This window comes from Nostoc sp. (genome assembly GCF_036917375.1).
Taxonomy (GTDB): domain Bacteria; phylum Cyanobacteriota; class Cyanobacteriia; order Cyanobacteriales; family Nostocaceae; genus Nostoc.
Genome location: NZ_JBALDN010000066.1, coordinates 56,850 through 107,307 on the forward strand (window position 1 = coordinate 56,850; position 50,458 = coordinate 107,307).

The 50,458-nt window shown below is 41.7% G+C and carries 44 protein-coding genes and 1 pseudogene (1 of these 45 running past the window's edge); 16 read left to right on the forward strand and 29 right to left on the reverse strand.

What is annotated here, in order from left to right:
• The 3 genes in view from V7K45_RS18565 to V7K45_RS18575 are tightly spaced (at most 19 nt apart) and all read left to right on the forward strand, a layout consistent with a single transcriptional unit that may run on beyond the window.
• Nucleotides 1-397 carry the 3' portion of a hypothetical protein gene (locus tag V7K45_RS18565; RefSeq protein ID WP_335005906.1) on the forward strand. The gene continues 56 nt to the left of window position 1, outside the view, so only the last 397 of its 453 coding nucleotides appear in the window; the start codon falls outside the window, past its left edge; the stop codon is at nt 395-397.
• A gap of 12 nt (nt 398-409) precedes the next feature.
• Nucleotides 410-775, forward strand: a complete 366-nt coding sequence (locus tag V7K45_RS18570) for a hypothetical protein (RefSeq protein WP_335005908.1) — start codon at nt 410-412, stop codon at nt 773-775.
• 19 nt (nt 776-794) lie between these two features.
• Nucleotides 795-974 (forward strand): hypothetical protein, encoded by a 180-nt coding sequence (locus tag V7K45_RS18575; protein ID WP_335005910.1) that lies wholly within the window; start codon nt 795-797, stop codon nt 972-974.
• On the opposite strand, the gene V7K45_RS18580 is transcribed toward V7K45_RS18575, so the two are convergent.
• The 13 genes and pseudogenes from V7K45_RS18580 to V7K45_RS18640 all read right to left on the reverse strand — a co-directional run bounded on the left by V7K45_RS18580 (nt 967) and on the right by V7K45_RS18640 (nt 15,133).
• Nucleotides 967-1,311, reverse strand: a complete 345-nt coding sequence (locus tag V7K45_RS18580) for a hypothetical protein (RefSeq protein ID WP_335005912.1) — start codon at nt 1,309-1,311, stop codon at nt 967-969. The two genes, V7K45_RS18575 and V7K45_RS18580, sit on opposite strands and share 8 nt — an antisense overlap.
• 4 nt (nt 1,312-1,315) lie before the next feature.
• Nucleotides 1,316-1,492, reverse strand: coding sequence for a hypothetical protein (locus tag V7K45_RS18585; RefSeq protein ID WP_335005915.1), 177 nt, complete (start codon nt 1,490-1,492; stop codon nt 1,316-1,318).
• Nucleotides 1,489-1,683 (reverse strand): hypothetical protein, encoded by a 195-nt coding sequence (locus V7K45_RS18590; RefSeq protein WP_335005917.1) that lies wholly within the window; start codon nt 1,681-1,683, stop codon nt 1,489-1,491. Before V7K45_RS18590 ends, V7K45_RS18585 begins: the two co-directional genes overlap by 4 nt.
• Nucleotides 1,684-1,783: 100 nt before the next feature.
• Nucleotides 1,784-3,337 (reverse strand): YcjF family protein, encoded by a 1,554-nt coding sequence (locus V7K45_RS18595; RefSeq protein ID WP_335005919.1) that lies wholly within the window; start codon nt 3,335-3,337, stop codon nt 1,784-1,786.
• A gap of 143 nt (nt 3,338-3,480) precedes the next feature.
• Complete coding sequence (locus V7K45_RS18600) at nt 3,481-4,602, reverse strand: IS630 family transposase (RefSeq protein WP_335005921.1); 1,122 nt, start codon at nt 4,600-4,602, stop codon at nt 3,481-3,483.
• 234 nt (nt 4,603-4,836) lie between these two features.
• Complete coding sequence (locus V7K45_RS18605) at nt 4,837-7,803, reverse strand: NHLP bacteriocin export ABC transporter permease/ATPase subunit (protein WP_335006004.1); 2,967 nt, start codon at nt 7,801-7,803, stop codon at nt 4,837-4,839.
• Between the two features lie 93 nt (nt 7,804-7,896).
• Nucleotides 7,897-10,173 (reverse strand): annotated as a pseudogene (locus tag V7K45_RS18610) (NHLP family bacteriocin export ABC transporter peptidase/permease/ATPase subunit); the annotation flags it as partial.
• 47 nt (nt 10,174-10,220) lie between these two features.
• Nucleotides 10,221-11,660, reverse strand: a complete 1,440-nt coding sequence (locus V7K45_RS18615; RefSeq protein ID WP_335005924.1) for an NHLP bacteriocin system secretion protein — start codon at nt 11,658-11,660, stop codon at nt 10,221-10,223.
• 673 nt (nt 11,661-12,333) lie between these two features.
• Nucleotides 12,334-12,591 (reverse strand): hypothetical protein, encoded by a 258-nt coding sequence (locus V7K45_RS18620; RefSeq protein ID WP_335005926.1) that lies wholly within the window; start codon nt 12,589-12,591, stop codon nt 12,334-12,336.
• Between the two features lie 89 nt (nt 12,592-12,680).
• Nucleotides 12,681-12,941, reverse strand: coding sequence for a hypothetical protein (locus V7K45_RS18625; protein WP_335005928.1), 261 nt, complete (start codon nt 12,939-12,941; stop codon nt 12,681-12,683).
• A gap of 86 nt (nt 12,942-13,027) precedes the next feature.
• Nucleotides 13,028-13,288 (reverse strand): hypothetical protein, encoded by a 261-nt coding sequence (locus V7K45_RS18630; protein ID WP_335005930.1) that lies wholly within the window; start codon nt 13,286-13,288, stop codon nt 13,028-13,030.
• 690 nt (nt 13,289-13,978) lie between these two features.
• Nucleotides 13,979-14,266: a hypothetical protein gene (locus V7K45_RS18635; protein WP_335005932.1), complete on the reverse strand. Its 288-nt coding sequence runs from the start codon at nt 14,264-14,266 to the stop codon at nt 13,979-13,981.
• Between the two features lie 678 nt (nt 14,267-14,944).
• Entirely contained in the window at nt 14,945-15,133 is a 189-nt protein-coding gene (locus V7K45_RS18640) for a hypothetical protein (protein WP_335005934.1), read from the reverse strand.
• Between the two features lie 495 nt (nt 15,134-15,628).
• Between V7K45_RS18640 and V7K45_RS18645 the strand changes: the two genes are divergently transcribed.
• The gene (locus V7K45_RS18645; protein WP_335005937.1) at nt 15,629-17,065 is read left to right on the forward strand and encodes a carotenoid oxygenase family protein; all 1,437 of its coding nucleotides are present in this window, start codon (nt 15,629-15,631) and stop codon (nt 17,063-17,065) included.
• A gap of 460 nt (nt 17,066-17,525) precedes the next feature.
• Here V7K45_RS18645 and V7K45_RS18650 read toward each other — a convergent pair whose 3' ends face one another.
• Nucleotides 17,526-17,789 (reverse strand): hypothetical protein, encoded by a 264-nt coding sequence (locus tag V7K45_RS18650; RefSeq protein ID WP_335005939.1) that lies wholly within the window; start codon nt 17,787-17,789, stop codon nt 17,526-17,528.
• Nucleotides 17,790-17,852: 63 nt separating this feature from the next.
• Nucleotides 17,853-18,053: a hypothetical protein gene (locus tag V7K45_RS18655; protein ID WP_335005941.1), complete on the reverse strand. Its 201-nt coding sequence runs from the start codon at nt 18,051-18,053 to the stop codon at nt 17,853-17,855.
• Nucleotides 18,054-18,401: 348 nt separating this feature from the next.
• On the opposite strand from V7K45_RS18655, the gene V7K45_RS18660 reads away from it, so the two are divergent.
• The 3 genes from V7K45_RS18660 (at nt 18,402) to V7K45_RS18670 (ending at nt 23,328) form a co-directional block, all read left to right on the forward strand.
• Nucleotides 18,402-20,939 (forward strand): calcium-binding protein, encoded by a 2,538-nt coding sequence (locus V7K45_RS18660; protein ID WP_335005943.1) that lies wholly within the window; start codon nt 18,402-18,404, stop codon nt 20,937-20,939.
• A gap of 625 nt (nt 20,940-21,564) precedes the next feature.
• On the forward strand, nt 21,565-22,047 hold the full coding sequence (locus V7K45_RS18665; RefSeq protein WP_335005945.1) for a hypothetical protein: 483 nt from the start codon (nt 21,565-21,567) through the stop codon (nt 22,045-22,047).
• A 423-nt stretch (nt 22,048-22,470) separates the two neighbouring features.
• Entirely contained in the window at nt 22,471-23,328 is an 858-nt protein-coding gene (locus tag V7K45_RS18670) for a lysophospholipid acyltransferase family protein (protein WP_335005947.1), read from the forward strand.
• Between the two features lie 68 nt (nt 23,329-23,396).
• On the opposite strand, the gene V7K45_RS18675 is transcribed toward V7K45_RS18670, so the two are convergent.
• The 4 genes from V7K45_RS18675 to V7K45_RS18690 all read right to left on the reverse strand — a co-directional run bounded on the left by V7K45_RS18675 (nt 23,397) and on the right by V7K45_RS18690 (nt 25,796).
• Nucleotides 23,397-23,657 (reverse strand): MoaD/ThiS family protein, encoded by a 261-nt coding sequence (locus V7K45_RS18675; protein WP_335005949.1) that lies wholly within the window; start codon nt 23,655-23,657, stop codon nt 23,397-23,399.
• Between the two features lie 351 nt (nt 23,658-24,008).
• Complete coding sequence (gene gatC / locus V7K45_RS18680) at nt 24,009-24,299, reverse strand: Asp-tRNA(Asn)/Glu-tRNA(Gln) amidotransferase subunit GatC (RefSeq protein ID WP_104905377.1); 291 nt, start codon at nt 24,297-24,299, stop codon at nt 24,009-24,011.
• A gap of 136 nt (nt 24,300-24,435) precedes the next feature.
• Nucleotides 24,436-24,957: a photosystem I assembly protein Ycf3 gene (locus V7K45_RS18685; RefSeq protein WP_335005953.1), complete on the reverse strand. Its 522-nt coding sequence runs from the start codon at nt 24,955-24,957 to the stop codon at nt 24,436-24,438.
• A 137-nt stretch (nt 24,958-25,094) separates the two neighbouring features.
• Nucleotides 25,095-25,796, reverse strand: coding sequence for an SOS response-associated peptidase (locus V7K45_RS18690; protein ID WP_335005955.1), 702 nt, complete (start codon nt 25,794-25,796; stop codon nt 25,095-25,097).
• 200 nt (nt 25,797-25,996) lie between these two features.
• Here V7K45_RS18690 and V7K45_RS18695 point away from each other — a divergent pair, with 200 nt between their 5' ends.
• Entirely contained in the window at nt 25,997-26,608 is a 612-nt protein-coding gene (locus tag V7K45_RS18695; protein WP_335005957.1) for a glutathione S-transferase family protein, read from the forward strand.
• 122 nt (nt 26,609-26,730) lie between these two features.
• Here the strand turns inward: V7K45_RS18695 and V7K45_RS18700 are convergent, their stop codons facing one another.
• The gene (locus V7K45_RS18700; protein WP_322670473.1) at nt 26,731-26,958 is read right to left on the reverse strand and encodes a DUF167 domain-containing protein; all 228 of its coding nucleotides are present in this window, start codon (nt 26,956-26,958) and stop codon (nt 26,731-26,733) included.
• A complete protein-coding gene (locus V7K45_RS18705) occupies nt 26,936-27,352 on the reverse strand; it encodes a ribosomal maturation YjgA family protein (protein WP_335005960.1) in 417 nt (138 codons plus the stop codon). The genes V7K45_RS18700 and V7K45_RS18705 overlap by 23 nt, the downstream gene beginning before the upstream one ends.
• A gap of 1,110 nt (nt 27,353-28,462) precedes the next feature.
• Here V7K45_RS18705 and V7K45_RS18710 point away from each other — a divergent pair.
• The 4 genes from V7K45_RS18710 (at nt 28,463) to V7K45_RS18725 (ending at nt 38,141) form a co-directional block, all read left to right on the forward strand.
• Nucleotides 28,463-30,280, forward strand: a complete 1,818-nt coding sequence (locus V7K45_RS18710; protein WP_335005962.1) for a calcium-binding protein — start codon at nt 28,463-28,465, stop codon at nt 30,278-30,280.
• 401 nt (nt 30,281-30,681) lie between these two features.
• Nucleotides 30,682-36,189 carry an eCIS core domain-containing protein gene (locus V7K45_RS18715; RefSeq protein WP_335005965.1) on the forward strand — a complete coding sequence of 1,836 codons (5,508 nt, stop codon included), beginning with the start codon at nt 30,682-30,684 and terminating at the stop codon, nt 36,187-36,189.
• 64 nt (nt 36,190-36,253) lie between these two features.
• Nucleotides 36,254-36,946: a hypothetical protein gene (locus V7K45_RS18720; RefSeq protein WP_335005967.1), complete on the forward strand. Its 693-nt coding sequence runs from the start codon at nt 36,254-36,256 to the stop codon at nt 36,944-36,946.
• A gap of 46 nt (nt 36,947-36,992) precedes the next feature.
• Nucleotides 36,993-38,141, forward strand: a complete 1,149-nt coding sequence (locus V7K45_RS18725) for a YbjN domain-containing protein (protein WP_335005969.1) — start codon at nt 36,993-36,995, stop codon at nt 38,139-38,141.
• 11 nt (nt 38,142-38,152) lie between these two features.
• On the opposite strand, the gene V7K45_RS18730 is transcribed toward V7K45_RS18725, so the two are convergent.
• The 3 genes from V7K45_RS18730 to ilvN form a co-directional block, all read right to left on the reverse strand.
• Entirely contained in the window at nt 38,153-38,470 is a 318-nt protein-coding gene (locus V7K45_RS18730) for a Txe/YoeB family addiction module toxin (protein WP_335005972.1), read from the reverse strand.
• The gene (locus V7K45_RS18735) at nt 38,442-38,747 is read right to left on the reverse strand and encodes a type II toxin-antitoxin system Phd/YefM family antitoxin (RefSeq protein ID WP_335005975.1); all 306 of its coding nucleotides are present in this window, start codon (nt 38,745-38,747) and stop codon (nt 38,442-38,444) included. The genes V7K45_RS18730 and V7K45_RS18735 overlap by 29 nt, the downstream gene beginning before the upstream one ends.
• 161 nt (nt 38,748-38,908) lie before the next feature.
• Nucleotides 38,909-39,427, reverse strand: a complete 519-nt coding sequence (gene ilvN, locus V7K45_RS18740) for an acetolactate synthase small subunit (protein WP_322670465.1) — start codon at nt 39,425-39,427, stop codon at nt 38,909-38,911.
• 269 nt (nt 39,428-39,696) lie between these two features.
• Here ilvN and V7K45_RS18745 point away from each other — a divergent pair, with 269 nt between their 5' ends.
• Nucleotides 39,697-40,059, forward strand: coding sequence for a BON domain-containing protein (locus V7K45_RS18745; protein WP_335005978.1), 363 nt, complete (start codon nt 39,697-39,699; stop codon nt 40,057-40,059).
• A 49-nt stretch (nt 40,060-40,108) separates the two neighbouring features.
• Here the strand turns inward: V7K45_RS18745 and V7K45_RS18750 are convergent, their stop codons facing one another.
• Both V7K45_RS18750 and bioU read right to left on the reverse strand, forming a co-directional pair.
• Entirely contained in the window at nt 40,109-41,071 is a 963-nt protein-coding gene (locus V7K45_RS18750) for an alpha/beta fold hydrolase (protein WP_335005980.1), read from the reverse strand.
• A 224-nt stretch (nt 41,072-41,295) separates the two neighbouring features.
• A complete protein-coding gene (gene bioU / locus V7K45_RS18755; RefSeq protein WP_335005982.1) occupies nt 41,296-42,315 on the reverse strand; it encodes a (S)-8-amino-7-oxononanoate synthase BioU in 1,020 nt (339 codons plus the stop codon).
• Nucleotides 42,316-42,670: 355 nt separating this feature from the next.
• Here bioU and V7K45_RS18760 point away from each other — a divergent pair, with 355 nt between their 5' ends.
• Together V7K45_RS18760 and V7K45_RS18765 are read left to right on the forward strand one after the other, a co-directional pair.
• Nucleotides 42,671-43,165, forward strand: coding sequence for a hypothetical protein (locus tag V7K45_RS18760; protein WP_335005984.1), 495 nt, complete (start codon nt 42,671-42,673; stop codon nt 43,163-43,165).
• A gap of 50 nt (nt 43,166-43,215) precedes the next feature.
• Nucleotides 43,216-43,821, forward strand: coding sequence for a Uma2 family endonuclease (locus V7K45_RS18765; protein ID WP_335005986.1), 606 nt, complete (start codon nt 43,216-43,218; stop codon nt 43,819-43,821).
• Between the two features lie 230 nt (nt 43,822-44,051).
• Here V7K45_RS18765 and gloA2 read toward each other — a convergent pair whose 3' ends face one another.
• The 3 genes from gloA2 to V7K45_RS18780 form a co-directional block, all read right to left on the reverse strand.
• Nucleotides 44,052-44,438 (reverse strand): SMU1112c/YaeR family gloxylase I-like metalloprotein, encoded by a 387-nt coding sequence (gene gloA2 / locus V7K45_RS18770; RefSeq protein WP_335005988.1) that lies wholly within the window; start codon nt 44,436-44,438, stop codon nt 44,052-44,054.
• Nucleotides 44,439-44,522: 84 nt separating this feature from the next.
• A complete protein-coding gene (locus tag V7K45_RS18775) occupies nt 44,523-45,050 on the reverse strand; it encodes a PEP-CTERM sorting domain-containing protein (protein WP_335005990.1) in 528 nt (175 codons plus the stop codon).
• Between the two features lie 95 nt (nt 45,051-45,145).
• Nucleotides 45,146-48,169, reverse strand: coding sequence for a beta-propeller fold lactonase family protein (locus V7K45_RS18780; protein WP_335005992.1), 3,024 nt, complete (start codon nt 48,167-48,169; stop codon nt 45,146-45,148).
• A gap of 489 nt (nt 48,170-48,658) precedes the next feature.
• On the opposite strand from V7K45_RS18780, the gene V7K45_RS18785 reads away from it, so the two are divergent.
• Nucleotides 48,659-50,080 carry an esterase-like activity of phytase family protein gene (locus tag V7K45_RS18785; protein ID WP_335005994.1) on the forward strand — a complete coding sequence of 474 codons (1,422 nt, stop codon included), beginning with the start codon at nt 48,659-48,661 and terminating at the stop codon, nt 50,078-50,080.
• The last annotated feature ends 378 nt before the right edge of the window (nt 50,081-50,458 follow it).

The window sequence follows — 50,458 nt, forward strand, 5'->3', positions numbered from 1 at the left end:
CCACTGGCATGATGAAAGCTTGGTGGAAGTCGGCGGGCAACTAAGAATCGACACAAACCCTGCCCTTGGTTATGGGATTGAAGTGTATCAAAACCCTTCGGCTAATGGGGATAAATTTTCATTCAAAAGGATTCTTGCTGCTGGAACTTATGCAATAAATCTTATTACGGTTTGTAATAACAACGTAGGCATATTGAAGCTAGAAATTGATGGTGCGTTGGCATTTGATGATATGGATCTATATTCACCATCAACCATCGTCAACGCAATCCTTATCAGGAATATCACCATTGCTACTGATGGACTGCATGAATTTGTATGGTCTATCAATGGCAAGAATGCATCGGCTATAAATTATTATTTTTCTGGAAGGAAAATCTGGGCGAGAAAAATATAAGTTAATTAAGAAATGAAGATTGACATTAACAACGCCCTTACTATCATTCTTGGACTGCTGACTGTGACAGGAGCTATTTATCGCTTGGCACAGGTAGAAGCAAATATCAACGCCAAAATCAATAGAGTTGAAAACACTGTATTAATAGCTGTAGATCAGCTTAAGGATAATATTGTCGAGCGCTTGTACACCGTTGAGCGAAAGGTGGATGTACATTTAACCGAGTACAACGAGAAGAAATTGTTTATTGACTATCGAATTAATGGTGTTGAAAATCTGATTAAGCACAAATTTGACAGGCTGGCTAACTGGGTTAAACAGATAGTCGGTTTTCTAAACAAGCAATCTAATTTTCAAATTCGAGACGACAAATTTTAACTAATAAGGAATGAATCAAATGTCTCAGAAAACTTTGGATCGTCTTTCTACAATTTTAGGTTTAGTTGCTGGAGTTTCCGGGGTACTTGGCAGTTCTGGAATGATTGGGGGCAATACTGCCGGAATCATTACAGGCATTAGCACCGCTATACTCGGCTATTTGGTGCAACGACCTGCCACCGACAAGCCGATCAACTAGTGGCGGTGATGTAATCGGAGTAAATAATCTGCCACTGAGCTAGATCGACGAATACTTCTGACTTCTGAACTTTGTCCCACATCCACCAGCCGCCAGCCAACCCCGCATAAAAATTGAAGTCAGCAATCTCCCTCAAGGTCAGGTCGTCCGAACACGATCTGACCTTTTCCCATAACAGGAACTCTAGCCCTGAAGCCCAGCGAGCTGACCACGTTCTCTCTGAGAAACTGGTCATCATGTCCCAAATAATTTGTTTTGGGTCTTCTGCGATCGTTAATTCATTCATGTCTTGTGTCTTGTGGAAATTCTCACCCAGTTTACTCTCTTGGATATTCACATAATCAACTTAGCGGTTTGTGTTCTGCTAGTTCTTGCGCTTCTGTTGCCAACTTTGTCAGCGCTATGCTTATTCCTAAAAGCTCTAGTTTAGATTTTTCTTCTAGTTTCAGACTGAGTTTCAAAGCTTTGTAGCTTTCATGTTGAAGCCGTAGTAACTTTTCTATGTCGGTTTCACTCATGTGGGGATTCCAGCTAGCCCTTCAATGAAGATAGTTCCTCCTGGATAAGTCCATATAGCAGTTTTACCGCGATCGCTTTGATAGACTACTTTGCCATAGCCGCTATTCCACACTTCATCTGCAAACGCAATTTTTGGCACAGCCGCCAAAACAAATACTACACTGGCAATTACTAGTTGCTGAAGCTTCATTGCACTCCTGATTTCTAGTGAGCGTATAACACTACACACAGATGATATCGCTTGCGGTCATCAAACTAACAATTACAATTTATTTTTTAATTTTCAATATTTAACTATTGACTTCTTCATCATGTTCAACCACCTCAGATTTATCTTGTAATGGCTTCACTACCCGTGCGATCGCTTCTTGAATAAAAGCTTTAATAAATTCATCTCGGCGATTAATTTGAAACTGTCGCTGTACAACTTCTGTCATTCCCCCATCACCCCAATCCTGGTCATGACGAAAATATTCAACAAAACTTTTACCAGCAATTCGCGTTAAATAAGCTGCTGTCACGCCTTGAATTGCTCTACCAATAATAAAAGTGGCAACATTGAGTTGTAGCGCTGTAGATAATAATTCAATTGCTCCCTTAACAATGCCCAAACTAGCGATGGTTTTCGCTAAAGAAAGAGCTAATTCTCGTCCCCGTTCCATATTCAATTCACAGCCATACACTCTCCCAATTTCCACAACCATTTGAGCATTAACTGCGGCTGTCGCCAATAAATCTACAACTGGTATCGGCGTGACTGATACCACACCAGCGCCAATCCATTGAAACCGTTCTACGATTTTGTCAGCTTGACGGCGACGCTGCCCATCAATGAGTTTTCGCGCTTCATCTCCCAATCGCAGAGATTGCAAAAGAATATTATCCGCCACCAAATCTTCACCTTCGGCGCGTAAAACAGCAGCCGTGCGCCGCAGCAAAGGCACAATATCCGGTTCCGGCTGGAAGGTTTCGCCAGTTTCTAGTTGTGCGGGTTGGGGATTGGCAGCGATCGCTACCACATCATTAGTAGCAATAAATCCCCGTACCCGTTGACGCAATCTCGCAAGGATGGATTCTTTATCTTCATCTGTATATAAATCAGTTTTGTTGAGAACTAGGAGCGATCGCTTGCCAATTTCTGCCAACCCCCGCAACGGCTCATATTCTGAGCGTCGTAAGTCATTATCTACCACAAACAATAGTAAATCTGCTTCTGTCGCCAGTTCTCGCGCCATCTGTTCCCGTTCCGTTCCTGCCACCCCTGCTTCTAAAATCCCCGGCGTATCTGTAATTAAAATCTTGCGTTCTAATCCCTTCAGCCGCAGACAATAGGTTTCTCCAACCTGAGTTGTACCCATCGGTGCATCCACCTGACCGACCATGCGTCCCATAATCGCATTTACCAGGGAAGTTTTGCCAGCACTCCCCGTACCAAATACTACTACTTGAATTTCACCCCGTGCGAGGTTGGCTTCAATCTCTCGCGATCGACTTAATAAAGCTTGGCGTGTGACTTCATCTTGAATTTGCGCTACCTGTTGCCGCACAGCCTGGAGAGTTGTAGAAGCAGCGTCAGATTTAGCAGCCGGAATTTGTGCCGCAGTCGCTCGCTTCGGATTGCGACGCGATCGCTTTTCCCCAGATTGAATCACCAGTACATAATAAACAAAAGCGGCAACCAAGGCTCCAATCAGGACAATCAGCAGCAACAGCAGTAAATTGCCTAGCAACGGCGAATAGGATAATTGCCAATAGAGGCGTGACAGGGAATCAATTAGCCATAGGGCTAGCCCCAAAATGACGATCAGACCGACAATCAGCGTTACTATGCGTGACAGAGGCATGGCTGGGAAGTTTTAGTAAGTATTCAGTAGGCAGATGCTTCTAATCTTAATAGTTTCAGCATTTTTTACCAGAGTAGGGGACTTGCAAAGAATAAATTACTCAAAAAAATTACGAGAGCAAGCTTAAATAAGCTAATCAGCATTTAAGCTGCAACATAGCTGAAATTACCTTTATGTTTGATGTTCCGATGCCACTTAATCACTAACTCGCCTTGATTCAAAAGCTTATCTAGCAGGGATTTTAATTCATCGACCGATTTGAATAAGCGATGAGCAATATATTCCTTACATGAGTGCCAGACTAACTCGATAATGTTGTAATCAGGGCTGTAAGCTGGTAAAAACTCTAAAACAAAGTTCGGAAATTCTTCGGATATTTTAGCTATAATATCTTTGCGTTTATGAAAACTAGCATTATCTAAAATCAAAATAATCTTCGATCCATACTTAGAGAAATATTCAACATTGTTTCCTTTACTTACCCACTCTTGTTTGACTAATTCAAATAATAGTTGTAATTGCTCATAAAAAATATCTGCGTTCCCTTTTTTCACAAAAAAGCATACCCGTTTTCGGTCTGATTCTCTGATTGCTCCCATGACATTCACCCGGCCACAGCGTCTTTGTCCTGGAACATTTTTGCGTTTTCCTTTTTTACCCCAGTTCTTTCGGCGAATCACTCGTAAACTAAAACCACTCTCATCCCAAAACCATACCTGCAAACGGTCTGGTTCTTCTCGCGCTATTGATAAATATTGAGTAAGTTTCTCCTTAAACTTAGCTCTTTCGATTGGGTTTTGTTTATCTTCCAGGTCATATTTAGCCCAAATATAACTATACTTTTTTCGCTTTAATATCCTCTTTACTTGAGAGCTACTTAAATCTATCCCTGTTTTTTCGGTCAAATACGTGGCTAATCTCTCTGCCGTCCATTTGCCAAATTCATACCCGAAATCTGATGGTTCTTGGTCAACAGTTTTTAATAACAGTTCAATATATTCAAGAGTAGCTTTTCGATAATGTTCGTACTCTCTTTTGTTATGCAGGGTTTCTAAATTGTCTGGATCTCCATGCATACACCAATATGCCACGGTTCTAGGCGAGCAGCCTAAAAATTTAGCAATTTCATGTTGCGGCTTCCCATCATTTTGTAGAAGAATAATTAAAATTCTTTCCCTGACGTGTGGTTGGTCGCTCTCTTTTAAAGCCTGCTGTAGCTTACCGACTTGTTCCGGCGTTAAAAAGTCTTTGGCTGGTGGCGGCATAGCTGCTTTTATACTACTTCACATTATTATTATGCAACTTTAGTGCCGATTAGCTTAGGAGCGAAGTTAATTCAGTTACCTACTATCTTCCCAATACCCAGTTCAATACTTTTCGGATAAACCCAACAATCTCTCTTTTGATCTGGGGAAAGGTTACTGGGCTTGGGGGAAAGGTAAATTCAAACCCTTTCCCTTTCCCCTTTTCCCCAAAACCCAAAAAGTATTGATACACAGTTAAAGCAACTGTTGCATCATGAGTTGTGCAAATAGCCCTGATTGATTTCCTAGTTCAGCAAAACTACCCTGCTGCACTACTTTGCCATTTGCAAGTACGTAAATTCGGTCAGCATTTTGAATAGTACTGAGGCGATGAGCGATCGCAACCCTAGTTACCTTAAGCTGTTGTAAACTTTCACTGACAATTGCCTGGGTTCTGTTATCTAAAGCGCTAGTCGCCTCATCGAATAGCAAAATCCGGGGTTTCAACACCAACGCCCTAGCAATCAACAGCCGTTGTCGTTGTCCACCAGAAAGATTACTACCTCCCTCACTGACGATTGTGTGCATCTGCATCGGCATTGCTGCAACATCATCTGCAAAACCTGCCATTTGAGCTGCTTCCCAAGCTTCGTCCATCGTCACCAAGGCACCACTGGCAATATTCTCGAAAATAGAGGCTGACATCAACCGACTATTTTGCAGTACCACACCCAATTGACGGCGTACAGCATGGACATCCAAAGAAGCTAAGTCTTGCCCGTCGTAGTAAATCGTGCCAGATTTGGCAAATTCAAACCCCAAAAGTAACCTCAATAAAGTTGATTTACCGCTGCCAGAAGGCCCAACAATAGCAATAAATTCTCCTGGTTCAGCACGAATGTTGACATCATCCAGCGTCAAAGGGCCATCATCGCGATAGCGGAAAGTTACCCGATCTACAACTAATTTGCCCAATAACCTACCCGGATCTGCTTGAGCGGAACTAATTTCCGGTTCAGCTTGCAAAATAGGTTGGGCCCGTTGCCACAAGGGTAAAACTTGCAAAACTTCCACAACTGTGCTGCTTAAGCTAGTGGCTCCGTTAATGAACGTACCAAAAGCAACGTTGAATGCTAAGAAAGTGCCAGTAGATAAACCACCTCCTCCAGGAGTTTGGGATTGCCCAATTAAGCTAGTAGCAAACCAGAAGAGGGCAGCAGTGGTTAACACAGGTAATACTTGATTGATTACCGCGAGGCTGTCTTCAATGCCTTGGGTACTCAGCATTAATTTTAGTTGATGCGTATATTGTTTACCCCAGTAAGCAAAAGCGCGGGTTTCAGCTTTGGCGATTCGGAGTTTGGCAACTCCATTAATTAACTGCACCATCACGCCAAAGATTTGTCCTTGTAGCTCTAGTAATGGGCGAACTTTACGGACAATAAGAGTACCAGAGATGATAGTGACGGCAATATTTACCAGTGCCACTGCACAAGCTATGAGAGCTAAGGAAACATTGTAGTAGAATAACAATCCCAGATTCAGGAGTGAGAACAAACTGGAGAAAATTGTTTTTAAGACTGTGTTACCCAGTCGCTGGCGAATTTGAGTAATAGCCGTGACTCTAGAATCCAAGTCACCAACTGAGAAAGAGCGAAAAAAGGAAACCTTCAAGTTTAACAATCGATCCCAAACTGCGGCTTGGGTGGAGGAATCGGCAAAAGTTTCCAGCCTAATCGTGGCAAACCCAAGGGCTAGTTGAAACAGCGTTCCGCCAAAGGCAGCAGCCACCAAAGCAATAGCAATTTGGCTCAACAAGCCTCGATTAGCATCTGGGATCGCTTTGTCGATTAGGATAGCTGTAGCTTGAGGTGTCAGCATTCCTAACAGACTGATGGTAATTCCCATTACTAAAACTATAATTAGTTCTTTGTAATGTCCTTGCAGGGCAAACTGAAGTAAATCAAAAGTTTTCAGCTTTTTATCAGGTAAAGGTCGATAGAATGCGTAGGCAGTCTTAGCTAGGGCTGCTGCTATCTGGGCATCGACAAAGATAGCCCTTCGTTCCCCAGGAACGTAGAGTTTGTAACGTGTATCAGACACTGGTAATAGTGCCACTGGCTGTTTATCGACCAGCGTAAATGCCAACATCGCCCCGCAATCCTTTTGCCACCAATTGTCCCGCAACTGAATTCGCCGCACGCGGATACGCGAAGCACGAGCGATCGCTTCTACAGGATCTTGGACTCGATTAGAATCTTCTGAAGCAGCTGGCGGACAAATCTTAATTCCTAATGCTCGTCCCACGGCACCAGCAGCAATTAGTAAGGCTTGGTTTGGGTCAGTTGCATCAAGATTACTACTGAATCCTATATTATTTAGCCCGTCTGACTTTGGCTGTGGCAATACAGATGCTAATTCTGCTAACGTCTCTTGCATCACTTGGCTCTCAAGACGTTCTCTGGCTTGAAATCTCAATAATTCTGCATCCATCTCCTGGCGTTGCAGCAGATTAATGCAGTGGAGGAAGTAAGTTTGTAGTTGGGACAAACCAATAAACAAGGAATCGATATCTTCGATGTCTGCGGTGTTAACACTTTTCAACTCCACAGTGTTATCTGCTTGTAACCACATATTTTCAGCCAAAGGCAACATTCCAGAGGCAGAAGTTAACGGCAGTTCTGCAAACCCCATCCATCTAGCACGTCCTTGGATAATTTGCACCCACGATATTTGATGCGGCTGGAAGATTTGGTCTTCGACTAAGGAGAACTGGCGGATTTTTGGCAGTGATGTTGGTGTCGTTGGCGTAGCGATCCCAGCAAGTACCGAACCTAATTGATAAATCCAGCGTTCTATCAGAGTTACGACTTCTTTATTAGCGTCAGCAAACAACTGGTTAAAGTCTGCTCTGGATACTTTGAGAATTTCTGTCTCCTCAAGCGACACTGCTAAAACCTCTTGCTGCTTACCCTCTAAACTTGGTGCGATCGCAAACATCGCCTGTCCGGCTGTGCTACTAAATAAATAGCGACGCGTGCCTTCTGGAATGCCATCATTAACTGCGATCGCAAATAGCGCCAAGTAACCAGATTTTACTAGCCAAATTGTCTCCGGGTCATCTAGTAGTAGCGATTCATTGCATTGAAAACGATAGTGTTGTCCTTTGAGATTTGCAAAGAATAAGAGGGAAGGCTTCTCTACGAGACGCTCCGCGAACACCGGGGAAAGGGGAAGGGGTAAAGGGGAAAGGAGAAAATCCGTCCTTTTCCCTTTAACCTTTTCCCTTTTCCCCTCTTCTTCTCCCCCTGTTTCCTCACTGCGAATTAATTGTAAATACGGCCCTTCAACTTGCTGCAATTGTTCATGGCTTCCCCGTTGGACTATCTTGCCGCGATCGAGGACAATAATTTCATCGCAATCTCGGATAGTCGAGAGTCGATGCGCCACGATAATGCAAGTGCAGCCGCGCAACCGCAGATTACGACTGACATTCTTTTCTGTTTCGGCATCCAGGGCGCTGGTGGCTTCATCCATAATCAGGATACTGGGATTATTCACCATCGCACGGGCAATTTCTAGCCGCTGTCGCTGACCACCACTCAAATTAGTAGCACCTTCCAAAAGGTCAGCATGATAACCTCCAGGAAGTGAAAGGATGACATCGTGAAGCGCTGCGTCTTGACAAGCTCGGACAAGATGACTGTCGGGTATGGTAGTATCCCAAAGCGTCAAGTTGTCTCTGACGCTGCCAGCAAATAACAAAATCTCTTGTTCTACGACAGAAATAGAATTAGCTAGTACCTGGCGAGAAATTTGCTCTCTGGGTTTGCCGTCGAATCGAATTTCTCCCTGCCACGGTTCGTACAGCCCACATAAAAGTTTGGCAACAGTAGACTTACCAGAACCACTCCCACCCACCAAGGCAACTCGCTGCCCTGGCTTGAGCAAAAGATTAAAATTTTCAATCATCGGCGGGGCAATTTGGCTATAGCCAAATGTCACATTGCGTAATTCAACATACCCCTGGAGTTTGGGCAGAGGGTAGGAAGATGGCTGCGTCGGGGAAAGGGAAAGGGGAAAAGGGGAAAGGAGGAGATCCGTCCCTTTCCCTTTACCCTTTACCCTTTCCCCCTCTTCTACTCCCCTGCTCCCCTGCTCCAATTGCCGGTCAATGGGGTTACGTAAGACATCATCGAGGCGAGTCAGATTACCTTCCATCTCTTGGAGTTCGCTTCCCAAGCTGATGAGATTACTTACTGGGGCGAAAAACCTTTGCATCATGCCGAGAAAGGCTATTAACATACCGATGCTCAAGGCTCCATCCATGACCCGCAAACCGCCTACAGCTAAAAGCAGCATAGAAGCGATCGCTGACAGAAAAGATGGTAAAACACCTATTGTCTGGTTTGTTTCCTCTAATTCCTGCTGGGTGTTGATGGCTTTGGCATAGTGACCCGCCCAACGGGAGAAAAAATCTGACTCTAATCCAGATGCTTTGAGCGTCTCCATACTCTGAAGGCCAGAAATTTCTACGCCGCGAACTTTTCCTTCTTCTTGGATGAGTTTGATATTGGCATCTACGCGCCGCCCTCTCACCCACTGTAAGGCGGCAAGGTTGATCGCGACAAACGCGATCGCAATTAAAGTTAGTACAACATCATATTGCAGCATCACTACTACATATATAAATACTGATACTGTTGCGATCGCTGTAGTCGCTAATTCACCCGAAAGCATATTGGCGATGCTGTCGTTGAGTTCCATCCGGCTACTGATTTCCCCAGCATACCGCTGATCGTAAAAACTGACGGGTAGGCGTAAAATGTGCCACAGATACCGACTCTTCATGCCCACGGACAACTTAATTTTCATTTGACGCAAAAACTGCAACTGTAGCAGCGTCAAAAATCCACTCAGTCCGGCTGTGAAGATCATGCCTAAAATTAGGGGACGCAACCACTCATACCGATGTTCAATCAATACGTTGTCTACAAATACTTGGGAAAATGCAGGTATCGCCAGTCCAGGAATTACTAACAAAAATCCTGCCAGCACGCAGTAAAGTAATGCGCCAATGGAGCCTCGCAACCGCGACCACAAAGCTAAGATTGTGCTAGGCTTGCGTCCTCCGCGTTGAAACTCTGAACCAGGCTCTAGAACTAGCACCACACCTGTGTATGCGCCGCTGAATTCTTCTAAGGAAACGATGCGTCGTCCAGTAGCAGGGTCATTGAGATAAACTCGCTGTTTGGTGATTCCTTCTACTACTAAAAAATGGTTAAAGTTCCAAAATACAATGTAGGGAAATTTTAATTGCAACAAGCCAGCTAAGTTGGTTTTAAAGCTTTTAGCGCTGAGTCGATAATTTCTGGCAGCCTTCAAGATATTTAAGGCACTAACTCCATCCCGCGAGACACCGCACGCTTGCCTCAGTTCTGTCAGTGGGACAATGCGATTGTAATAACCGAGAATAATTCCCAAAGCAGCAGCACCGCATTCTACTACCTCCATTTGCAGCAGAGTAGGAGTATGACACCGCTTGTTTTTACGCAAGCGCCCTAATATATTTTGCAGATTTTGCCAGAACATAAAAATATTTTTTAATAATTACTTCCTCATTCCCCTTATCGCCAATATCACGAAATGCCACTCCAGGATCTCAGAATCGGCAGGACAAAAGTAATCGGGGCGCGTTCTTCTACAGTGACTTGTACTGAGGTGGTAGTTCCAGAAGTGACTTTCATCTGTGGCCCTTGGGAAGAAGACCATTTGTAGTCGCTGAAGGTGGAATTGTCTGGTTGCAGTCGCGCCGTAATTAGCATCTGTGGCCCTTGTGACATCAAAGCTTCCACAAATTCGGAATTGCCTACTACACTTAATGCACCTTCTTTAGTCACGGGAAAGGCTGAGACTTCTGTGACAGCCCCAATGATGCCACCAAAGCGTTCGCGTTGCACTGTAGTAGGTGTGACTTGTAACTTCATCCCTGGTTGAATTTGCTTGCCATCGCCAACAGGAAAAAATGCCACACTCACAGGTTGAGCCGATCGCTTTTGTGCGGCGATCGCTCCGATGGGTGTACCCTGTAAAACAACCTGTCCGGGACTTGCGGAGATTTCTAAAATTCGTCCTGAGTAACTGCTCTTGACTAAGCTGTTGCTTGATAGTTGCAGTGCTAATTGCACAATATTTCGCTGGACTTCTTGGATTTCTTTTTTGCGGGTAGTTACATTTTCTAAATCTTGTTGCGCCGCAGTTGCTTCTTTGCTATCTAGTTGTTTTAATTGCGCTTGCAAATCTTTAATTGAGTTCAAATTCTCTAGGTATTGGCGTTGGGCATCTGCTTCTTTGACATCTAGTTGCTTGAGTTGCGATTCGGCTTCATTAATTTGGGTGACAGCATTTAAGTAGTCTTGCTGTGACTGTAGGACTGTATCGCCAGAAATTGCTCCCTCTTGCAATAGCCGCTGGCGGTTGGTCAATCTCTGTTTGAAGGTAGGTAAGAGATCCCGCAGTGCTTGTAAGCTTTGGGTTTGATTGGCGCGATCGCGTTGAATCGAATTTAGCCCTTTCTCTCTTAAAATCGGGGTGAGTTTCTGTACCGCTTGGAGGTTTTGCTGCAAAGATTGGCGTTGCTGTTTAATCGCTTCTTTGTCTGCATTTTGTCGCTGTACTTGCACTAAACTAGCAGCGCGATCTTCTGTTTGTAGTTGCCCTAATTTAGAGCGGACTAGTTGTAGCTGTTTCATCAGTTCGCTTTGGTCTAGCGTCGCCAGCACATCTCCTCTATTTACAAAGTCGCCAACTCGGACATTGATTGTTCGCAATTTACCTGCGATCGGTGACTGGAATGAGGTAATTGTACTGGGATAGACTATTATTCCAGTACCCGTCACCGTAATTGGGATTCGACCTAAAAAACTCCAAGTAAGTCCCGTTGCCACCAACGAACCAACAGCAACTAGAGGTAGCCACTTTTTCGGGCTGACTACCTGCATAATTTGATCTAATTCTTCCGGCGAAGAAGCGCGCTCTAAAGCTTCTTTGCGGAACAGGTCGCTTTTTTGATTAATCACTATAAACCATCCCAATTTGCATTGCATTCAGAAGGAATTGGGTATTAGGCTGACAATTGAATAAAAAATTACCTTCTGTCTTCAGCACAAGGCGGATATGTTTTGTTTGCTTTGGCATACTAATATTCAGATGCAAAAATCAACCTACCATCTGATGAAAGGTCGAAAACTGAGAAAATCAAATTTTTTATTTTTAAATTTTGCGTAGATGAAGAATAACTTTCGTTAAAGTAACGATTTTGCACTCTTTATATGAAAACATTGACGGGTGGGTAAGAAGTAAGGGATAATAACAATTGGTCGCTTACCTTTTGACCTTTCGTTTTTATCCGGCTTACACCCGCCAATGTTCGTGTAACGTTGTAATGGGTTGTGATGCCAGAAATAGTTAGACCACTATGTTATAAGATGTCTGTAGCTTATTCGTAAGGGTCGTTTGTAGTCCTTTGTCAGTTGTTCGTAGCAATTGGCAAAGGATTACTGTTTAATAACTCTCTTAACGAAATAATGCATAACTTACATGCTTGCTAGCTTAGTGTTATTTTGATTTGTAGGGATGATACAAATCATCATAGATAAATATTTTGGCAATACAAACACCTTAAAGTGACTTTTGGTTGAGGTGATAACTCAACAAGAGCGTACTATCGAGATAACCTAGTATCTATTGGTACTAGAAGCGCACGCGGTCTCTGCTATTATCAATCTCTTGATTTGATTTTTGAATAACCTTAGCATCTCCTCCACCAATTGCTATTGCAACACCAACTTGAACATTCGATTGTACGTTTCCACCTTTGGTTTTAACGTCAATTTTAGCCTTGGTATCGATATCTACACCTCCGCGTCCTCCGACAATTTCACTGATTTCTTCATCAGCTAACTCGGTCATGACTGCGAGTGTTTCTTGTTCAAATGTTACAACTGACATACAAATTCCTTCCTGGTACAAAATGGTTTTGGAACAGTGAAATAGTAACTCAACATGAGCCTACTATGGAGATAACCTAGTACCTGTTATTACCAGAAGTACACACGGTCTTTGCTATTATCAATCTCTTGATTTGAATTTTGATAAACCTTAGCATCGCCTCCACCAATTGCTGATGCGTTACCAACTTGATTGGATACTTGTACGTTCTTACCTTTGGCATTAACGCCAACATTGGTTCTGTTATCAATATCTACTCCGCGTCCACCGCCGACAATTCCACTGATTTCTTCATCAGCTAACTCGGTCATGACTGCGAGGGTTTCTTGTTCAAGTGTTACAACTGACATAAAAATTCCTTCCTTGTACAAAATGGTTTTGGAACAGTGAAATAGTAACTCAACATGAGCCTACTATGGAGATAACCTAGTACCTATTAGTAGAAGTACACACGGTCTCTGCTATTATCAATCTCTTGATTTGAATTTTGATAAACCTTAGCATTGCCTCCACCAATTGCTGATGCGTTACCAACTTGATTGGATACTTGTACGTTCTTACCTTTGGCATTAACGCCAACATTGGTTCTGTTATCAATATCTACTCCGCGTCCACCGCCGACAATTCCACTGATTTCTTCATCAGCTAATTCGGTCATGACTGCGAGGGTTTCTTGTTCAAGTGTTACAACTGACATAAAAATTCCTTCCTTGTACAAAATGGTTTTTGCATAGTGAAATCTTTTTTTTACTTAACCAAATAATAAAAATCTTTAGACATTTAAAACAATAAATATCTGACGATTTTTATTATCAAATTTGTTGCTTTTAAACACTAATCAAATGTGCAAAACAAAAATTTGCTTTTGGTTTATTTTGCAATTTCACTATGTTTAAACAATACAGTTTTTTGAAAATATTTTATATAAAGAAATGATGAAGTTGTTAAAGAGTTTTGTGAAGATTAGGATTTTAAGAAATATCAAATATCGGCATTAATTCAAGTTAATAAAGGTAGGATCGGCCAATGGTATATCTATAAATAATTTTTTGACAAGTTACTATAGGTATTACAAAACCTTGCCGAATAAGCAACGACTAACATATTAAATTATTCATAAAAATAATATCCCCAACTTCTAAAGAAGTTGGGGATACGCACCTTTAATTGGGTACATAAAACATGAGTTGAATTTGAGTTATACCAATTCTGTATGAAGATGCGCCAAACTATATAAAAAACGAACTGCATAGGCGCAAAGCGGCTTTCCACAGGGCGCATACTCCTACAAAAAAGCAAGCTACGCGCAGCATCTCGTCAGAAAAGTAAACAAAGGAAGAAAGAAAATTTGACGCAACCTCACAAATAAATGGTATTACTGTGAATACTAAATAGATGAAATCACTGTTGAATCTATTATTTGTGCAACTCCATTTGTCAGCGAAAATCTTCTTCTTGTGCGTGTTCTTTGTTTAGTCTTCGTATTCACAACATCTTGATTGGAGTCTTGAATGACAGCATCAGTGCCATCAGTTGAAATCGCATTTATCTGTGATGAAAAATCCAAAACAATGTCTCCTCCCACTATTCCTTTTAATTCACTATCTATCAGTTCCTCGACAATAACTTTTCGATTACAGATAGATTTGAAACTCACTTGATTGATAATAGTCATAAATTCCTCCAGAAGTATACAGACAATTTTTGTCTGAGATGTATTTACAAATAGCAGGTTATTTAATAATTTGTCAACAGATTAAAAAAATATCCTACTTTTACTAACTAACTTACTTTTCTCATTTTTTATTTCTCTAAATTTACCTACTTATATTATTAATTTCATGAAAAAAGATTGCCGACTAGTCTTTACCATCCGACAAAAGTTAACTATCAATAAAAGCTGTAGTGAAAATATTCATTCGATACTTGCCAAACTACTGTTGATGTTGGCAGCATCACATATCTTTATTACGGCACTGAACCGCTAAAATCTCAAATCTTCAATCTCAATTCAAACTTCTGCTACAAATAGGTTCTTTATGAACACAGAAGTGACATGATAAAAATCAGAAGTCAGAATATTCTGACTTCTGGCTATTTTACTAAACAATGAGGAGTGTATAATTGGAGTTATACTAGATATTAGTTGAGCAAAAACGAAAATGAATTTGTAGTACTCTCTTTGGTCAACAAACTTTCATAAAAATTACAACCTTTACGGGGCTAATATTTTTTTATGATAGCTGCTTCCCTACCTTTATTTACTCTCAAGAATCACCTTGAGCTTATGATATTGGTTTGCTCAAATTCACCTAATATCTTAGAAATTACTGACCTCATGAAAGTGGAACACTTAACCTAGTAGACCTGAAAGACCTCCAAAAGCCGTTGTTAAAGTAGCATCGAGAACACTTCCTACTCCTCCAAGTAATGGTCCCAATACATTGAATCCTCCCACAACTCCATCTAATTCTTCCTCACTAATTTCCTCCAAAATAACTTCTTGATTGTTAGGTTGTGTCAAGTTTTTATCGTTAGTCATAATTTTCTCCTGAAAGTACGTAGGCATTTGTGCCTTGGATGTACTTATAAATATCAATTTATCTAAAAGCTTGTCAACGGTTTTTACAAAAGATCCTACTTTTCCTACTTTTATTACTTTTCCTACTTTTTGAAACCCACTTTTTTACTTTTATTCCTAATATTTTACGATAAACAAAATGCACAAAACTAATGCTAAAGGAGGATGTTTTATATAAAAATTTGCTCGTCTAGTTGATATGCTTTGAGTTTTTATGTAAAACGGTAGATTTACAAACAAAAATTTGTATAAATTATGTATGTTAAGCATATAAAAAGAAATATAGCTTATATCAAAAGACTGATTTCTTAATTTTCAATTAGTAATTTTGTATTGTTTGGCAGAAGATGCAGGGGAGGAATTTTGTCAGGTGCTAAATCATCCCGCTTTCTCTGCAATCCCAAAAATTGCCACAATGTCAGAATCGGTCTAGATTAATTCAGGCAATATTTGAATATGCAGACTATTACCAAAAAGTCAAAAAATAAATCCTGGGCTGGTGCGATCGCAGAACCAGCAAAAGAATTTCCCCTTACTCAACTGTCAATTATTTCTGGCAAAATCCCAGATGGCTTGCGTGGCACACTTTACCGCAATGGCCCCGCACGGCTAGAACGTGGTGGCGAGCACGTGGGACACTGGTTTGATGGAGATGGGGCAATTCTCGGCGTTCATTTCACGGATGCAGGAGTTACCGGAGTCTATCGCTATGTGCAAACAGCAGAATATCTAGCTGAAACTCAAGCAGATAGGTTTCTTTATGGTGTCTATGGGATGCATCCGCCAGGCCCCATTTGGAAGCGCTGGGGCCAACAGATCAAGAATGCAGCCAATACCTCAGTATTAGCTTTACCTGATAAATTGTTGGCTTTATGGGAAGCAACCAATCCCTACGCCCTTGATTTGCAAACTTTAGAAACGAAGGGATTGGATGATTTAGGCGCTTTGGATAATGGATTACCTTATTCTGCTCATTACAAGCGTGATTCACAAACAGGCGAGATTTTTAACTTTGGAATCAGTATCGGAAGTTCTGTACAACTGAATCTCTACAAAAGCGATGACACGGGCAAAATTATCAAAAAAACGGCTTTTAAGCTAGATCGCTACTCGATAATGCATGATTTTGTTTTAACTCAAAGGTATCTGGTGTTTTTCATGCCACCAATGCGGATGAAAATGCTGTCACTTTTACTAGGTGTAAATACCTTTAGTGAATCTCTGTTGTGGGAACCTCAATTAGGAACCCAAGTGTTAATTTTCGATCGCGAAAACTTATCCTTAGTGAGTCGTGGTGAAACCGATCCTTGGTTCAATTGGCATTTTGGCAACGGCTATGAAGATAAAGACGGTTCCGTGATTCTGGACATGGTGCGATATGCAGACTTTCACCAAACTAATGAGTATCTCAGAGAATTCGCAACTGGTGAGACGCACACAGTAACTCAAGGAACATTGTGGCAAGTCCGCCTCAATCCTCAAACTGCTAAAGTGACAGCAATAGAGGAAGTTGTCAATCGCAAGTGTGAATTTCCTGTAGTGCAGCGATCGCAAGTTGGGCAACCTTACCGCTATACTTATGTATCATTAATGCCCCAAAGAGGGGATATAGCCAAAGAATGGTTCGGTGCGATCGCCCGCTTCGACTACAAAACCGAAACCCTCACCGAAGCAGACTTAGGAGAAAACCGCTATCCTTCAGAACCCATCCACGCCCAAGATGCCCAAAACCCCGAGCAAGGCTGGGTGCTAACCGTTGTATACGATGTTAATTCTCATAGTAGTGAAGTTTGGGTATTTGATAGCGATCGCCTGGATGCAGAACCAGTTTGCAAACTAGGATTACCTAGCGTTATTCCCCATAGTTTCCACGGCACTTGGAACCCAGCTTAACAATTTGGGGAATCAAGCAGGGGAGACAAGGAGACAAGGGGACAAGGGGACAAGAGGTAATACCATTTTGGATTTTAGATTTTAGATTTTGGATTGTGAAATATCCATTGGATAAGTGTTTCAGTTTTCCATCTGTCGCAATCATTTTTCAAATTGGTGTAAGAACTTGCAATAAGTCTTTGCCCTTGTCCCGAATGGCAGTAAGAAAAATCGTAGAATATCCATACCCAAGGTAGTTTTGATATGTCTTAAATCCAGTTCAACATCCCAATCTTTACCGTAAAGTCCAACAAGTTCGAGAGTAGAATAAATTCATTTATCTAAAAGAGTAGTAATTAAACTAACTCGTTGAGTACGAAAACCAGGAATAACGATGTAGTAGTAAATTTATCTTACAATTATGGTTTGAGATAGAGCATCAAACTCATCTTTTCTCAATCCTTTTGGACAACTTCTAGGCTTATAACAAGTAACTCGCAATTTCCAACAATTTTACCTTTTTGCATAGTTGTTGTACGAGATTTTTATGCTTACGAAATACAGCATCATAATCAAACTTTTTGATAGTAAACATATCGGTGTAAGCACAAAAAGCTCTATCTCCTACAAGCACATCATTGGGTTTAAGAAAACTATACAGCGTTCTTGCTAATTTAATATCATGATTGTTCAAAACGTCTATGCACAAAGCAACGGCGGCTCCTGTCACCAAACTGAATATCACACCAATTTTTGCAATTGGAAACCCACATCCGGGCTTTTGACTATTTGGTTGAGGATATTCTTTTTAGTTTTCTACGGTGTCCGGCATAGACACTGTTGACCCATCTATTACTTTGGTATTGCGACCATACCATAAATGTTCCTCTGTCACTTTATCTTCTAGATTTTGTACTGAGGAGTTGAACAGTTTTTCTAATAATCTCTCTGGAAGCCTTGCTCTGGCGCAGGCAATATCCGCTTGTATCACTTGTTCGCAAAGCGTCACGAAGAGAAGGAACTTCTACCTCTTCTTCTGCTAAGGTATTTCTTCACAAGTTCTTCACATTCTTTTTGTAGTTCTTATTGTAACTTCTTAAAAAGAGGATGTTTGAAAAGTATCCGTTCAATAAATTGGGGCAACCTACCAGTTCAGAAATATTTTACGCCATTTGAGCCTTGTCACTGGGCGATTGACCTCGGATTATTGAGCGGTTATGAAACCAGTCTAAGTAGATGCTGCATTTTTTTGAACTACCTATCTAAGGTTTCTCTCTGCTGGCAGGGCTACTTATAGATGACAGACACCTCTGCCAGCGAATATCTCTGAATCAAACTTATAACCGAGGGGATTGATATGGCAGACATTATTGGAGACAACCAGAATAACACTCTAATTGGCACGTTTGAGAATGACGCTATCCTTGGTCAGGGCGGTGATGATAACCTCTTTGGTCGGGGCGGCAATGATGACCTCTTAGGTGGGGCTGGCAATGACTCGCTTAATGGCGAGGACGGCAATGACCTTCTCAATGGTGAGGACGGCGAGAACACCCTGCTTGGTGGGCTCGGCGATGATGTCCTCCTTGGTGGATCTGGCAATGACCTTCTCGATGGCCAGGAGGATGACGATCAACTCCTTGGCAAAGGCGGTGACGACACGCTGCTTGGTGGGTTTGGTAATGATGTTTTCCTTGCTGGAACTGGCAATGACCTTCTCGAAGGCGGGGACGGAAATGACCGACTCGCTGGAGAAGACGGCAAAGACCAACTCTTTGGCGGGGAAGGGGTTGACACGCTCAATGGCGGGGCTGGCGATGACCAGATTGATGGCGAGGATGGCAATGACAACTTGATTGGTCAGGCTGGCGATGACACCCTCCTTGGCGGGGCTGGCGATGACCGACTAGAAGCAGGGGACGGGGATGACAAAATCTTTGGTGGGACTGGCAATGATACTGCTGACTATTCAAATAGCACTCTTGGTGTCACCGTTAACCTAGCGACTGGAACTGCCAGTGGAGGGGCTGGGAATGATGTCCTATTTAATATCGAACAAGTCTTTGGTTCTGGTTTCAGCGACATTTTAACTGGCGGGCGCGGTAATGACACCCTCTTTGGTAGAGGTGGCAATGACCTGCTTGATGGTGGAGTTGGCAATGACCTGCTGGATGGCGAGGAAGGCAACGATATTGTCCGTGGTGGGGCTGGCGATGACACCTTGCGTAGTGGGACTGGCAATAACCAACTCTTGGGTGGAGCTGGTGTTGATACTGCTGATTATTTCAGTGCCACTGCCGGAGTCGCGATTAACCTTGCCACTGGAACCGCTACAGGGCAGGGCAGGAATGATGTCCTGTTGGAGATTGAAAGAATCGTTGGTTCTAGGTTCAATGACACCATCCTTGGCGGAGCTGGCAATGACTTCTTCCTCAGTGGTGGGGACGGGAATGACTCTGTAAATGGTGAGGCTGGTAACGACCGCCTCTTTGGCGATAACGGCAATGACACCCTCCTTGGCGGGGCTAACGACGACTTTATCAATGGCGGGTACGGCAATGACTCCCTGCTTGGCGGTAGCGGCATTGACATCCTGCTTGGTGGGGCTGGCAATGACCAACTCTTTGGTGAGGACGGGAGTGACACTCTCATTAGTAGAGAAGGCAATGATACCCTGCTAGGCGGCAGCGGCAATGACATTCTGCTTGGTGGAGACGGGGATGACCAACTCCAAGGTGGAGGCGGGGATGACCAACTCTTTGGTGGGACTGGCATTGATACTGCTGATTATTTAAATGCCACTGTCGGAGTCACCGTTGACCTTGGCACTGGAACTGCCAGTGGGGGAGATGGGAGTGATGTCCTGTTCAATATCGAGCAAGTCTTTGGTTCTAGTTTTAGCGACTCCCTGATTGGAGGAGGCAGCAGTGATACCCTCTTTGGCAGAGGCGGCAATGACACCTTGCTTGGTGGGGATGGTGATGACTTTCTTGACGGTCAGGAAGGTAATGACCTCGTGTTGGGCGAGGATGGGAATGACAGCCTGTTTGGCGGGGCTGGCAATGACCAAATCGAAGGAGGAGAAGGCGATGATACCCTCCGTGGCGGGGCCGGCAATGACACTCTCCTTGGAGGGCCTGGAAATGATGTCCTCATAGGCGTTGATACTAACGGTTCTGATTCTCCTGGATTAGGAGAGGTTGATACCCTAACTGGAGGGCCTGGGGAAGATCGGTTCTTACTTGGAGATGCTACTAATGTCTTTTATGACGATAACAACAGTGGAAGTAGTGGTTTGGCAGACTACGCTACCATCAGTGGCTTCAACTCCAACGAAGATACAATCCAGCTCAAAGGAACACTGGCAGACTATCGCTTGCAGACTGTGGGAGCCGATACAAGGGTATTTCTGGACAACTCAGGAGAGCTAGATGAACTCGTTGGTGTTGTGCAAGCATCGCCTCTGAAGCTTGATAGTGACGACTTCCTGTTCTCCGAGAAAGAAGATGCTGGACAAGGGACAAACAACACACTAGCCACTGCTGAGAAGCTAGGTACTTTAACATCAGGTTCAGAAGTTAATACCTCTGCTCAACTGGCAAGACTTCCAGGGAACAATCCTGATTTCGACTTTTTCACATTTTCTTTAGCTAGCCCAGGAACTGTGACTATTAGCACGCCGAATTACAATGGTATCTTTCCAGTTCTCGGCCTATTTAATAGTGCTGGGAACTTACAGAGTTCCAGTACTTCTCAATCAATCACCGCTTCACTAGGGGCAGGTACTTACTCCATTTCAGTAAGTGATTATGATTACTTCCCGCAAAATGGCGGAACTTTCAGTTCTGGCTTTTTTGACCCTGGTTCTTATACGCTAGGAGTCACTGTAGCCTAAAGATAAATGGTACGAAGAAAAGCGGAAACAGTTGCCAATTAACAAGTTTGCAGTTGTTTTCGTAAGGGACATCCAAAAATTAAATTATCCATTTTTCAGAGCGAAGACCATAATTGTATTCTTCCTCCTCTGCTTCCTCTGCTCAAGAACAGCTTGCCAAAGCGATTGATTCTTTTTTATTTGGAAGTCCCTAATCAATCCTCAATCACCATAAAAGCAACGCAAGAGCCATTTATCCTTGAGGATTTGTACTCGTAATGTCACAGTAGTAGTTATCGTATGTGCTTGCTCGTTTCAATGAAATTATTTCATGAACGAGTAAGCTTTTTCTACCTTCAAAAATAAATTTTTGGGCGCTCCTCCACCGTTACCGCTTCCATTTCATAGTCCCTACAAAAAATAACGATGCCTATGGCGGGCTACGCCTACGCAGCCAAGCGTCCACTGCTATTAACGAATCAATACTTGTAATGCTTATGCAGCATAGTTTACAGCTTTTCTTAGTGCCATTTGCCCTTGTCCCCAAGTCCTCTTTCCCATACCCAATTCACTCTAGTCTTTGATAATTGCTCAGTGTAAAAACGTAGTATCCTACATATTGGTATCTAAAAATAAGTCCAAAATTATGAGGAGAAACCCGATAGCATTACTACTTAGCGGAGTGATTGTCAGCTTTGGACTGTCATCATTGTTAGCTCAAGCACAACAAAAGGTTTCTGATGCCCAAGTCGCGGCAATGGTAGAGGCGCTACGACTAGCTGCACCGCAGACCGGCACCGCAAATGATGGACTTTACAGTGAATGGCAAGTTAAACCAGAAACCTTAAAAGGCTGGTCAAAATATTGTCTTAAAAAAGAACTAACACCAACGCAGTTTGAAAATAGTCCCGCGAAGGCACGCCAAGTTGTATCTTGCATCACGCGCCGTGAGTTTAACAAGCAATTTATCGCCAGCAGTAATAATGAAACCGCTGCTGTGCGTGGCGTCGGTTGCTGGTGGATGACTGGCAGCTATACAGGCTGCAACAGTGGATTTACTGCTACATATCTTCAAAAAGTTGTGGGTTTTTACCAGCAGCAGCGTTCAAAACCAGCAACTACTCCATAGATATAGCAGTTGCCAGGTAAATTAGGACATAATGACAAGCGTAAATCTCAGGAATAGCAAGGTTTTTACCTCCTGCCTTCTCCCTTGGCGCTAGCCTCTCCCTTTGGGAGAAGGGGAGACGCTAAAAGCGATCTGCCTCCTGCCTCCTGCTATATCACCAAATTAATCGCCGCGATGTGGCAATAAAAATATGAGTGGAAAGTAATTTAGAGACGTAGAAGTGCTATGTCTCTACAAAAATTATGGATAACGCATATTTAATTTCACCAAATATCTAATGATTAAGCGATCGCAATTAAGGAAAATCAACCTCTATGCGTCTATGTTGACTTTAATACAGAGTTTTAGCTTTAACCCAACCGTATTGAGTTATATCTAAACAAGGGATTGTTTGAACTTTGTCAATCTTGTTAAAATGCATCGATGTCAAAAAAGCAACATTTATTAAACAAAAAACCCGGTTGGTCTTTGGATGAGCGAGATCCAAAGTTCATAGAATCTCTGATGCCGCTGTTTGGCTTTTTGTATCAGTACTATTTCCAAGTTCAAACTAGTGGCTGGGATAATATTCCACCCCAGCAAAAAGTCTTATTTGTTGGTTCGCACAATGGTGGACTCGCAACCCCTGATATGGTAATGATGATGTACGACTGGTTCCGAAGATTTGGTGTAGAAAAACCAGTTTATGGTTTGATGCATCCTAAGGTTTGGCAAGTTAGCACGCCACTAGCGCAATTAGTCGCCAAAGCTGGAGCAATCATTGCTCATCCAAAAATGGCTTACGCTGCCTTACGCTCTGGAGCGAGTCTGCTAGTTTATCCCGGTGGAGCCGAAGATATCTTCCGACCGAATTATTTACGTAACAAAATTTACTTGGCAGGGCGACAAGGATTTATCAAGTTAGCGTTACGGGAAAATGTGCCGATTGTGCCTGTGATTTCTTGGGGCGCTCACGATACACTCATTATCATCGCTGACTTCTACAAAGTTGTACAGCAACTCCACGAGTGGGGAATGCCTTGGCTATTAGGTATCGACCCAGAAGTTTTTCCAATTTATCTCGGACTGCCTTGGGGATTAGCAATTGGCCCATTACCCAATATTCCATTGCCTGTGCCCATATATACGCGGGTTTGTCCGCCAATTATATTTGAACGCTACGGTCGTGAAGCAGCTAGCGATCGCCATTATGTCAATGAATGTTATGAATTAGTTGTTAGTCAAATGCAACAAGAGTTAGATAACTTAATAAAGCTAACTGCTCAGACCAATTCTCTTTAAATAGTTATGAGTTAGAAGTTTTGAATCTTTAATTTATCACTCCTAACTCCTAACTCCTAACTCTTTTCCTAGCCGCCGCTGACTGGTGGAATTAACACAACTTCATCCCCATCTTGTAGTGGGGTATCTGGTTCGACAAATATCAAATTAATCCCAAAACGGGTTATATCGCGCCATTGTGACAGTTCAGGGTGTTCAGCTATGAGGCGATCGCATACTGCTTTGACTGGCATACTATTAGGAAATTCCAACACTAGTTCCGAAACTCTAAAGGCTTCTTGATAAGCAGCGAACAATTTGACGGTAACGGTGATTACAGATTTAGACATAAAACATACTTTGGCAGTACGAGCAAGTGTTTTAATTATTTGCCAATAATGTAAACAAATATTCAACATAACTTATGTATGTTTTGGTTCTCCACCCTTGTGCGTCAAACAAATTTTAGTATACGCTGTTAGGACTTGCTTTAAGGGTACTCCTACGCAGAAGCAAGCTACGCGGTAGCAACTCTTAGAGATGCTATGCCGTTGGCGTACCCTTGCAAGTTTTGCCGACAAGCCTCTCGTAGCACTTTGTAGAAGCAAGTTACGCATACGTCTCCCTTTGTCAGAAGAGAAGGCTTTACGCTCCGCTATCGTCAATCTAAAATTGCAAATCTAAAATCCCAAATTGTTTGACTATTCAGCATTGAGGATTTTTGGTACTTTGAAAAATTCGCCTTCCTGTTCGGGCGCACTGTTGAGAATACTTTCCCGGTCAGGATAGGGTTGCAATTCATCCTCTCGTGTGATATTGCTGACATCAATTGCGCGTGTTGTTGGCAGCACATTACTGACATCAAGTTCATTCAATTGTTCGATATAGTCCAGAATACTTCCCAGCTGGGAAGTGAATTGTTCCTCTTCTTCGGGAGTCAATTCTAAACGAGCAAGATTGGCTACTTTGTGAACTTGTTCTTGGTCAATCATAAATTGTCATTTGTCACTTGTACTGAGTTTCGGCTGCGCTCAACTACCGCGTAGTTGTTGGCGCAGCCTCTCGTAGAGAAGTATTGGTCATTGGTCATTAGTCCTTAGCAAATGACAAAGAACTAATGACTAATGACTAAAAGAATACGTCAATTTGCGATCGCCCGGTGGTTTTCAGCCAGTTTTGAGCTTCGATGTAGTTATTGGGAGCCATGCGAATAGCACGAATCCAATAGTCTGCTGCTTGGTCAAAAAGTGCTTCGCCAGCCTCGTCATCTCCAGCTTCTTTTTCTTTTTCGCCTTGGTGGTGATAAATCACAGCGATGTTATTCAAGGCTTGGGGCATACGTGGGTTCAACTCAATTGCCTGGTGATATAGTTCTAAAGCCTTGTTGTGGTCGCCATTGCTGGCATAGATTAGCCCCATATTGTAGAAAATATAGCCGCGATCGCTGGTATCTTCCTCTAGTGTTAGAGCTTCTTCATAGTATTCCAATGCCTCGGCATATTCCCCTTCCGCTTGGGCCGACATACCATCTCGATAATAAACAAACGCTTCTTTAGCTTTTTTGTTGGTTGGCAGAATCTTCAGAATGATATCCGCCATCACAGTAAAGGATTTGTCAATAAAATTATCGTTCTTTTGTGTTCTTGGCATATTTCTCTCTGGGTATTGGGCATTGGGCACTTGTACTGAGCGAAGTCGAAGTATTGGCATTGGGCGGGAAAACACTTTCTTTATCCTTTTGTCTCCCTTGTCCCCTCATCTCCCCAATCCCTTAGTTCACTCAATAGTTAATTTAACTGATTTGCGGGCGCGTTCTTCTCACTGAGGGGTACGATACATTCTGAACTATTATGTCGAGAGTTGTTTACCAAGGTGCTAACTGGATATGCAATCATTGCTGGCGCTGGATAAGGACGCAATAGCTGCTGTATGGTTTGAGCCGTTTGCACTTGGGAATCTAGCCATAAATCGTAATCTTGTGGCTCCAGAATTACTGGCATCCGCTCGTGGATGGGTTGGAGTAATTCGTTAGCTGCCGTTGTCAAAATTGTACAAGAAATTATTTCTTCGTTAGCAGGCGATCGCCATCTCTCCCACAAACCTGCAAAACCGAAGGGTTGCCCATATTGGAGACGAAAATAAAATGGCTGCTTCTTACCTTGTTGGCGTTGCCACTCATAAAAGCCATCAGCTAGCACTAAACAGCGTCTGTGCTTAAAAGCTGAACGAAAAGCAGGTTTTTCGGCAACAGTTTCTGCCCTAGCATTAATCAGCTTTGCTCCCATTCCTGCATCTTTTGCCCATGACGGAATTAATCCCCAATGCAACTGCTTAAATTCTCGCTTTTTGTTTTCGGGATTTTGTAACACTGTCGCCACCATTTGCGTAGGCGCAATGTTATATTCCGCTGCCAAATCGGGAACTGACTCGACATGGAAAATTTCAGACAATCCTTCTGCCGACTGGTTTAGAGTAAATCTTCCACACATAGTTTTATTTTCGACCATTAACTAAATTAAACATCTCAATCTAGAAATAAATTAATATTTTTTTTTATTTTCTCGAATAATTTCCTGTAGTACGTTCAGATACTAAATACAAAAAAAATATCCGGTTTTGGGAAAATCTTTTGGTAAAATATTGTATTTTGAACCTTTACTTCTCAACATATTCCTAACTGTATTTTAACATGGAACTACTGCATCTGTACGATTTTTTACCTTCTGGTCATGGTTATAAGATACGTCTTTTATTGACACAACTAGGTATGCCTTTTGAGAGGATAGAGCTTAACATCTTGAAAGGCGAGACTCGAACACCAGAATTTTTAAGTAAAAATCCTAACGGTAAGATACCCGTTCTGGAAATCGAGCCAGGAAAATATTTGGCAGAATCAAATGCCATATTGGTTTATCTGAGTGAAGGTACAGAGTTTTTACCTTATGACCGCTTTTTACGAGCGCAGGTACTGCAATGGTTATGTTTTGAACAATATAGCCATGAGCCTTTTATTGCTACATCAAGATTTTGGATTTCTATTTTAGGTAAAACTGAAGAATATAGTGAAGCTATCAAACAAAAACGCGAACCAGGCTATGCAGCACTTAACTTGATGGATAAACACTTAACTTCTCAAGATTTTTTTGTGGGAGAACGTTATACGATTGCAGATATTGCCTTGTTTGCTTATACTCATGTAGCTGATGAAGGTGGGTTTGATTTAACAAAATATCCTGCTATTCAAGCTTGGATAGAAAGAGTCAAAACTCAACCAAGGTATATCAGTATTACAGAGGCATAAAAATTAGATTTTGCAAGTTCCTATCTCTCCTTTCTTGTCTCTAGTAGAGAATGTCCTGAGTGGAATGTAGCTCATATTCAGAAAGCAGCAAAATCTTCAAAAAAGGTATTATTAAGCAGCAGTTAGGTATTCGGATCGATTTCCATCAGCTTTTGCCGAGAGGAGAAACCTGACTTAATTCTGATATGAGACTTGGGTACATCAAATTTATCTGCTAGTAGTTTAATTAACTCTTCGTTAGCCTTTCCATCAACTGGGGGCGATTTTAAATAGACAGTCAGACTACCATCAGGTTGTTCTTCAATTTTTTGCTGTTTTGAATTAGGTTTAACCTTGACTTTTTTTTGCATAACTTATTTTGTGTAATTGTCGCAGCCATAACCAGCCTAAAACAGAACCCAATACATAATGAGGAAAATCCCACCAAACAAAGGTCGTACCAAGTAACAATTTACCTATCAAGGTGGCGCGAATTTGCTCTAATAGTGGCGGATGCCAAAGTTGCAAGAATTCTAGTATACAGGTGATGACAAAAACCCATATAGGAATTTGGATTACCGCTGCCCGACTTCTGAAAAACAAAAATCCGAACAGACACCAAAATATTTCGTAAAATACAGCTGCTCCGTAGTCATTAAACCAGTGATGGGCAGGCCCATTATAATACTTAAACAAAAATCCCATCGGTACAACGATGAGTATAGAAATAAGAATCAATATTGTTTGGTTACGGTATCGAAGCATTTTCTATAGACTAGAGACTAAGCAAAATTTTAGCAGCGCAATGACTATAAGTCTCGGCTGGGAAATAGGGAAGAAAATATAAGTAAGATTTGGTTAGGGTTTGAATCCACATTCAACTTTTCAAGAGTCCCCAATTGACGCGCTCTGGTTTGGCTTCAGTCCCCTTTCCATCCTACATAGGCTATTGCTCCAAATACAGAGTTGGGATTTATCGATCAATAGGGAAGCAATATATGACTAAATATTCATATTTATCATCCCACAGCTTGGTGCATGAGTTTTTACCTGAAATTAGTACTTTTCTATTACTTTCGTTAGTACACAATCTGAAACATGTGTTTGAGATTGGCTTTTGCCCATCCACATTTGTTTAGATGGTTTTTGTGAGTATGCGTAGACTAGCAAAAACTACAGAGATCGCTAATTTCCAAAAAATTATATAAAATTTATGTAAAGCTCAAGTGTTATTAAGCATAAAAGTCTTCTGGGTATACATCAATTTTACTTATCTATTCAAAAAATTATTTCTTTAATATATAAATGTTTTTTTGTAATTAAACAGAAGAATTCTTTAACAAAAAAAATGATATCGAAACCTAACTTAATGACAAACTCCATCAAGCTAAAAAACTAGCAACATTAACCAAATAAATCAGTAGATTTTAAAAAATATTTAATTTAAGGTTTACAAACATATATAAATGTATTATGAATTCTACCTGTTAAGTATTTTGAAGATTTGGTAAAGAAGTTTATGTAGCCTTGTACTTCATGATAATTAAATAATTACAGCATGGGTTTAAAAAGTTGGAAAATAATCAAAATATTTGACCTAATTACTTAATTATTTGCGTAATCAATTAATGGATTATCAGGAAATAAATTATCTTATTTTGTAGCGTAGGCGTTTTGCTCGCAACTATGGGCTGGCTTTTAGGGTCAGCCCACAGTAAGTAGTTGAATATTTTTTCTTGAGAAGTTCCTAACTAAATAGTTAATGTTTTTTAACATGAGATTACGCAAATGACAAGTAATCTACATTGAACCGATCAATAGTTCTTTGATTGATGCTGAACTTACATATTTAGTGAGAAATTTAGGAGAGATAATATGGCTTTCGGTACTACAAATGCTGACACGATAAATGGGAGTTCGGGAAATGATACCATAGTTGGTTGGGCTAGTGGTGGTAACGCCAATACTGCCTCCGGTAACGATATCTTGAATGGCTTGGCTGGTAACGATTCCCTCGCAGGTGGCACGGCGAACGACAGTCTTAGTGGTGGAGATGGCAATGATACACTTGATGGGGGTACAGGAAACGATACTCTAAAAGGTGGTGCAGGCAGTGATACTTTCAAAGGCAGTCAGGGTAACGACAACATTGATGGTGGAGATGGCATTGATACCGCAGACTACAGTCAACTAGGTCAAACCATTACCTTATCAGGTGTTGGAACCATTAAAAAAGGTGGGGGATTGGAAAAAGACCTACTCTTTAAAGTAGAAAAGGTGATTGCTAATGCTAATGTTGCCAACAACACCATCGATGCATCTCAATCTTTGCCTGGTGTATTTATCACCGTTAACCTACAAACCCAAAGTTTAGCTGCCAATAACGTTCCTGGCTTGGGAACATTGTCATTTACCGCAGTCAACTTTGATAATGTCATCGGCACAAATGGAAATGACACCATTACTGGTGACAATCAAAATAACCAATTATCCGGTAATAATGGCAATGACACACTTGATGGGGGTACAGGAAACGACACTCTAAAAGGTGATGCAGGCAGTGACACCTTCAAAGGCAGTCAGGGTAACGACAACATTGATGGTGGAGATGGCTTTGATACCGCAGACTACAGTCAACTAGGTCAAACCATTACCTTATCAGGTGTTGGAACCATTCAAAAAGCTGGGGGATTGGGACAAGACCTACTCTTTAAAGTAGAAAGGGTGATTGCTAATCCTAATGTTGCCAACAACACCATCGATGCATCCCAATCTTTGCCTGGGGTATCTATCGCCGTTAACCTCCAAAGCCGAAGTTTGACTGCCAATAACGTTCCTGGTTTGGGAACATTGTCATTTACCGCAGTCAACTTTGATAATGTCATCGGCACAAATGCAAATGACAACATTGTTGGCGATAACCAAAATAATCAATTATCCGGTAATAATGGCGATGACACACTGAATGGGGGCATAGGAAATGATACTTTAAGAGGTGGTGCAGGTGACGATAGTTACTTTGTTGACACTACTCTTGATATCATTACAGAGGCTGCAAATTCAGGCATAGATACCGTCCGGTCTTCTGTAAGCTACACATTAGGAGCCAATCTGGAGAACCTGAGACTGAGAGAAGGTGGCAACCTTACCGGGATAGGTAACAGTCTTAACAACTTTCTTTTTGGTAATACTTCTAATAACACTCTAAATGCAAGAGCAGGCGATGATACGCTAGACGGTAGTAATGGCGATGATATCCTCAATGGTGAGGACGGCAATGATAGCCTACAAGGCGGGCCGGGCAACGAAATACTCAATGGGGGAGCTGGAAATGATATCCTTATCGGTACTTTTCCTGGTAGTCCGTTTCCCCCTGGATTAGGGGAAACTGATACCTTAACTGGCGGGGCTGGAGCAGATAGATTTATCCTGGGGGACGCTGAAAATGTTTTCTACGACGATAACAACATTATGAATCCTGGTTTTGGAGACTTGGCTGTTATTACTGACTTCAACTCTAGCCAAGACCGAATTGAACTCAACGGATTTTCACAGGATTACCGCTTGCAAGTTGTTGGAAGCAACACACGAATATTCTTAGACAAACCCGGAGCAGAGCAAGATGAGATCATTGGTATTGTGCAGGGGGTAGTAGGTCTCACACTTGATAGTGACAGCTTCACTTTTGTATGAGCGGAAAAATACTGGATAAAGTACAAACAATACATTCGCCAGCCCTGAAGGGTTATCTTGCCTGAAGATGGCGGAACTTTCTTTGGTAGCAGTTCTAATCCTGATTTTTCTTATATAGGAGTCAGTTTTGCATAAAAATATTGTCAACTTAAGAAAGTACTAATATCAGAGGCAGATTCAAGGATACTTTTCCTCTTGGCTAGGAGAACGCGGCTGCGTGTTCTCCTTTATCCGACATGAGAATATTTACAAGCCAGTACTTATATCCAGGAGCAACACATCTTAATTCTTTCTAATTGATTAGCGTTCTAAAATTATCTTGATAATTGCAATTTTGGGTAAATGATAATCAAAACTAATCACCTAGACAAATTGAATCGTCAATAGTTGCAATCAAACCGATGAAATCCCTCAAAAGTCCCTCATCCAGCTTTTCTAATTCCCAAGCACCAGAACAAACTCCTCAATTGGCCTATAGACCGTTTGGCGGCCAAACTCAGAAAGCATCTTTTACGCCCGTGACACAAACGGACGTAGAGAATGAAGCTTTTGCAGAAGAAAAGATGGAAGTAACTGAATTGGAATTACAAGCCAAGCATCGGACGATTACGCCAGAGGGACAAGAACGGCTGACTGTATTGCAAGCTAAGATGGAGCGATCGCTGAATTCTCGACTGGAAAAAGCAACTCGATTTGGTCATAACTTTGCCAATATTCCAGTTAAAAGACCAGATACACCAACACCAATTCAGGCAAAACTGACGATTGGAGAGCCTGGAGATAAGTACGAGCAAGAAGCTGACCAAACAGCGCGTCAGGTGATGCAAAGAATTCATCAGCCACAAAGTGGGAAACTTCAGCGAGAAGAATTACCTGGTGAAGAAGATGAATTGCAAATGATGAAACCAGAGGGCAGTATTCAGCGCGAGGAACTGCTAGAAGAAGAAGTACAAATGAAATCTTTGGGAGAAACTGCCTCGCTGCAACGGGAGGAACTATCAGAAGAAGAATTGCAAATGAAGTCGCTTGGTACTTCATCCCAGAGAGTGAATGAGGTAAAATCCCCAAGCCAACCACTTGGACATGACATCAGTCGAATATCACTGCGGCGTCCACAAACAAAACTGACAGTTAACGAGCCTGGAGACATTTATGAACGGGAGGCTGATAGCGTCGCTCAGTTGGTGATGCAGAGGATGAGCGAACCTATACAGTCTATCCAACGGGAGGCACTACCAGAAGAAGACCAATTACAAATGAAATCCCTGGCGGATTCCATTACTCCTTTGGTGCAGCGTCAGGGTGGAGGAAGAACAGCAGCAACATCTGAGCTAGAAACTTCTATCCAACAAGCACGTGGAAATGGGCAGCCGCTTGCAGATGATATTAAGCACCCAATGGAGCAAGCATTTGGGGCTGATTTTGGTGGTGTCCGGGTTCATACTGATGCTCAATCTAATCGTTTAAATGAATCTATACAAGCTCGTGCTTTTACCACAGGACAAGATGTGTTCTTCCGTCAGGGCGAATACTCTCCTGGAAGTGATGCAGGCAAAGAATTACTGGCTCATGAGTTGACGCACGTTGTCCAGCAGAATGGCAGTGCAGTGCAGCCGAAATCTCTTCATGTAGCACCAAAAGAAAATAAACTCCAGACAAAAGTGCCGACAACATCTGCGGGGCATGGGCTAGCTATCCAACTGCGAGAGAATTTCCAAAAACCAACTGATGAAGACAACCAAAAAAATTTAGAATCCAAAACTGATACGAAAAACGGCGAACAGCAAAATCAGGCTACGACAGAAAAACACCAAGCTATCCCCACACCCCCAGATGATGGTGGGAACGCGGCAACAGATCCACCTCCGGCAAAAAAGGTTGGTGCAGTAGCAACTCAGAAACAGGTTGAGGTTGGGGGGAATCAACCAAAAGAGGCTGAGTCAAAAGATACCAAAGTTAATGCAGAAAAGGTCGATTCTCAACAGCAAGCTCAAAGCAAAGGAGCAGATGTAGGTAAGGGAGCCGCAGATTTATCTGGAGGAAACGCAGGGAAAGCGATCGCAGCATTACCAGGAACAAATGTAGCCATTACAGCAGATGATGGTAAAAAAGCTCCCACTTCCCCTGAAGATGACCCAGGATTTCAAGCGGTAGTCGGCACAACCAAAGAGGTTGCGGGACACGAGAAAAAACACCCACCTGCCAATAGCAAAGCCCAAGAAGCCCAAGCAGCAGCCCAACCCCCAGGTAATGAAGTAGACAGCAAAGCGCAAGCCAATCAAGTTGGACAGATGCAACAAGCCCCAACACCAGGATTTGACGCTGCCGCCTTCAAAGCCAAATTGATGGAGCGCATTGCTGATATGGCTCCCAAGAACTTGGAAGAGGCGGACAACTTTAAAAATAACAATAAACTGGACTCTGTTAAAGGCGATTTGAGCGGTCAGGTTAAAGAAGAACAGAAAAGCTCTCAGGGTCAGCTAGAAGAGAAAACTAAAGAAAAACCTGATGCTAGTGGGATTGAGGCTAAACAAGTAACACCACTGCCCAAGAATGAGCCAGGGACACCGCCAACAGGCGTTGATGCAGATAAAGCTGCACCCAAATCTAAGGGACAAGCTGAAGTCGAGGCACCACTGCAAGATGACAGTAAAAAACTTGACCAGCAGATGAAAGAGGCGGATATTACTGAGGAGCAATTGGCAAACTCCAATGAACCGGAGTTTCAAGGGGCACTCGCAGCCAAGAAAGATGCCCAAACCAATGCACAAGAAGCGCCGCCACAATATCGCCAACAAGAGCAAGGCATACTCGCAAACGCTCAAGCTACGGCAGAAGCTACAGCCCAGCAGCATTTGCAAGCAATGCACGGTATCCGTACTCAAAACCTGGGTCAGGTAACAGAACACCAGGTGGGAGCCAAGGGTAAGGATGAGCAAGCACGGGCAAAAGTAGCTGGTGATATTAATAAGATTTATGACAAGACCAAAGGCAAAGTTGAGAAAACCCTCGGTGAACTAGACGGGCAAGTTATACAAGCCTTTGATGCTGGTGCTGCTGACGCCAAAAAAGCCTTCGAGGATTACGTTGGCAAGCGTATGGACGATTATAAGAGCGATCGCTACAGTGGCTTTTGGGGGCCAGCAAAATGGCTGAAAGACAAATTGTTTGGTATGCCCTCAGAGGTGAACGCTTTCTATCAAGAAGGTCGCCAGCTTTACATCAATCAGATGGATGGTGTCATTAACAAAGTTGTCGCCATTATCAGTAAAGGACTAACCCAAGCCAAAGCAGAAATTGCCAGTGGTAAGCAGGAAATTCAGAATTATATTAGCCAACTACCGCAAGACTTAAAAGGAGTCGGTCAACAAGCCGCCGCAGACATTGATAGCAAATTTGAAGAATTGCAACAAAGTGTTGACGATAAGCAAAATGAGCTTATTGACACCCTAGCCCAGAAGTACAAAGAAAACCTGGAAGGTGTTGATGCCCGCATTGAAGAGATGAAGGCAGCAAATAAAGGTTTTATTCAAAAAGCTTTCGACTTCATCGTGGGAGTCATTAAGACGATAATTGAACTGACCAAAATGCTTTTGCAAGTGCTAGCGCGAGTTGCTGGCGTCGTTGGGCAAATCCTCAAAGACCCGATTGGTTTCTTGACTAATTTGATCCAGGCGGTGAAACAAGGCTTCCTCAACTTCATGAATAATATCGGGAAGCACCTCCAGCAAGGATTAATCGGCTGGCTGACTGGTACTATGGCAGAAACTGGTATTGAAATGCCAGAAAACTTCGATCTCAAAGGGATCTTTAGCCTAGCAATGCAGCTTTTGGGCTTCACTTATGAAGCAATTCGCGCCCAAGCTGTGAAACGATTGGGTGAAGAAAAGGTCAGTCGATTGGAACAAACTGTTGATGTATTTCAAGTCTTAGCCAGTGAGGGAGTGGCTGGGATTTGGCAGTTTGTCCAAGAGAAGATGGGCGACCTCAACGCCTTGGTAATCGAACCCATCAAGAATTTTATTATTGAAAAAGTGATTACCGCTGGGATTGAGTGGATTCTCAGCCTGTTGACCCCAGCTTCAGCCTTCATCAAAGCTGCGAAGGCGATTTATGAGATTGTCAAATTCTTTATTGAACGCGCCCAGCAGATTGCCGATTTAATTAATGCGATACTGGATGCCATTGGTGCGATCGCTAGTGGTGCGATCGACCAAGCAATCAAGGGCGTAGAAAATGCCCTAGCTAAATCTTTACCAGTCGTCATCAGTTTCCTAGCAAGTCTTTTGGGTTTAGATGGAATTGCCGGCAAGATTCAAGGAATATTCAAGAAGCTGCATAAACCGATGGAAAAAGCAGTTGATTGGGTAATTGATAAAGGTGCAAAGGCGTTTAAGAAAGTTGGTAACAAGGTTAAGAATAGCAAGTTTGGTAAGAAGGCTGGAGAACTGAAAGATTCGGCGAAGGAAAAATATAAAGCTGGTAAGCAGTGGGTTGAGGATAAGAAGGAAGCTGGTCAGAATTGGATTAATGATAAGAAAGCAGTAGCCGAACAGTGGGTTAATGATAAGAAAAATGGTGTTAGTAACAAGTTCAAAAATAGCAAGTTCGGCAAGAAGGTAGGAGCCGTTACAGAATCAGCCAAGGATAAATACAAAGCTGGTAAGCAGTGGGTTGAGGATAAGAAAGCCACTGCTCATAATTGGGTTGAAAATAAGAAGAAGGCAGTGAAAGATAAATATACAAAGACAGTAAACAAAGGGAAAGAAAAAGTAGCTGCACTTATTGAATGGTGGAAAGCGAAGAAGCAGTTTAAAGCTCAAGATGGTGAGATGCACACTCTCTTCTTTAAAGGTAAAGGGGAAAAAAGTAAATTATTTATAGCATCAGACCCAATAGAGATAAGTAAATTTTTAAAGAAAAAAAATGAAGAAATTAATAATATTACTGATGAGAATAATCAAAAAGAACAAAATCAAGCTTTACAACAAGCTGAACAATTGAATAACAACATAGAAACCCAAAAAGATGCTTTAGTCAAAGCTAATGAAGGAAAACCAGCAACCAAAAAAGAAAAAGCATATGATACCAATCAAAAGTTATATAACGATTTGAATCAAAATATAAGTAAAATGGCAGAAATTCTTAAGAACTTATTTGTTCTTACGCACCCAGAATTTCCACCATCTATTATGCCCTCATTTTCAGATAATGTAAAAGCTGAGAGTATCAAAGCAGAATTTATAAGAAAGGACAGTTTCCCTCCAGGGCAAGACTCCAACAAACATGGAGGCAATCTAGCTGGCTGGGATGCGCTTCAGGCAAAAGGTATGACAAAGAATGCTGCATGGGTAAAAATGCACTTGTTAACAGAGCAACTAGGTGGAATGGCAACTGATTCTAATTTGACACCTGGTAGAACTCAAACAAATAGCAAATTTTATAGAACTACGGAGAAGCCAGCAATAGATGCGGTGAATAAAGGGCAGATGATATGGTACAAAGTTGATATTACTTACTACAGTTCTCCTAATGAGCATTATATAAGTAACGTTAAAGCAACTTGGGGTGAGTACCAAATCAGTAAAGCAAACAAGTGGGAAGAAAAACCAGCATCTCCTCAAAAGTTTGAAGAATCTCCTCAACCGCCAGATTTTACCCAAACTATCGCAGTTGACTTAAATTCTTCAGATGGTCGCTCACAGATAGAAAAGATAATTGGAGTACGTCAATCATTTGCTAGGAAAATTGTCCTTGTAAGAAATGCAGATGGTTCATTTAAAGATTTAGCAGATTTCAATTTAAAAATGAACGCTAAGAGAACTAGAGGGGACGCTACAAAATTTGAGGAAGATATGAAAAAAGTCAATGATGCCCATAGTAATAAAAAATTAAAATTCGGTGAATAAATCAGTGACAATAATTACCTACAACTAGTAATTTAGCAATTAGCGAAAGCAAGGAGTAAAAGTCATGAAAGGCTATCGAGAAAAATTTTTAGGTATGTTTGAAGATATCAAAAGTTGCTCAAAAATTGATATTATCGCTATAAATGCAGAAATTCCTACATGTAGCCAAAATGAAATTAATTTTAAATTCGGTGAGATAGAGGATTTTTTAAGATACAAGTTAGATGAGAAACTTAAAGATTGCCTGTTTCTATCTGATGAAATTTCTTTGTACTGGGGTTATGAATTGGAAGAAGATGAGTATGAGAACGGAGGGGAGTTTAGATTAAGTAGCCTTTCCCATATTTTTACTTTCAGTAAACCTGAATTGTGGTATGAAGAAATGGAAGAAGAAGAAAAAGAGTTTTATAAAAAATTAATTCCTTTTGACGATCATCCTAATACAGGTGACGGAGTGATGGGCGTTTTTAAAACAGAAAATGGGATAGCTTCTCCAGAAATATGGCTTTATGATAGCAACGGTATATGCCACAAAATGGATTTAGACTATCCAGGTTATTTGGATCATCTTTTAGAAACAAAAGGTTTTTACGGGTGGCAATATTTATTTTGTGAAATTGATTTGTCAGATTACTACTTTGCTTCGGTACAAAGTCAATTAGAAACAATGTTGAAAGTACTACCTAAATTGTTTCCGAATAATGACTACAAAGAATATTTTGATAGATATGAAAATCTAAACAAGCAAAATAACTAGATTAGAAATTTGAAGTTTTACAGATAAAAAAGCAAAAAAAATTTGCATGCATATATTACAGAAAATGAGAGGACAGACTGAAAATCATCAAATAAACATCGACTTAACCCTACACGACTCCTCCCAAACCCCCCTCACAGTTCACGCGATCGCTCTATCCCTCACCAAACAAAACAACGAACTCATCAAGTGTCGCCTCACCTTCCAAGTAAACCCACAACTCTATCAACGCATCGATACTGCCGCCTTATTCAATCTCAAACCAGATGCGCGTAACTCCCTATTATCTGGCAAATTTCTCAGCGAACCAGACATTACTATCGAAGTCAGCCTGAAACCAGATTTATTATCACTACTAGCAGAACACGCCGTCAATATTGATGAAACGGCAAAATATATCCTGAATTTAAGCCAAGAACAACCCGATAACCAAATCCTCTTCACCGAAAGTTGGTTGGGTTTATCTGTTAAACAGCAACAAGAATCAGGCGAAATCGGCTATTGTACTCTTTGGTCTTATATTAGTCCAGAAAATATTGCTCAAGCAAGCGTTTCCGGTGAAGGAATTGCTGAAGGTATTGTCAACTTTTTTAAAGATTGGACTGAGGCTAATTTATCTGTAAAAACTCAGAAAGCATCTGCCAAAATGCCAGAAGTAATCGATAAATTTTTGACAGAATTAGCTGATATTAACACAGATGAGATAACACAAAAAATAGAGGCAATGCCCTCAGATTCTACAGATGGTAGTCTTTTTGAAGAAATAATCAATTTTTTTCAAGCTGATGATTGGCCCTTTGTACAACTTTTAGGACAGCCAGCTTTACAAATATCGTTCCAAGGCGAAAATGGCAAATGGAATTGTTACGCTAGAACCAGAAGTGAACAAAATCAATTCGTTTTTTATTCAATTTGTCCAGTCAATTCACCAGAAAATAAGCGGCTGGCTGTAGCAGAGTTTATCACTAGAGCTAATTCTGGCATGATTATCGGCAATTTTGAGCTAGATTTTACCGATGGCGAAATTAGTTACAAAACCAGCATTGATGTCGAAGGTGACAGACTCAGTTTTGCACTCATTCAAAGGGTGGTTTACGCCAATGTGACGATGATGGATGAATACCTGCCAGGGATTATGTCTGTGATTTATGGTAATGTCTCACCAGAAGAAGCGATCGCTAATATTGAAAGGTAGTTAATCAGCCCTTATTCGTAATGATACCGACAAGCTAAAAAATCAATCTGAGTGTTTCCCACCCTATATACAAGCCGATGTTCTAAATCAATTCGCCGCGACCAAATATCTGCATCCATATATTTTAATGGTTCTGGTTTACTAATACCCTCAAATGGGTCTTGCATTACAGGCGTAACCAAATCTAATATTTTCGATGCTTTCTGAAAATCCTGCTTAAACCACCAAGTTAAATCTTTTTTAAATTGAGAACTAAAACCAAGACTGCGATTCACAATAACTGGTTTAATTTCAATGGGTTCAGCTTTCTTTTTCTTCTTCTTGCTCAATCCCCAACTCCTGCTGAAGTTCTGCTAGCGTTTGAGATTGGATGTTACCTGTTTTCGACTCCTCTATTGCATCCAGTAAACGACGCGCATTAGCAGGCGATCGCAAAAGATAAACCGTCTCAAGTAAACTCACTAAATCTGATTCAGCAATCAAGGCTACATTTTCACCATCACGACGGTTGATCATATACACCTGATGATTTTCTACCACCAGCTCTAATAACTTAAAAAAGTCATTTCTCGCATCGGTTGGGGATGTGATTTTGTAAAACAACATTAGTTAATGTACATAAAGTTGTACATAAATTATAAACTATGCGGTTTGTGGGTAGTTGAATATTTCTTTTTTGCTACTCCCTAAACAGAAGTCATAGTAACAATTGCCACTATGACTTCTGCTGCGGTTGAGTATTTCTGAATCTTGATTTACATTCCCAACTAAACCTTTGCTTCCAAAGATTTGAGTAACTCGGTATTCACGCCTGATTCACGAGTTAGGGCAATTTTGCCTGTGCGGGCGATTTCTTTCAAACCAAATTTTTGTAATACTTGCACGATCGCTACCAGTTTACCTGGATCTCCCACAACTTCTAAGGTGAGAGAATCTTCCGCCACATCAACGACTCGCGCCCGGAAAATCTGAGACAATTCGATCACTTCTGAGCGATTGCTGGTACTAGCATTCACCTTCAAAAGCATCAATTCCCTCTCAACACAAGGGGTTTCGGTAATATCCTGGACTTTTAGGACATTGACTAACTTGTACAGTTGCTTAGTGAGTTGCTCGATCACGCGATCGTCACCAGGGACAACCATTGTAATTCGGGAGACTCCTCCTTGTTCAGCAGGGCCAACAGCAAGGCTTTCAATATTGAAGCCGCGACGCGCAAATAAACCAGAAATGCGGGAAAGAACACCCGCCTCATCTTCTACAAGAACTGAAAGGGTATGTTTCATCTTCGCCAACAGAGGCTAGAGCAGGAATTGAGTAACGCAGACACTAGCACAGGGCAACGCTAGACCTACTACCGCACTAAATTTTCAGTGCGACCTCTTATTGTAAACTTAACCGTTGCACTCATTGCATTCTCAATCGAGAAATTGTCTGGAAATCATACCGCAAGCAGTAATTTCATTGAATGAATATCTTTTTATTGGCAGATGCGGCATTTTTGTAAAGCTTTTATACTCAGATTTGATAAGCCGCTAATAGGAGAAAAGTTTTTATGGGTTGGTTACAAAGATTGTTTGGCATGGAAAAACCTCAAAATGCCGAAGTAAATCCGGCTCCACAGGCTACAGAGCAAGCTTCTAGTAATTTTGCTACTGCTACGCAATCGATACCCCCAGAACGTCTGGGATTAAACGGAGAATATGACCAAAGTGGTTTGGCAAAGCGGGTAGCGTTGGCATTTGATGAAGACCCCCAACTTGACGATGTTAATACCCTTTGGGTGGCTCAGACAGGTAGCACTGTAGTGTTGAAAGGTAAAGTCCCCAGTCAAGAAATTCTCAACAAAATGGTTTCTGTGGCGCGTTCTGTAAGTGGTGCTACAGATGTTGACACTAACCAAGCGACGATTGGCTAGTTACTGCTGATGCGATCGCACCCCCATTGCATAATATTTAGGGAACAACCTATGGTAGGCGATGCCTGCGGCGGGCTTCTTTACGAGAGGCTACGCCAACGCCTACGCCAATCCATCTCTCAATCCAATCTAAAATCGCTTGGTTGACTTGTTCTGGACATTCATCATGGGGACAATGCCCTACATCCTCCAGATTTAGCAGTTCCAACTTCTCGTTATATTGGGCAAATTGGCTAGCTAGTGCTGGCGGAACAAATCGGTCTTTTTGTCCCCAAACTAAAAGCATGGGAATTGTTAAGGTTGGTAATACTGTCTTGACACTAGGACTAAAGTTAATTCCGATCGCAGCTTTGAACAAAGCACTAAACGCCCTCGCAGAACCCCGATCTTGGGGAGGCCCTGCTAAAATTTCGATGAGTTCATCGGTAATCGCCTCTGGGTTAGCGTAGGCAAGACTAGCCCAGCGACGTAGCACGCTAGGACGGCGCACGAAGTTAAATACAGGTTTAAGTATCAACGGCGAAGCAACAACATTTTTGATTGCTGTGACGAGTGGGCGCAACACAGGAGGAATTGCTTCTTGTTCTAATGACGGGTCGGGTAAACTCATCATCACCATACCCAGCACCATATCGGGGTGAGTGGCGGCGGCGGCCATAGATATTAGTGAACCGTTGGAATTGCCTATTAATATTGCTGGTTGACGGATAAATGTTTTCCAGAAATCGTAAACTTGTTCAACCCAGAGTTCGATGCTGTAATTAGCTGCGGCTTTTTCAGAAGCGCCAAAACCCAACATATCTATAGCGTAAACTGTGTGATGCTCGCTCAACACCTCTAAATTATGTCGCCAATGACCAATGGAAGCACCAAAGCCATGTAACAGAATTAGCGGTGTTGTATTGGGGTGACTTTGGCGAGGGCGAATGTAAGTGTAGCGGGTTTGCCAGCCACGCCAAATCCAATCTCTTTGATTACCAACCCGTTCCTGCCAGTGTAGCGTAGTGGTCACACTTACCTCCGATTTATCAGCACTGAAATACCATTATAAGAATTAGGGATTGGGCGTTAGGAGTGCTGAGTCCTGAGTCCTGAGTGCTGAGTCCTGAGTTAGGAGTTAGGAGTTAGGAGTTAGGAGTTAAGAGTTAGGAGTTAGGAGTTTTGTTTGTCTCCTTTTCCCCTCATCTCCCTCATCTCCGTCACTCCCTCATCCCCCTTGTCCCCTCATCCTCCTATTTACCTAACAAATTGAGGCATAATTTCGGCTGCGGTGAATATTCCATAGATGCCGCGTTGGTGCAATTGTCTACCAGCTTTGAGATAGCCGAAAGCAGGGCCGCAGACATTTGCTGCCATGCTGGTTTCATCTCCGAGAGTAAATGTATGGGTAGAAATCTTTCCTTCAAAGGTACGTCCTGTTACCTTAACATTGGTGCTGAGAGGCTTTTTGGGATTGCGGGTATCGACTACACCACCAACTGTAACGCGATCGCGCCCTACTATCCCGGCTACTTCTAACATCACATCATCAGCGTGTTCCATATTTTTCAAGGTCAGCACGCCATTAGTTTTATCTAGTAGTGCTTCTACTTCCGCATCAGTCATCGCCCTAGCAGCTTCTACTGTATAACCAGGCATGTGGCCAATGTCTTCCCGAACAGTTGCGCGGTAAGCTTCCCAGTTAGCAATTCCCACCCCAAAGGTAATTTCAACTTGATGAATTTCGGCATAGCTTTGGGCGGCTAAAGCTGCTGCTGCTGTTAATAGTCCAGGGGTAGCACCACAGCCTGTCATGTAGGTAATCCCGGCGGCTTGCAGTTCGTCTTTCATCGCTAGGAGTTGTTCTACAGCAGTGGTGCGTTTGATTGCATCTACTAGTACCCCACGCCAACCAGATTTGATAAATTCCTTGGCGACATTGGGAATAAAATCATTTGGCAGGTTGGGTAAAGCCAAAAAATACCCATCTACTTGAGCTATTTCGATTAAATCCTGAATACTTTGATTGGTTAATGTACCAATTGGCTCTAAATAACCCACCGAACCTTGGGACTGATAGGTTGCAATAGATTTTTCAGTATTTAAACCGTCAGCAGCATAAGCGTAACCTTTTTGATCTGCTGCTGCGACTAAAATCATTTCTCGTTTGCCAGCAACTACCTTAGCGGCTGCTTGTCCGAGTCCGCCGAAACCCAGTACTCCCACACGTATCGCTGGCGAAATATTTAGAGAATTTTTGATTTGTTCAGAATTCATAGTCAATTCGTTAAGTTGAATCAAAAGCCTTGATTATTCGGCATCTCAGCTTCCGGCTGGTAACTGGTGGCTGATGGCTGATAACTCAAAGCTATAGAGATTAATTATGATTCATTATCCTGGGTTCTTTGGCTGGATATTGCAGATATTTATCTACTAGCGATCGCTTTTGAGTTTTTTGACTGAGAATATACCAGATTTAAAGCAACGGCCGCAACTGGCAACCCAGAAGAAGGCTTCAGCAGACTAGCTAAACTTGATGTTCTGACAGAATAGAGTTTCTGGCACGATGATGCAACCACTCACCGAGGCGATCGCTTAAAGTTGTATGAAGTTGTTAAGCATTCTGAGTATTATGAAGCGTATTTGCACTACAGTTAATATTTTTACAATAACTTCATTATCTGCTTTTATATTTGCTAGCACCACTAATCTATTGCTAGTGCAGACAGTCATAGCTCAACCACTACAGACAAAAAAGCCAGTCAATCAACCAATACCATTCAACTCAAAAGTACGAATATATCCTGCAAATAATAGCTTACCAGCAAGCCATTTGATGACGATTGAAAGCGTTATCAAAAAGTCTAGTAAGATGCAAATCACAGAAGCAAAACTTACAACATACGAAGAATTTGCAGCTAAAACAGGACAGTACAAATCATCGATTTCTAACAATCGAATGGTGTGGATAGTGACTGGTTTTGTTCAAGGTGAGTTGAGAATGGCTAAAGGTAGAAGTGTCTGTACTGATAACGCTAAAATTGTGGAATTAACGGATGCAGAAACTGGCGATTCTTTTGGTAGAACTATTTACTGTCCTCCAAACAACCAGATAAATTTTATGTAGTAAAGTTGACTTATAAATCAAAACAAGTTCTCTTCAGGAGATTGATTTTCATGACATATATCTCCCCAAAAGCTCTCACATTTGAAGATTTTCTCTCCCAATACCAAGACAATCCCCGCTATGAATTAGCAGACGGAGAATTAATTGACATGGAACCCACTGGGCCCCATGAAACGGTGAGTGGCAAACTTGCAACCCAAATTGGCATCTACCTTGTTGCAGAACAACTCCCCTGGTTTATTCCTCGCACTTGTTTAATTTACCCTTTTGCAGATACAGCTACAGTTCGTCGTCCTGATATTGTGGTTCTTGATGAAACCGTTCTCGATCGCGAACCTCTTTGGCAGCGAGAACCCGTAATTACTTTTGGACGCTCAATTAAATTGGTGGTGGAAGTTGTTAGCACTAACTGGGAAACTGACTATGCAAGAAAGGTTGAAGAATATGCACTTTTAGGCATCCCTGAATATTGGATTGTCGATTATCGAGGATTGGGTGGCCTAGCATTTATTGGGAAACCTAAACAACCTACATTCACCGTTTGTCAATTAGTTGAAGACAGTTATAGTCAACAACAATACCGACTCAACCAATTAATCAACTCGCTACTTTTGCCTGGGATTCAACTTCGCTTGGATGACATTCTGCCTCGTTAAGTGTAGGCATAGTTATGAATATAGTAATTTTGACAGCATTAAACCGTAATTATGCTGGGGCGTAGGTCTAGCCCGTCGTAGACATCGCTTCATTATAGGACTTACGCAAAACATCTCTCAAACTCTGATTTCTCCGTGTCCTCTGCGCCTCTGCGGTTCGTTATTCCGTAACTTGTGCGTAAGTCCTACATTATTTATAGTGATGACACCTTTGCTTGTCAGCAGTAATTTTAACGCTCATAAATTTCTAATGGTAAATTATCTGGGTCTTTAAAGAAAGTAAATTTCTTACCTGTAATTTCATCAATTCTGATATTTTCTACCTCTAACCCTTTTGATTTTAAATAAAAAACAGTCTCCTCTACATTATCAACTTGAAAAGCAAGATGTCTTAAACCACAAGACTCTGGTTTACTAGGCCGTTCTGGAGGATTTGGGAAAGAGAATAGTTCGATTTGAGTATTTTCTGCAACTTTTAAATCTAATTTATAAGAATTTCTGGCGGCGCGAAAAGTTTCTTGAATAATCGAAAAGCCTAAAACTTCTACATAAAATTTTTTTGAGCGCTCATAGTCAGAACAAATAATCGCTACATGATGAATGCCAGTAGTTTTCATTGGAGTTTTGCTTTTTTTAGTGCAATTCTTAAGAGAGTGTACGTAGGTGGGAACCCAACCACATTACACCCTCTTAAGTCGAGGTTAAGCTTTAATGTTTTTGCTCGATCTTACCTTTCTTTTCATGAACAAGCCAATAGTGCCAAGAAGAAGTGTGCTACCTAAAGTACTAGGTTCAGGTACTTGTCGATAAGAAACTATACCGGAATCGGGAGTTTCGGAGGAAACAGAAAATAATGTTCCAGCAATGTCGTAACTTTTGTCAGGATTAGCTTTGTCAAGGAAACTGTACAGCAATCCAATAGGTGCGTTATCTGCTAAGGATACAGTTGGAAATGCAACGGGATAATCTGGATATTCAACATCATCGTTTGCGGTGTAAATATTGGGATCGTTATCGAATTGAAAACTTAGCGATTGAACTGGCGCTACTGGGATATTATCATTACTGAAAGTTGAGTCGTCAAAGCTAAATAGACCGTTACCTTTAGCAGTAGAACTATCAACATTGAATGCATAATTAAGAATTGCAGCCGATGCAGATTTAGTGGTTAAGGTAGCTAAACTCAGAACCAGACTAGTAGCGATCGCTAATTTTTGAATCAATTTCATCTCAATTTTCCTGTTGCATTAGATAAATAAACTATTTAAACCTTGTAGAGACGTAGCAATGCTACATCTCTACTTTTTTACCAAATGTCTAAGACTTACTTCTTAGCGCCAGTAGAGTTATTCGTTTGACTCAATTGCCAATTTTTTAGAAGTCGATCGCGGTTTTGCCGTAAGTCTTTACGGTTACGTTCTTTAGGATAAGGAATATTATCGCCCTTAATTCCTTCCCAAAGAATTTCGTTGAATTCTTCTGCATCGAGGTTGTCTTCACCGATAAAATTGAAACCCTTGGTTATAGCAGCCCACCATTTTGCATCATTTAGAATGGGCACAGCTGCTGTATTTTCAACATTGGGGTCTTGGCAAGCTGGTACTAGTTTCGGATCTACAGGTTTAGCACACAAGTTACCTGGCACAATAGCTGTGTAAGGCTCAAAATTCGGTTGTCTTGTGAAGGCATCTGACATTGGTTGAGCATTAGCATCAGTAATTGCCAAATAGTTAATGTTTAACAAATCCTCCATTGTTCGCAATATATTAATGGTGTTGTAGTTAGTCCTAATGAGCGCACCCCGTTTTGTATAGGGCGAAATAACGTAGGCTAACGAACGGTGGGAATCAACATGATCTGGCCCATTCTGGGAATCATCTTCAATGATGAAAATTGCTGTTTCTTTCCACTCCGGTAGATGAGAAATTTTCTCTACCAGCTTGCCAATAGCATAGTCATTATCTGCCATTTGCAATTCAGGAGTATTTAGTCCAAATAAAGCAGTGCCAAAGGAACCAAAATGATCGTGAGATAAACGCACAAGCATTAAATTGGGTAATCCATTTTGCTGAAGATCCCTTTCCCATTCCTTGTACAAATAAGTATCAGCATTATTTTGATCGAATGACCGGAAGTAAAGATCGGTTTTATCCAACAATGCAGTTTTAGTAACGGGAGCTTGAGGAATCTTGTCAGCGTAAGGGGTTGCAGAAATGGGGATATAAGCTGGGTTTTTCGGATCGGGTTTAGTTGGATCGGTTTGAGTAGTGGTGTAAGGAATTCCGTTATCAACGAAGAAACCGTAATTGCGTACAGTCTTGCCAGCACGTAGCGCCGTATCCCACAGATAACCACCAATGGCATCCGGCTTGAGATTACCATCTCCTTCGGGAGCATCAACATCCCTGTCTCCAGGTAATATGGAAGACTGCCCAGAAGGATCTAAAACTCCTGTTATACGGGTATTGATTGGCGAGTTATTCGAGGAAGTTTGCGGTAGTCCAAGACTGATATTCCGATTTGTACCTTCGTAATCGTAGGTTAAGCCGTTAAAGCCAGCGTTACCGTAAAGAACTGATTGACTTTTTTCGGTGTAGTCTGTTGTACGACCGTAAGTAGACCAGTTCCAACCTACTCCACTGGATTCGCCACTGTCGTAGAAGTTATCAAAAGTTGCAAAGCCAAGAGACAGCTTGTGATGGTTGGGTGAAATCTTGTAGGGAAATAAGGTAAGTGCTGGATCGCCATTACCAATAGGTAAGTCACCGAGTACCTGGTCATAAGTACGGTTTTCTTTAACTATGTAGATAACGTGCTTAATTTTGCCTTGTAAATACCTCATTATCCGGTCAGGACGACGATTATAAAAACCGTTGTTTTTGTCTACCTGCGTTGAAAGGATAGCCAAAGTACTGCTACTTGGCACTGGAATAATTGAGATACCAGCTTTTTCTAAAGCCCAGGTGTAATCGTTTTTAAAATTAGTGTTACGTGCAAGTCCTGCTGGTGTCGTCCGACTGTTTGACGGGTTGGGGCCGGAATTACTTTTAGCATTGACAACGTAAAGTCTTTGACCATCAAGGCTGACACTTACAGAATTAGGATACCAGCCAGTGGGGATGCGTCCATTCACCCGACCACTTTGCAAGTCCACAACAGCGATCGCATTCTCGCCGCCTAGAGTAACATAAAGTGTTCGTCCATCTGGGCTGAGAGTTAAAGAGTTGGGATTAGCACCTTTGTATTTATCACCAGAGCGAGACAGAGAGATGGTTTGAACAACCCGATTGCTATTTGTATCAATGACTGAAATCGAGTCATCGTTACCATTAGCTACGTATAGTCGATCTCGATCGGCCGAAAGCAGTACTTTGTTTGGCTGGCTACCTATTGGTATACGGGTGATTTTTCCAGAAGTAATTTCGACAGCAACTACTTCGTCATCGCGCTGGCTACTAATAAAAACTTTAGCTGCTTGACCTTTTTCGGTACTTTTGATAGCGACATCAAAAGGAAATTCACCAGTTGCTATTTTATCACCTGCTCTAAAGAACTTAATTTCTTTAGTTACTTTACGGGTAGGAGTGTCAACGATTGATATAGAGTCATTCTCAAAGTTTGCAGCCACTAAGGTTTTGCCATCCTGACTAACTGCAATACCCGCTACAACTGCTCCTGTACTCACAGCCTTAGCTGGCGTATCCTTCAACAAACCACCATCGTATTTAGGGAAGGGTGCAGTTTGGTCAGAATTGTGACCTAGTAAAATAAAAGGGGCATCTGGTACGTACTGACTACCATTAGACGCATAAACATACACGCGATCGTCAATTCCACCTGATACAAAGAAGCGTGAGCTATCTTTAGCCCAAGCCAAACCGTTATAGGTATTAGGAATATTAATTTGTTGTTTTTTAACTAACTTACCGCTAGTGACATCATAAACAAAAACCCATTCTGCTTTGGGGGTTGTTGTACTACTTGGCTTACCAGTTAGCGGGTCTAATACAGGATAAGTGAAAGTACTACCTGTATTTTCATCCTTGAAGTTTTGGTTATAACCACTGGTAAGCACTAGTAAAGTTTTTCCATCAGGACTGAGGGCTGTGCTTACGGCTTCAGCAGCATCAGCATTATCATCTGTACGTAAACCAGTTCCTAAAGGTGCAAACGTCGAGCCTGGTGCTGCTGCGGGCGTGATGATTTGACCTGTAGGTAGCAAAGCTGCTCCACTCTCTGAGTTACCAACGGGTCTGGTAGTTCCAGCGCTAGCTGATTGGATACTTGCACTCAAGCTACTTAACAGCAAAAGACTTAATAGATACCCTTGGTTTCTACTAGTTTTCATGCAATTTTTCTATAATAGGGATAACCATAACTATTCAAGTACAGATATTTATAGTTAATGGTTAAGGTATGAGTAATTTTTGGTTATATTTTGGTAGTAGTAAATTTTATCTAGTTAAGTTTTTTTTAAATACTTTGTTTGATTTTTGACGTTATCGATCGGAAATATCAAAATTCAGTTTTATTTCTAAAGTTGATAAAATTAGTTGCTAATATTTTTATTTTTGAATTATTAATTTTACTGTTGAAGTATAACTATGTAATTTTTACATTTTAGACTTTATTTTTACTAATTTTTATATATAAAATGGTTTTTATTTGTTTCTTTTTAGCAGATTATGAATGCTACTAGTAAGAGTTTTATACAAACTTTAATCTTTTCATTTAATCTAAGCTTAACTTTTACTTAACTACTGGTAATAGATACTAAAAAAGTCAAAAAACTGACAATATTTTTTAATAAATACTGTCTTTTCGCAATAGAACTGATATGCTCAACAAAAGTCTCATTTTGTCATTGTTGGTGTTTTTTGCAATGGCTCCTGCTGCGAATGCAGAGGTGAAATTGATTGCAATTGGGAGCCTAGATGGTAAAATTGGCGATCGCTCCACCGACACATCTGCTCCTTTGGAAAACGGCGTTGCGGGAAATCTCTTGGGTGGTCTAGGGTCGGGACTAGCTTACGCTGGCAATAATACCTTTATTGGTATCCCAGACCGAGGCCCAAATGCGGTGGCATACAACAGCGCTGTGAGTGATACAGCATCCTATATCAACCGCTTCCAAACTATCAAACTGAAACTTGTACCAAGCGAACTTGGTTCAGCGTTGCCTTTCACCCTTACCCCTTCCTTAATTGACACAACTCTGCTGTTCAGCAAAGACCCTCTTTACTACGGAAGTGGTGCGGGATTGGGTGTACCTAGCGGTGTACCAGCCTTAAATACCAAGAATAAAAACTATTTCACTGGACGCTCAGACAACTTCAACCCCAGCCAAATCTCCACATATTCCAACAATGCGCGTTTCGATCCTGAAGGAGTGCGTGTATCTAATAGTGGAGAGCAGATATTTATCTCGGATGAATACGGCCCCTATATATATGAATTTAATCGCAATACAGGTAAGCGGATGAGGGTCTTTAACCTACCTAGCAAGTTTGCAGTCAGCAACTTGAGTCCCGTTAGTGATACAGAGATCAGTGGTAACACCTCCGGTCGAGTTGCCAACAAAGGTATGGAAGGACTGGCAATTACTCCCGACGGTAAAACCTTGTTTGGCATTTTGCAAAGTCCCCTGCTCCAGGACGGTGGGACTAATGGTGCTTATACCAGAATTGTCAAAATTGATATTGCCACAGGTGCTACTCAGGAATACGCTTATCAACTAGATAATATTGGTACGGCGGCTAAACCGAAGTATCCCACAGTTAGTGAGATTTTGGCCATTAGCGATCGCCAATTCCTAGTAGATGAACGCGATGGCAAAGGGTTTGGCGACGGCTCTAAGGCTGCCTTCAAGAAAATCTATCGGATCGATCTGACGAATGCTCAAGAAGTAAGCAATATCACCGGGGAAAACAACCTTGTTGGTAAGGCAGTAAGCAAGACCCTATTCCTTGATGTGGTAGCTGCACTAACTCAAAACGGCATCAAAGAAGAGGACATTCCTGCCAAGCTTGAAGGTTTGGCTTTCGGAAAAGATGTGAAGATCGACGGAGTGGAAAAGCATACATTATTCATTGCCAATGACAACGATTTTCTAGGTACTTTAGCACCGGATACTTACCATTCGACAAATGTTGACAACCCAAACAAGTTTTTCGTTTTTGCAGTTGACAGTACCGATCTGCCGGGTTTCGTAGCGCAGAAGATCAAAGGGGAAGACGAGGATAGCAGAGGTGATGATTGATATTCGGTTCAGTTGATACTTAATAGACATCTTCGAAAAAGAACGTAGAGACGTAGCACTGCTACGTCTCTACAAGAGTTCTGGGTAACGCATATTTAATTTCACCAGATATTTAATCATTAGAAGCTGTTAGAGTAGGCAAAATGCCCACTCTACATGCTTAATTATTTTCGCTTGTTTCCTAGTTTATTTAAGTAAGTCACCCATTGATTTTGGTGTATCGTTTATTTGTAGTTAATTATTTCTTTCTGTACCTTCCCCATGCGGAAACCGCTATAATAACCAGGGTTAGCGCGTCTCAAACCCTATTGACAAGCGGACTTGCCCGATCAGCAATCAAGTTGGAAACAAAGTGGCACTATCCGAGCTAGGGTAAGA

Bases quoted from the DNA above. Each gene is read 5' to 3' on its own strand.
- V7K45_RS18570 (WP_335005908.1), top strand. From the start codon at position 410: ATGAAGATTGACATTAACAACGCCCTTACTATCATTCTTGGACTGCTG.
- V7K45_RS18575 (WP_335005910.1), top strand. From the start codon at position 795: ATGTCTCAGAAAACTTTGGATCGTCTTTCTACAATTTTAGGTTTAGTT.
- V7K45_RS18585 (WP_335005915.1), bottom strand. From the start codon at position 1,492: ATGAGTGAAACCGACATAGAAAAGTTACTACGGCTTCAACATGAAAGC.
- V7K45_RS18590 (WP_335005917.1), bottom strand. From the start codon at position 1,683: ATGAAGCTTCAGCAACTAGTAATTGCCAGTGTAGTATTTGTTTTGGCG.
- V7K45_RS18595 (WP_335005919.1), bottom strand. From the start codon at position 3,337: ATGCCTCTGTCACGCATAGTAACGCTGATTGTCGGTCTGATCGTCATT.
- V7K45_RS18600 (WP_335005921.1), bottom strand. From the start codon at position 4,602: ATGCCGCCACCAGCCAAAGACTTTTTAACGCCGGAACAAGTCGGTAAG.
- V7K45_RS18620 (WP_335005926.1), bottom strand. From the start codon at position 12,591: ATGTCAGTTGTAACATTTGAACAAGAAACACTCGCAGTCATGACCGAG.
- V7K45_RS18625 (WP_335005928.1), bottom strand. From the start codon at position 12,941: ATGTCAGTTGTAACACTTGAACAAGAAACCCTCGCAGTCATGACCGAG.
- V7K45_RS18630 (WP_335005930.1), bottom strand. From the start codon at position 13,288: ATGTCAGTTGTAACACTTGAACAAGAAACCCTCGCAGTCATGACCGAA.
- V7K45_RS18635 (WP_335005932.1), bottom strand. From the start codon at position 14,266: ATGACTATTATCAATCAAGTGAGTTTCAAATCTATCTGTAATCGAAAA.
- V7K45_RS18640 (WP_335005934.1), bottom strand. From the start codon at position 15,133: ATGACTAACGATAAAAACTTGACACAACCTAACAATCAAGAAGTTATT.
- V7K45_RS18645 (WP_335005937.1), top strand. From the start codon at position 15,629: ATGCAGACTATTACCAAAAAGTCAAAAAATAAATCCTGGGCTGGTGCG.
- V7K45_RS18660 (WP_335005943.1), top strand. From the start codon at position 18,402: ATGGCAGACATTATTGGAGACAACCAGAATAACACTCTAATTGGCACG.
- V7K45_RS18665 (WP_335005945.1), top strand. From the start codon at position 21,565: ATGAGGAGAAACCCGATAGCATTACTACTTAGCGGAGTGATTGTCAGC.
- V7K45_RS18670 (WP_335005947.1), top strand. From the start codon at position 22,471: ATGTCAAAAAAGCAACATTTATTAAACAAAAAACCCGGTTGGTCTTTG.
- V7K45_RS18675 (WP_335005949.1), bottom strand. From the start codon at position 23,657: ATGTCTAAATCTGTAATCACCGTTACCGTCAAATTGTTCGCTGCTTAT.
- gatC (WP_104905377.1), bottom strand. From the start codon at position 24,299: ATGATTGACCAAGAACAAGTTCACAAAGTAGCCAATCTTGCTCGTTTA.
- V7K45_RS18685 (WP_335005953.1), bottom strand. From the start codon at position 24,957: ATGCCAAGAACACAAAAGAACGATAATTTTATTGACAAATCCTTTACT.
- V7K45_RS18690 (WP_335005955.1), bottom strand. From the start codon at position 25,796: ATGTGTGGAAGATTTACTCTAAACCAGTCGGCAGAAGGATTGTCTGAA.
- V7K45_RS18695 (WP_335005957.1), top strand. From the start codon at position 25,997: ATGGAACTACTGCATCTGTACGATTTTTTACCTTCTGGTCATGGTTAT.
- V7K45_RS18700 (WP_322670473.1), bottom strand. From the start codon at position 26,958: ATGCAAAAAAAAGTCAAGGTTAAACCTAATTCAAAACAGCAAAAAATT.
- V7K45_RS18705 (WP_335005960.1), bottom strand. From the start codon at position 27,352: ATGCTTCGATACCGTAACCAAACAATATTGATTCTTATTTCTATACTC.
- V7K45_RS18710 (WP_335005962.1), top strand. From the start codon at position 28,463: ATGGCTTTCGGTACTACAAATGCTGACACGATAAATGGGAGTTCGGGA.
- V7K45_RS18715 (WP_335005965.1), top strand. From the start codon at position 30,682: ATGAAATCCCTCAAAAGTCCCTCATCCAGCTTTTCTAATTCCCAAGCA.
- V7K45_RS18720 (WP_335005967.1), top strand. From the start codon at position 36,254: ATGAAAGGCTATCGAGAAAAATTTTTAGGTATGTTTGAAGATATCAAA.
- V7K45_RS18725 (WP_335005969.1), top strand. From the start codon at position 36,993: ATGCATATATTACAGAAAATGAGAGGACAGACTGAAAATCATCAAATA.
- V7K45_RS18735 (WP_335005975.1), bottom strand. From the start codon at position 38,747: ATGTTGTTTTACAAAATCACATCCCCAACCGATGCGAGAAATGACTTT.
- ilvN (WP_322670465.1), bottom strand. From the start codon at position 39,427: ATGAAACATACCCTTTCAGTTCTTGTAGAAGATGAGGCGGGTGTTCTT.
- V7K45_RS18745 (WP_335005978.1), top strand. From the start codon at position 39,697: ATGGGTTGGTTACAAAGATTGTTTGGCATGGAAAAACCTCAAAATGCC.
- bioU (WP_335005982.1), bottom strand. From the start codon at position 42,315: ATGAATTCTGAACAAATCAAAAATTCTCTAAATATTTCGCCAGCGATA.
- V7K45_RS18760 (WP_335005984.1), top strand. From the start codon at position 42,671: ATGAAGCGTATTTGCACTACAGTTAATATTTTTACAATAACTTCATTA.
- V7K45_RS18765 (WP_335005986.1), top strand. From the start codon at position 43,216: ATGACATATATCTCCCCAAAAGCTCTCACATTTGAAGATTTTCTCTCC.
- gloA2 (WP_335005988.1), bottom strand. From the start codon at position 44,438: ATGAAAACTACTGGCATTCATCATGTAGCGATTATTTGTTCTGACTAT.
- V7K45_RS18775 (WP_335005990.1), bottom strand. From the start codon at position 45,050: ATGAAATTGATTCAAAAATTAGCGATCGCTACTAGTCTGGTTCTGAGT.
- V7K45_RS18780 (WP_335005992.1), bottom strand. From the start codon at position 48,169: ATGAAAACTAGTAGAAACCAAGGGTATCTATTAAGTCTTTTGCTGTTA.
- V7K45_RS18785 (WP_335005994.1), top strand. From the start codon at position 48,659: ATGCTCAACAAAAGTCTCATTTTGTCATTGTTGGTGTTTTTTGCAATG.